Origin of the sequence: Acetobacter fallax, assembly GCF_011516735.1 — a bacterium.
In the GTDB taxonomy this organism is placed as follows: domain Bacteria; phylum Pseudomonadota; class Alphaproteobacteria; order Acetobacterales; family Acetobacteraceae; genus Acetobacter; species Acetobacter fallax.
The window spans coordinates 57,672-115,342 of sequence record NZ_WOSX01000002.1; the positions used below are offsets into that span (position 1 = coordinate 57,672).

Consider the following 57,671-nt stretch of genomic DNA (forward strand, 5'->3'; position numbering starts at 1 on the left):
AGAGAATAGCGGAAAAAACGGATATGTCAGGCATGTGGGTGATTCATCCATTTCCATGCGCTGAGACCACCCGCGACAAACCCCGCAAGAAGCAGCGCAGCGGAAAAAGTCACGCCCGATCCGGCGCGATGATCAAGCCAGCGACCCGTAATGAGACCGGCAAGCGGCGGGCTCACGATCGTCCAGCCAAGAACGCCGATACGGGCAAGATGCTGAGTGACACCGACATCGGTGTCAGTCCGGGCGAGCCGCTGACGTGCAACCTGCGCACGGATCGCGGCATCCATCTCATCGCCAGGAGACGGGGAGCGTGTCACTGAACCATCCCATGCCCATCCGGCCGCAGACGACCGGCGATCAGCCGGATCGCGGCAAGCTGAAGACCGACGGATGCCACATTGGCGTTTTTGCCGAGATCTTCCTTTTCGCGGAAATGCTCCTGAACAAGCGTGCCGAGCGTCGCGAGATCAGCGCCCGGAACAGCCTCGCGGGTGGCAATGTCCACCTTGTCACCCCGGTTGCTCACCGTCAGCTCACCATGACGCACGGCGCAGTAATGCTGCGTGCCGTCCTGCCGCTTCCAGGAAACAACGGTGGGAACAAGGCTGGTCAGCAGATCGGCCGCCCCCTGGAGAATGCCAAACCCGCCGCTCTCATCTTCCGCCCGCACAGACACGATTCCGACTTCCTCAACCGGGACGCTGAGAGGGGTAATAATCCGTAACTTCATGACGTCCCCTTCCCTTTTTCCGACGCACTCCTGTGAGAGGCACCCGCCTGACGGGCGGTCTGCTCTTTCTGACGGGCATCTTCCAGGTTGCCGACCATGTAAAGTGAACTTTCCGCCCAGTCATCGGTTTCGCCCGCGAGAATCGCACGACACCCGGCAAGAGTATCGGCGCGGCTCACGCTGCGCCCCGGCTGCCCGGTGAATTTCTGCGTCACGGAGAAAGGCTGACTGAGAAAGCGCTGGAGACGACGGGCACGGATGACAATCCGGCGATCCTCGGTTCCAAGCTCCTCCACGCCCAGCAGAGCGATAACATCCTGAAGCGATTTCAGCCGGGCGAGCGCCTCACGCACCTGTCCGGCGATGTCGCAATGTTCCTCGCCAACAACCAGCGGATCAAGCAGCACGGAAGACGAGGCCAGCGGGTCAATGGCGGGATAGAATCCCTGAGCGGCAAGCTGGCGGGAGAGCACGATCTGGCTGTCCATATGAGTGGCAATGGTGGTGACAGCCGGGTCCGTGAAATCATCGGCAGGAACATAAACTGTCTGGATCGCCGTGACAGCGGTCCCCGCGACGGAGGCAATGCGCTCCTCCACTTCTCCCACTTCAGTGGCCAGGGTCGGCTGGTATCCCACACGGGAAGGGAGACGCCCCAGCAGACTGGAAAGTTCGCTGCCCGCCTGCACAAAACGGTAAATGTTATCCATCAGCAGCAGAACATTACGATGCTGTGTGTCGCGGAAATATTCAGCCATGGTCAGAGCGGTCATCGGCACACGCCAGCGCGCGCCGGGCGGCTCATTCATCTGCCCGTAGACAAGAACAGTGTGATCGATCACGCCCGAACCGCGCATGTCGGTCAGCATTTCATGCCCCTCGCGGGTGCGTTCGCCGACCCCGGCGAAGATGGACAGACCATGATATTTCGCCGCCATCGCATGGATGAGTTCCATGATCAGCACGGTTTTCCCCACACCCGCGCCACCGAACATGGCGGCCTTACCGCCATGAGACATCGGCGTCAGCAGATCAAGCACCTTGACGCCCGTTTCAAAGAGAGCCGTGCTTCCCGTCTCCACACTCATCGCCGGCGGAGGATGATGAATGTCCCGGCGCGGGGTCTCAGGCGGCAGAGCCGGGCCGTTGTCGCGGGGAATACCGGTCACGTCGAGAAGACGACCCACGACAGCGTCTCCCACGGGAACACAGACCGACGCGCCGGTAGCACGAACGGACGTGTGCCGGGCAAGACCGGATGTCGAGGACAGCGCAACGGTGCGAACAGTCCGCGGATCGGGATGGCTATGGACCTCAAGAATGAGGGGCTCGGCGTTATCCCGCCCCACAATCAGCGCTGAGCTGATCTCCGGGAGGCGCCCGGCAGGGAAACGGACATCAACGACAGCCTCCCGCACGGCGATAATTTCGCCGTCGGGCACGGGGACTGCCTGCGTACCAGCTATAACGCCTGCGGCGACCATGTTGCCTCCCTCCGGCCTGCGAAATGCATGCCATGCTGATGGCAACTTTCAGACGGATGAGTAAGTGATCCAGATCACAATGCTGCGGTTTTCACAAAAAAACATGATGCCCGGCCCACTCCCGACATCTTCATTCCTGCGTGGTATTCAGCCCGGACATTGGCTTTTGCACCGCAGTTGCGTCATGGTGCGGCGCATTCCCGCCGTCACAGGAGACCGAACCCATGAAGAAGCACGAAAAAATTGCCCTGGACAGCCTTCTTTCCCGTTCCTCCACAGACGATCTGACCAGTCCTGCCCCGAAAGGCGATGAGCTGGAGACCATCCTCTCCGCCGTCATGCGCGCGCCCGACCACGGCAAGCTGCGCCCCTGGCGGCTGGTGCTGGTCCACGGCGAAGCCCGCGTGACACTGGCCGAACGTGTCGTCGCCAGCATGAAACGGATCGATCCGGACGTCCCGGAAAAGAAGATCGAGAAACGCTATAACCGCTTCTCGACCATGCCACTGATCATCGTGCTCGGCATGCATCTGAAGCCCGAAGACAAAATTCCGCTGATCGAACAGGAACTCGCCGTCGGCGCCGCGGGGATGAACCTGCTCAATGCGCTGCATGCGGCAGGCTACGGCGCCGTCTGGGTATCCGGCGAGATCACCTATGACCCGGTGTTCGCGGCCGAACTGGGCTTCCCCGCCCCGCACGGTCTGGCCGGATTTTTCTTCGTCGGCACACCGAAAGATGAGGATCATCACTCGAAGCGGCGCCCGGTCGCGCCCTATGTGACAGAGTGGACAGGCGAACCGGTGTCATTCGGCGCAGATAAGGACTAACCTCACTGCCATGAATACGGTGTCCGACTACGACGTTGCGATTATCGGCGGAGGCCCGGTCGGCCTCGCCGCCGCCCTCTGCCTGGATGAGGCAGGCCTGTCGGTCGCCGTCGTCGAACGGGCCGATGAAACCCGCTGGTCCCAGGCCGCCTTCGACGGACGGGAAATTGCCCTGACCTGGCACGCCCGGGCGCTGCTGGAACGGCTCGGCGTCTGGTCACATATCCCCGAAAGCATCATTTGCCCGCTGCGCGAAGCCCGCGTCGAAACCGGCCGCGCAAACCATCCGCTGGTTTTTGACGCCGATCAGCCTCACGGCTCACCGACCGGGCCACTGGGATGGCTCGTCTCCAACAACATGATCCGCAGAGCGCTTTACGCAGAAGCCGCGACCCGCCCCGGAATCACACTGCTGCCAGACGTCACTGTGGAAACACTGCGCCAGGATGGTGACGCCGCCGTCATCCGCCATGCCGGCGGCCGGCTGCGCTCCCGGCTCGCCATCGGCGCCGACGGACGATTTTCCCCGACACGCCGCCGGGCCGGAATCGGCGCGGTGATTCACGACTTCCGGCGGGTCATCATGGTCTGCCGCATGGCGCATGACGCCCCCCATCACAATGTCGCTCTGCAATGGTTCGATGAAGGCCAGACCGTGGCATTGCTGCCCGTCAACGGAGGCGCCTCCTCACTGGTTCTGACCCTTCCCGCCGATGAGATCGACCGGCTGATGCATGCCGGTCAGGACGCCTTCAATGCCGAAATCGTCGAGCGTGTCGGTGGCCGGCTGGGAGCCATGCGGCTGGTCAGCACACGACACGCCTACCCGCTGAAAGCCGCTTACGCGCATCGCTTCACAGCACCCCGACTGGCCCTGATCGGCGACGCCGCCGTCGGCATGCACCCGATCACCGCACACGGATTCAATCTGGGACTGCGTGGCGCGGAAACACTGACAAAAGAAGTCAGTTCCGCATTATCGCAAGGCGAGGATTTTGGCGGTTCCGCAGTGCTGCGTCGTTTCGAACGGCACCATCGGGCCGCAACCGCCCCCATGTTTGCGGCAACAAACGGAATCGCAACCCTCTACACGCATGACGCAGCCCCGTTCCGCGCCCTGCGCTCACTGGGATTACGCGTAGCGGACGCCCTCCCGCCGTTCAAATCAGCCGTGACAGCAATGCTCATGGACCGGGGACCGAAACAGGCACAGGGATAAGACAAATCCCGTCGGAGTGATTCAGGGCTCTGCCCGAACCCGGCAGGGACCGTCACGCAAAGGCGTGCTGCGCACGACGGCCCCTGCACCCCGATTGATTCATAACAAAATGGTTTCCAAAGGTCTGTGACCTTTGGTGGGTTCCAGGGCAAAGCCCCGCGAAGAAGCCAGCACTGAATGACAACAGAGTCTTTGCAAACCGTTTTATAAAACATACCGGGATGAAGGGGTCCACGACCCCTTCCAGGTCCGGGCAAAGCCCGGCCTCGCGACAAAACCATCAGATTTTGACGATAATCCGTCGTTTCCAGAGCACATAACTCGGAATAAAACAGATCCCGACATAAGCAATCGCAAACAGAAGCGACGTCAACGGCGTTGACCCCCCGCGTGCGAACAAAGTCTCATAAATCCAGCCACCCGTGGTAATCCCGTCCGCAGGGTGCAGCACCCATAAAAGAATAGAGCCAAGCTCGGAAAGCATGAACGCCACAATCGGATTCGATCCGAAAATAACGCCAAACTTCACAATACCACGCGCCCAGGACGACCGCTCCTGAACACGCCTGACATCAACAAGGCGATACAGAACAAACAACGCCACTGTATCAATGCCAGCGCACAGCAACACAAAGCTGCTCGTCCACATGTTCTTGTTCAGCGGAAAAAACATCACCGCGATCAATGCACAGCCAAGCAGAACCGGCCCGGAAAAGGCCCACCGCGTAATCGCCTCATCAGAACCGCGAGCCCGCGCCTCGCGAAAAGCCAGACCCGCAATAATACCGGCGATCACCGTCGAAAAAGCCGGCAGCGTGCTCAGCAGCCCCTCCGGATCACGATCATGCTCATAGAGACGACCGATCCCTAACCAGCTTTGTGTCCAGTCCGTAATAGCCCTGTCACACCACGCGACGATATTGCTGTGCGGGTCCATAAACGGAACATCGCGTCCCGGCATACCGATTCCGGGAATCGGAACCCAGGCGACAAGAACCCAGTAGGCAGCGAGAAAACCTGAAAAAACCAGCCAGAGCGACGAAACATTCCTGACGTAAAGAAAAAGCGTGCCACAGACCAGATAACACGCGGCAAAACGCTCAAGAACACCAAAAAACCGCAGATGATGAATATGAAAATGCGGAAACAGCGCCAGACTGATACCAAGCGCGAACAGGATCACACTGCGCCGGAGAATATCGAGAAACAGAGCGCTCCGTTTTTCCCCGCGCGCCATCCGGCCACCGAGAGAAAACGGAACGGCGCACCCCATGATAAACAGGAAACTGGGGAAAACGAGATCGGTGGGCGTGAAGCCGTTCCATTTCGCATGCAGAAGCGGTGGAAAGACCTGCCCCCAGTCCCCCGGGTCGTTCACGAGAATCATGAACGCCACAGTCAGCCCGCGCATCACGTCCAGTGACTCAACACGCGAGCGCCTGATTTCGATTGGCGTATCCTGCGTCATTTCCACTCCGGTCACCGACACCGCTCTCAAAATCCGCTCGACAGAGAAACATAAGCGCCAAACGGTGCCCCGATCGAGTAAATCGGTGAAGACCCGGCAACAACAGCACCGCTGCGGCTGAGGGTATCATAGGCATTGGCCGTCGTGCTGGCCGCCATCGCCAGATAATGGCTGTCACCGATATTGGTCAGGTTCAGCTGGATCTGAGGATGCTGAGCCGGCCCGATCGACTTCATGCGATAACCCAGCGTCAGGTCGGACGTCATGTAGGACGGAATACTCTCGTCATTCATGAACGTCGAATACTGTGAATCCGTATACCGGAAATTGAAGTTTCCAAAGAACCGGCCATCATCATACTGCAACCCGATCGCCCCGGTAAATTTCGGGCTGCTGACAGCAATCCTGCCCTTCGTCGGCAGAACTTCGCCACCCACCGTAAAATCGTTGTCCATGGTGGAATGGAGATACTGCCCGGACAGATACGGACTGATGTGATGCCATGGCGCAAGACCGAATTCCGCCTGGAAACCACGCGATGTCTGACCACCCGCGTTGATCGGCAGCGCCACCACCAGCGTGCTCCCCGGAATGTAGCCGGAAGAGGAAATATTATGGTTGGTCATGTTAAGATTGAAGGCTGATACGGACAGATTCCAGAATCCCGTATGGCGGAAACCAATTTCCTCACCGATCGTATATTCCGGCTTCAGATTTCCGACAGCCGAGATCTGCCCGGCATTCGGGTCATAATCCGGCACATAAGCCTCGGTCGAAACCGGAGCACGGAACGCCGTCGTGCCATTGATATAAACCTGGTTATGCGGATCGATATGATACGTCGCATAAAACTGCGGCAACGGCTCGAAATAATTCCCCGTGGTCTTCCACGGGTCAGCACCAGGCACTAGGTTTGTCCCCTGACGGGACACCATCGCCGCTTTGAACCCCGCACTGAGTTCCAGTTTATCGTGCAGCAGCTTCAATGTATCGGCAATATACAGGGCATTCTGCTGCTGCCAGAAATTCAGATTGTCTCCGCTGAGAATCTGCCCGTTCGCAAACCGGATCGGGGACGTCCCGTATCCGTTCACAACCTTGCCCTGATAGTTCAGCAGACTGAACTGATAGCGTTCAGTATGAGCCGCATAGGAATACCACCAGCCAAAGGTCAGGGTGTTGTGCCCATGCGTCCACTTCATCGAAGCATTGACGGAACCGATTTTCTGATTCCACGGATCACTCAGCAAAGTCGAAAGATTCCCGTTCGTCTGATATGGGAGATTCAAAGAACCATACTGAGATGACCCATTTCCATAGGCAACGTTCCCAAAATATCCGCCCGAAACCGGAATATTTTCTCCACCCATGGACGGCCCGAACTGCTGGATAAAATACGGCGTCGCATTCAGTTCGAGTTCGCGTGACAACCGGAAGTGCATCGGCACAATTACGTTGACCATATTATTGTTCTGCTGCGAAAGCTTATAATATGTCGTATCACCCGGCGTGTAGGACCCCGCCAGATTATAGCTGTAACCATACTGCTTCCACTGAGCCAGCGTCGGTGAAAGCATCCCGATATTGAACTGTCTCGTCCAGGCAAAAATAGCCTTGACCGAGCTGTCCTCACCCCACTCTTTCACCCATTTTGAATCGACGTGATAACGATACTGATTACCCGGCCCGCGCCAGTTATTACTGGACGTATACGAAAACGATGCAAATCCGCGAATGCCGGTATTCCCGATATCACCCGTATTAAACCGGATGAATTCCTTGTTGGCGCTGTGCGTTCCTCCCATGACATCAACATATCCGCCCATCCTGTGTGACGGATTGATCTCAAAGGCCGCGATCTGCCCGCCTGCGGCGTTGATGAGCGGCGCGTCAATATCCGGTGACCCCTGAGAGACCGTCAGCGACCCGAGATTCTCACTGTCCACAAGCGTCGATGTCGAAACTCCGTAGTTGATCGGATCAGCTTCCGGCGCCCCTTCAAACAGAAAACCAATCTGCGACTGCGTCATACCACGCATGGTCATCATGTCGCCTGGCGTCATCCCAAGCGGATCAACTTTGGCGGACACAACACCCGGCAGACTGTTCATCAGATTGACGATCGACGTCGTTGGCGTCTGCTTGGCGATGTAGTCGCGGGTCACACCACTCTGGGAACGAGGTGCCGTTTCACGAGGCATGAGACCACCACCCGGCGTGGTGTTCGTAACGCCATTGGACGTCGACATGCCGCCATGTACGGAAATCACTTCAGGAAGCGCAGACATATTCGTCACGCCCGCGCTGTTCACGCGCCTGACCGGTGCGTCCGCGCTCCGGGCCACCGGAGGTTTTGAATTCTTCCGGACGGCCTCTTTTTCAGAGGCCGCCCCCGTTTGCGCCAGAGCTGCTGTCGTGCAGAGAATCGTGGAGAAAAACAGTGATATTGTTGTGGACAGACGGAAATATGGCTGACGGGCCACCGCGCTTCTCCTTAACGCAAAATCAGGAAAGCAGCCGCTCCGGTGAACCGATCTCATATCGACACGGCGCGGTTGTTTCGTTTCTGAACCGAGCGTATGAGCGCCGACTTTGTTTCACAATTAAAATAAGTAGGGGGTACAAAAAAAATTATTTAACGATAATTATACCTCAACCGCAGACCCGGAAGACCAGCCGGTTCTTCCGCAACCGACGCCCGGTAATACCAGCGGAGCCTTTGCAAACTCCCCGCCGCTCCCTATCCATCCCCGGAGACCAACCCGCCCGAAAAGGGATCCCAATGCCCGCCGACACCCCCCGTAACCCCGGTGGCCTCATCCCCTGCGCCGCCATGAACACCGCGCTCGCAGAAGCCCGACACGCCGCCCGTAACGGCGAAGTCCCCGTCGGCGCCATCATCCTCGACGCCAGCGGCACCCTCATCGCCCGGGCATCAAACCGGGTCGAAACCGATCACGACGCCTCCGCCCACGCCGAACTCCTCGCCCTCCGCGCCGCCGCACGCGCCCGTGGCACAACACGCCTCGACGACTGCACCCTCGTCGTCACCCTCGAACCCTGCCCCATGTGCGCCGCCGCCGCCGTCCATTTTCGCGTCCGCCGCATCATCTTCGGCGCATACGATCCCAAAGGCGGTGGCGTCGATCACGGTCCCCGCATCTTCAGCCAGCCCGCCTGCCTGCATCGCCCCGAACTCATCGGCGGTGTCCGTGAACAGGAAAACGCCCGGCTCCTTAAAGATTTTTTCCGCTCACTCCGAAAAAGCCAGCCAAAACCCGGAAATGCCCCCCTCTTAACCGGCAACAGGCAGATAACCACGCCCCGCAACACCGCACACGCCCGTAAACCACCACCACAGGTCACCGGAACAGCACCGCGCGGCATCCATGCAATACAAGAAGAATAGAATTTGATCTCTCACCCTTTATAAAGACCGCGAATAAACCGCAAAGGCCTCTTCAATGATCAGACACACAAGAATAACCGCCACCCTGTGTCTGTTCATCGCAAACCTGCTTCCTCTCCCCGCCGCCGCAACGCCAGCGCCAATCTATGACGTGGCCGTCCAGGCCACCTTCCCCCACGACCCCCACGCTTTTACCGAAGGCCTCTTTTTTCTCGATGGTGATCTGTATGAAAGCACCGGAATGGCCGGCCATTCCTGGATCCGCAAAGAACAGCTCAGCACAGCAAAACCCCTCCAGGAAACCCGCCTCGACACACCTTATTTCGGCGAAGGCATCATCACCTGGAAAGACCGCCTCTATCAGCTCACCTGGCGCGACCAGATCGGCTTCATCTACGACCGCAAAACCCTGAAACCCGAAGGACAGTTCACCTATCCCGGCGAAGGCTGGAGCTTCACCAGCAACGACCAGTGGCTGATCATGAGCGACGGAAGCTCAAAACTCCGCTTCCTCGATCCGAAAACCCTGCGTCAGACCTCAACCCTCTCCGTCACCGCCGATGGCTGTCCCGTCCCGCGCCTCAACGAACTCGAATGGGTGAATGGCCAGATCTACGCCAATATCTGGCTGACAAACCTCATCGCCCGCATCGACCCGAAAACCGGCGTCGTCACCAGCTTCCTCGACCTCAGCCACATCGGACCGCCCCGCGCGCCGGACAGCAACAACGTCCTCAACGGCATCGCCTGGGACCCGCAGGGAAAACGCCTGTTCGTCACGGGAAAACTCTGGCCAGCCCTCTACCAGATCGCCATCACCGGCAAAACAGGCGCCAATATCAGCTGCAATGGCAGCCAGAACACCGGCACCCCGGACGAAAACGACAACACCCGACACGCACTCCGCTGAACGCAGACCCTACCCGTTCACCGGAATGGTCACGATGGCTCCCGGATTTTTGCTGGTCTTCGACAACTCCAGCAGAATCTGCAGCATCGTAAAAGCAAGTTTGCTGTCGTAATCGTTGTCGGAAATCCAGTAATATTTCCTGTTATACGTCGTCCACGAAAACACGTTCTCAGGGCGCTCTTTGCCCACGTGAATCACGATAACAGGCCTCGTTTCCCGCCCGATCAGCGAAACCCGTGGCAGCGTCCGGCCCGACGTAATATCTTCATCCGGAACCGAGATCTGATACGCAATCTGGCCCATCACACCCAGGACCGTACGCGTCAGAAGCCTGATCTGCCCCCGTGGCGGCTGCCCGCCGCCATACACAACCTCCACACGCTCATCATTTTTCGACATGTTGAACAGGTGGCGCGTCTCATAGACGGTTTCCGACAACACCGGATCATGCGTGTTCTCGATCGTCAGAAAAACACGGTCCAGCGGCGGTGTTTTCCCCGAAACCTCAGGACTGTGCTCAAGCTGAATACCCAGAAGACCCGCAACCTGAAGCAGGCGGAGATCATGAATCAGTTCAAAAAATTCCGGCGATCCCTTCCCGACATCCCCGCCAATCGCACCCGCATTGCTGATCAGATTGATCGACTGAACGGAAAGCCGGAACAGCACATCAATCGGCAACCCGCCCATCGCCAGCGGAAGCAGACTGCCCGGCGGTAACGGACGCAGAAAACTCTGCGCATACGCATCCCCCGTCACCGGCTGGAACGTAAAGGTCGGGCTCTCCTGAAACTGAACCGCCGCACCACCTATCGGCCTCACAGGCGAGTCCGCGCCCACGCCAACAGACAGATTGCGCTGAAGCTGATAGCCCGAAATCAGCTGCGTGGTGTCCAGAAAACCCGGCGTGTCCGCATACCGCAGACGCACAACATTCAGCAGCGTCTGCTGCTTGGCCGAACTGATCAGCGCGCGGGAATAATCACTTTCATCCTGATCCAGGCGCCGGGGCCCGACCTGATAACAGCCGCTCAGTACACACAGAGACAAAAGCAAAATTTTCTTTGAAAATCTATTCACACAAACCCGTTCCGGCCGCCCCCGAAAAAAAGGTCTGTCAGCACTCTCGCAGGAACAGACCATTTCCCGGACGCAGAGTCATTCCTCAACGCACCCACAGAAAACGCCCGACCGGCGGTCGGGCGCATAAGGGCGTAGCCGATATCAGCATATCGTCCCGAACGGCAACCGGAATGACGGTGGAACCACCATCGGCAACGCCCGCTGCCCCGCCACGCCCCTGGTCAGAACAGACTCACCACCCGGTCGGCCCCATCCCCGGATCCCAGTTCCCCCATGCCGGATTCCATCCACCATAAGCGCCGCCGGGAAGACCACCCCAGCCCCAGGGACCACCACCCCATGGCCCCCAGGCGCCCCAGTTCCACGACGCATCCTGATAATCCATCGCCGTCATCTGCTGTTCATCCGCAAGAGCCTGTGCCTGCCGATACTGCTGATACTTCGAATACGCAGCCTCATCGCCAACATAGAGGCAGTCACACACCGTCGGATCGGCATAAACATAGAACGCCTGATCCCCCTTCACCCGACGCACGAAATGATGCGGCGGCAACCTGCTCAGCATCGCCTGCCGCTCCCGCGTGTTCGCCGGTTTAAACGCAAACCCCGCCGCCGCGAGATGATCCTCCTTCTGCGCCACTCTCTCGCTTGTGCTCTCGCAGGAGGGCAGCACACCCAGCAGCCCAAGCAGCCCTGCCGTAAAAAATCCCGTTCGATAACCCGCCATTACGGTCCGCCCCCTCAACAACCGGCAATGTTTTGTCATATTGACCACCAGTCACAGAGATCATGCAATGGTCAGACCGGACAAAGTTCCGTGCCCCTCCGACCGGAGACCAGAAATCCCACGCAATCACAGCGCCATCCCGAAACACGAAAAAAAGGCCGTCTAACGCATGTTTCATCACCACGTATAAAACCTGTTCGGAAAGACAGCGTATGCCATACACTGTCAGGCGCTCGTGGATTGCCCTCAAAAGCACCATCGCCCATCATGACACCGTGCACGGGCCGCGCCGGAGCGGCCCGGTCTTTTGGGATTTATCGGAAGAGATATGCCAGTACAGAATTCGCCGACCCGCACCACCCGGACATCCCGCGCTCTGCTTTGCGCCGCCGTCGCGGGTCTCGGTGGCCTCGCCTTCGCTTCGCCACTGACCAGCACCCTGGCTCCCTGGGCCACCCTCGCGCCAGCGGCACACGCTGACACAACCGGCCCGATCCAGCCCGTCGCACCAGCAAAGACGATCCCGGACTTCATCAGCCTCGTCAAACAGGTCAAGCCCGCCGTCGTCTCCATCACGGCAAAAATCCGCGCCGACTCAGTCGATCCCGGTGAAGGACAGGGACAGGGTCAGGGACAGCAGATGCCATTCGGCTTCCCGTTCCCCTTCCAGATGATGCCGCAGCAGCGCCAGACCATCGAAGCCCGCGGCTCAGGCTTCATCATCTCCGCCGACGGATACGTGGTCACCAATAACCACGTCGTCAAAGGCGCCACCAAAGTCACCGCCACACTGGATGACGGCACAACCCTCTCCGCACGCATCGTCGGCCGCGACCCCAAAACCGATATCGCCCTCCTGAAACTCACCCCGACCGGCAAACTGCCTTTCATCCAGCTCGGTGAGTCCGACGACGTCCAGCCCGGTGAATGGGTCATCGCCGTCGGCAACCCCTACGGCCTCGGCGGCACCGTCACAGCAGGCATTGTCTCCGCCCTCGGCCGCGATATCGGCGACGGCCCCTATGACAATTTCTTCCAGGTCGACGCGCCCATCAACCGCGGCAACTCCGGTGGCCCGCTGATCACCCAGGACGGCAAGGTCGTCGGTGTCAACACCGCCATCTTCTCGCCCTCCGGCGGCTCCATCGGCATCGGCTTCGCCATCCCGTCCGACATCGTCCAGACCGTCGTCACGCAGCTCCGGACAACCGGACATGTGACGCGCGGCTATCTCGGCGTCCAGGCGCAGATGATCTCGCCCTCCATGGCCAGCGCCCTCGGCCTGAAACCACCCACAGCGGGCGCCCCGCCCGCCGGCGCCCTGGTCGCCAGCGTCTCCTCCGACAGCCCGGCCGAAAAAGCCGGCATCAAGGCTGGCGACGTCATCACGAAACTGAACGGCAAACCCATCGACACGCCGCACCACCTCGCGGTCAAAGTCGCCTCGCTGATTCCCGGAGCAGACGCCACCTTCACCGTCCTGCGCGGCAGCGCCTCACGTGACATCACAGTGAAAATCGCCAACCAGTCCGGTGCCGGCGGCGCCCCGGGAACACCCGCCAGCCTCGGCAGCAACGGACAGAAACTCGGCGTCTCCCTCGCACCGCTCAGCGGCGATGTCCGTCAGCAACTCGGACTCGACCAGTCGGTCAAAGGCGTCGTTATCAGTGACGTCAAACCGGGCTCCCCTGCCGACCAGGCCGGCATCCGCCCCGGCGACATCATCCAGGCCGTCGGCGACCAGCAGGTCGACAACCCCAAAGCCACCGTCACCGCCGTCGCCTCCGCCCTGAAAGCCCGGCAGGCCGTGCTGCTCCGCGTCCTGCGTGACGGCCAGTCCCTGTTTGTCGCCGTCTCCCTCAGCGGCGATAACAGCGACAACGACGCCTATCCCGACAACGGCGATGACGACGATAACAACTAAGCCCTGCCTCCCCGCTTAAGCAGGCCACTCCAGAACGCCCCTGCCCGGAAAACCTCCGGCAGGGGCGTTTCTTTTTTCATAAACCTCTCCGTCTGCCCGCACGGCGCGCATCCGCCCCCGCCCTTACCGGCAGCACGATGACAGCCCGGTCACAACAGGAACCGTCGCTCCCGCCACCCCCTGCACCGACAGAAAGCGACCGCATCACTTCGTTACCTCAGTAAACGCGCGGGACAGCCACCCTGGGGCACCGCATCCGGCTGGCGCCATACGCCCCCCGCCTCCGGAAACGGCACCCATCCATCCGGAAAAAGACAGACCTGCCCCGCCCGCAGGCCCGTCACCAAGCGTTTTACAGGAGAGCATGATGCTTATCGGCGTTAACCTCAGCGGCCTTGAAGATGGAAGCACATTTTCCACCAGGGCTTATTTTGACTACAATGTTCCGACCACCTCCCTCGCGGAAAGCTGGATTTCCCTGGGATGCCTGGCAGCGCGGATCCCTCATAATCTCTATCGCATGCAGCCCGGCGGCCAGGGCACCGCACTCGACACAACCTATCTCGGTTATTCCACGACCCTCGCACAGCCCTGTCTGACCGCAGGCGGCTTCGTCATTTTCGATCCTCACGGATTTGGCAGCATCCAGACAAGCGGAACAACCGTCGATATCACCACCACAACCGGCCAGACACAGTATATAGATTACATGACCCGCCTCGCCGCCGGCATCAAAGACTGGATGGGCGATGCCGATCCCTCACGCGTCGCCATCGGCCTGATGAACGAACCACACCAGCAGACCAACGCCACCTACCAGCCCCTGTGGAACACCGTCATCGCCGCCATGCGCACAGCGGGCTACACAGGCGTCATCACCGTGCCGTGGACAGACTGGCAGGGAGCACAGCAATTCAGCGCCAGCAATCCGGTCCCCGCCGTAACCGACCCTGCCGGTCGCTGCGTTGTCGAAGTTCATTGCTACCTCGATCCGGATGATTCGGGAGCCGGCGACGCCTCAACCAGCACGACAATCGGCGTGGAACGGGTCTCCGGCCTGCTCGCCTCGACCCTGCCCGACTGCTACTCCGGTATCGTGATGGGAGAAATCGGCTGCCCCGCCGACGCCGTGTCAGCAGCAGCCCTCAAGAACACGCTGACTCTGCTAAACGCCGATTCCCGTGTGCTGGCAACCACAGTCTGGACCACCGACAAATGGCTGATCAATAACGGAAATTACATCACGACAGATCAGACAGACCCGCGCGTCGAGGCCATGCTGTCCTGTCTCTCCACCTGATATCCGCATCACCGGTTCTGGCCTGAACACCTGATTGTTCAGGCCAGAACCGGTAACACGAAGAGCATTAAAAGCCTCTGTCTGTTTCCAGCAGAGCGGGCGCTGCCCGAACCCGGAAGGGGTCACAGACCCCTTCACCCCGATCTGTTAATCAACAAGCCGGTTTCCAGAGGTACGTGACCTCTGGCGGGTTCCAGGGCCTCAAAGACTGCACCCGCCCCATCCCGTCAGTTCACCGGCCGGACAGTCCTTACAGTCCGACGCTGACCGACATAATGGCCGCGAACCCCGGATCAATATAGTAGGTCGGCGAACTGCCATTGACCGTCCCGCCAAAAACACCCTGCGTCGTACGGGCATTATCGGAATACCCATACACTCCGATACGCTGGGTCGAACCGCTGATGTTGTTCAGCGCAACCTGAATTTTCGGCGCTTTCATAAAGCCAATATCTTTAGAACGATAACCAAGCGTCAGAGAGTCCGTGACATAACCAGGCATTTTTTCGTCATCCATCAGCGTCGAATACTGCGAACTGATATATTTGACGTTGAGATTCCCAAAGAAATGCCCGTCATCATAGGTCAGCCCCAAAGCCGCCTGATAATGCGGACTCATCACCTGCGTCTTACCCGCCGTCCGCAGATAATCAACCGTCCCGTCAGCAGCCGTCGTCGCCGTGTTGTTGTCCTGTCGCGCGGCAAGGTAAGCAAACGTCACATAGGGCGTAAACCGGCCCCAGATCGGCGCTGTCGCAAACTGCATATCCACACCGCGGCTTGTCTGACCGCCTGCATTTTCCGTACGACTGACCTGAACACCGTTCTGATACGTATTGAGGGTCAGAAGGCGATTGACGATGTTCATGTTGTAGAACACCACCGAAGCAATAAATTTCGTGCCATTATAGCGATAACCAAACTCTTCCTTGATCGCGTATTCCGATTTCGGCATGGACGAACCGTTGACAAGCTGCCCGGTGCCGATCCCGTAGGCATCCAGATTGCTGCCCATATAAGGCTGGCGATAATCGCCCTCACCCAGAATAAAAATCTGATTGCTCTGATCAAAGCTGTACCGTGCGCTCAGTGTCGGCAGCGGCACGTTTTCACTGATTCCCTGATGACCCGTCGCTCCCGGAAGATAGTTATCGGCCGTGCGCGTGATCATCACATCCTTAAACCCGGCATTGATGTTCAGCTTGTCATGAAAAAGCTTCAGACTGTCGCCGACATACAAAGCGTTCAGCTGATACTGCAGAAAATAATTGGCCGAATAGTATTTCTGCCCATTCGACAATGTGTACTGATTGGCACGCTGCGTAATATCATAAGGTGACCCCGTCGCCTGATTGACAATTCCGACCGGATCTTTCTCCGACAGATTGTAATTTTCATACCAGTAGCCAACGTAAAGATCGTTATGGCGTGTGTGCCAGTTGAGCTTCAGATTATTGCCACCAATATAGGTCAGACCGTAACTCGCATTATCGACCAGAACGCCGGTACCGTTCGCAACACTGCCGGCCCCGGTGCCCTGCGCCAGGTTAACGTCCGCATTCTGGTTGCCAAGATAAGTACTGCCCTGCTGAACAGTATTACCCCCCATCGACCAGCCATAACCGTACCAGAAATAAGGCGTATCCGTCAGCGTCAGACTGTCACTCAGCACGAATTTCATCGGCATCAGAACCGTACCGCTATAAAACGGCGCCGCATTATTGAGTTTGTAATAGCTGGAGTCATTGACCCCGCTATACGTCGCATCCGGGCTGATCCACCGCGTCTGCCGCCACTGCTGCGCGGTCGGATAATAATAATAACCTGAGTCGGAAAGATTGAAGTCCTGCTCGAATGCAATCGAACTCCCGTTAGAAAACTCCTTGAGAATCTTGGCATCCGAGTGAATCTTCTTCTGAATACCCGGCCCATACCAGTTCTGCTCGGTGGCACTGGAAACAGAAGCAAACGCACGAACGCCGGAATGACCGATCTCACCCGTATCGCCACGAAAAAAACCGCGGAACGTATTGAACGAGCCATAACTGAAATCGACCTGCGCCCCTGCCTTCGCCGCAGGGTCGCGCATCTTCATGTAAATCGTACCCGCCAGAGAACTCGTCACCGGATCATCGGTGCTGCTGGATCCCGGAGCAATCGCCAGCTGTTCCATATTCTCGGTATCCAGCACCTCGGCCTGATAATTGCCGGCACCAGGAGACAGAACCGGCGCACCGTCCATCAGCCAGCCCATATCGTTCGAAGTCAGACCACGAACCTGCAAACCGGAGCTGTTGATTCCCGCAGCATCGGTCGGCATCGCATTCACGCTCGGCATCATCGTCAGAAGATTGACGACGTTCTGCGTCGGAGCCTGCTTCGCAATGTAATCCTGCCCGACATACTGGATGTTCCGGGCCTCATCGACCCGGCGCATCAGCCCGCCTCCCACAGTCACATGCAGACGACCGGTGCTGACAGATACCTCGTCAGCACGACCACGCGCTTCAATTCCCCTGACAGGAGAAGGAGATTTCGCACCATCAGCCTTTCCGGCCGAAGCCGCCTGATGCGCACGGGAATGAGCGTGAGAACGATGCACCACCGGCGTCGCGGCATGAGCAACTCCGGAAAGAGCGGTGCTCAGCAAAACAGCCCGACCAGCGATCGACCCCAACAGACGCGACATTTTTAGTATCCCCGTGTTCCGCCGTCTCTGCACACGGCCAGCAACCAAACGTAATATTTTTCATTTGGAATTTGCAACGATATGAAACACCTGATGCCGATAAAATTCGTCTGAATGGTCAACTTTTCTGAGATTGTGTTGATTCAGCAACAGTTCGACAGATGCGACTCTGCAATGACCAGATGACAGCCAGCACCCCCGGACGCCAGACAAGGCCCGACTCTGTCATGACAAAAGAAACGCCAGCCCCGCAGAACTGCGTCACCACCCGTCAGTCCCGAACGAACCGCCGTTTCAACATGCCATCTGTCATGAGAAAATCCTGCCGTGATAAAACAGGCTGCCGGCGGGTCCCGAAGCAGAACCCACAAGCTCAGTTAAATGTTTTAACGTGGAACACCAGCGGGGCACTGCCCCAAACCCCGCCCCAAACCCCGGCAAAGGCTCGCCACATCGGGGTGAAGGGGTCCGCGACCCCTTCCGGGCGCGGGCAGAGCCCTCTTCATCATTCAGCGCCTCCGGAGCAGCACCCTGCACCTCACATTCTGACGCCGCCCTACCACACAAATGTCGGCACAGTCGCAACCGGCGCCAGTCCGGCCCCGTCAGCCTCTTCCTGCGCCAGCACCGGATCATTCCCCAGCTTCTCCTGATGAATGCCCCCAAGCACCCACAACCCGGCAATCCCCGCCGCATCCGCCCCGCGAATATCCGTCGCCAGCGCATCGCCCACACCAATGACACGCTCCGAAGGCACACCCAGCATCTCCAGAACCGGCTGATAAACCGCCGGATACGGTTTGCCGATCCAGTGCACTACCCCGTCCTTTTGCTCATAAACCTTCCCAAGCAGACCAGCACAGATCAGACGCACCCCGCCGCGAATCACCTCCAGATCCGGGTTCGCGCACACCATCGGCAGATCACGCACCACACACGCCGCCAGCGGCTCAAGATACGGCTCCAGGTCCGTCTTCCCCCGCCGCTCGTCCGGCCCCGTGTTCAGCACAAAATCCGCATCCCCCGGATGATCGACAAGCGTCAGACCAAGCCCCTCAAACAACGCCAGATCATGCTCGCCGCCAATATGCAGCACCCGCTTGCCAAGCCCCTCCAGCCACGGCCAGTCTTTGTAAACCGCCTTATTGTCCCGTGATGATAACAAACGCCATGTCAACTCGCCCGACGTCATCAGCCCATCATAAAGCGTGCCATCAACCCCCATCCCGGCAAGCTGCGCCTGAACCACCTTCGCAGGACGCGGCGCATTGGACAGCAGAACAACCCGCTTCCCCGCCGCCCGCAGCGCCTTCAGACAGTCCACCGCCCCCGGATACGGCGCCACACCGTCATGCACCGTTCCCCAGAGATCGACGACATACCCGTCATACCGGTCAGCCAGCGCCGAAACGCCCGACAGAACCTCCATCCGCCGCCCGCTCATGAGCGAACACCCTGGCCAGCACTTTTCAGATCAGCACCTTTGAGATCACCAAGCGTCTCAACCCCCTGCTCCCGCAGGATCGCCAGCACCTCGCGCTTCAGCCTCCCGGGCAACGCCGGCCCGTCATACGCAAACGCCGTATAAACCTGCACCAGATCAGCCCCGGCCCGTACCCGTGCGACAATATCCGCCCCCGTCTCAATGCCACCGCAGCCCACCAGCGCCAGCCGCCCGTCCGCCAGCCGCGCCACTTCGCGCAACACCTCCAGCGCCTTCTCCTTCAGAGGCCGCCCGGATAACCCGCCAGCCTCACCGGCATACGGACTCCGCAACCCCGCCGGACGCGCCAGCGTCGTGTTGCTGACAATCAGCCCCTGCGCCCCACCGGCAACAGCAGCCTCCACAATCGGCCCCAGTTCTTCAGACGACAGATCCGGCGCCAGCTTGATCAGCAAAGGCGGCCGCTCCGCATGCTGCGCCGCAATCGCCGCCAGCAGTCCCGCCAGCCGCTCCGAACTCTGCAACGCCCGCAGCCCGGGCGTGTTCGGAGACGAGAGATTCAGAACAATATAATCCACATAAGGCTTCACACGCCCGATCAGCGCCGGATAATCCCGCTCCGGGTCCGCCCCGTCCTTGTTGATCCCGATATTCGCGCCCACCGGCACCATCGGATGCCGCGCCTTCCCGCGAAACAGCCGCGCCAGACGCACCGCAAACCGGTCGATCCCCTGATTATTAAATCCCATCCGGTTGATAATCGCCCGGTCTTCCGTCAGCCGGAACAGGCGCGGCTTCGGGTTACCCGCCTGCGGCAGCGGCGTCACCGTCCCCGCTTCAACAAACCCGAACCCCAGCCGCGCCAGCGGACGCAGCACCCGCGCATCCTTGTCAAACCCGGCCGCAATCCCGATCGGATTGGGAAACCGCATCCCCAGCACCCGGGTCGCCAGCGCCGGATCATCCTTCACAGGAACAGGCGGAACCCCCACCCCAAGCATCAGCGCATCAATCGCCAGCCGGTGCGCCCGCTCCGCATCCAGCGTGCGAACCAGAGGAAGCAGGGGAGAAATCAGTTTTTCAGACATATCACTCATGCCCCAATGGTGCCCGAAGCGCAGCCCCCTGAAAAGGCACCGGTGGACAGTTCCGCCCTCCCCCACCGGCATCAGCGGAACAACCGACGGATCGCCACCCCGAACCCTTCAGCGAAACGCCAGCCAGTTCCGCCGCGACAGCGTGAACTCATACTCATCACTGCTCTCGCCCCTGAAAAAATCCGCCCCTTCAATCACCCGCAAACACCGGAAATCCAGCCGCTCCATCAACGCCACGGAAGCAGCATTCCGCGTATCCGCAAACGCCCTGACAGCCTTCACGGCACCCACAGCAAACACCGCGTCCAGCGTCAGCCCGACCGCCGCAGTCGCAACACCCCGCCGCCAGAAGGCCGGAAACACATGATACCCGATCACCGCGTCATCGCCTGAAAACGTCGCCTGCGTGTACCCCATCAGACCCGCGCCATCGCCGCCCGCAATCAGCCAGTTTCGCCACACTTCGCCACTTCCGGCCGGCGCCCCGGCTGACTGCCTGACATATTTCTCCCGAAGATCCTCCACCGACCCCGGCGGATCATCCGGAAGAAAACGATACCCCCGCGCATCGGACAGCCCGGAAAACATGGCCTCCGCATGTTCCGGTCGCAGAGGCACAAGCCTCACATCGCCCCGAACCCCGACTTTCACACTCACCACCAGCCTGCCCTCACCGCTTCAGAATCAACCCCAGCGACGTCGCCGGCGGCGCAGGCGAAGAGAAATCCAGATTGTTCTCAATCTCCAGCAAATGACGCGACATCAGCCGTCCCGCCTCCGCCCAGGCCTGATCGCTCACTGCCCCCAGCAGCAGATCATGATCCGCCTTCAGACAACACGTCGCGTTCTGCCGCTCATAAATCGCAATGATCAGAGACGTCCGCAGACTCAGCTCCGAGACAATGTCGGCAATCACCGCATTGCCAAGCCCCAGCGCCAGCTCAAGATGAAACCGCCCGGACCAGCGGATCATCGCCACCGCATCATGCGCCGCATGCGCCCGGCGCTCCTCCTCAATCACCATGCGCAACGCCCCGATCGCCTCATCGGTCAGCGGCTGACAGGGCCGCTCCATCACCCCCACCTCAATCGTGCGCCGCGCCGCAAGAACCGCCCGTGACTCAGCCGCATCGGGCGAAGCCACAAACGCCCCGCGTGAGGGCTGGATGACAACAATGTGTTCCCGCGCCAGCGCCAGCAAAACACGCCTGATCCTGCCACGCGAGGACGCGAAAATCTCCGCAAGCTGCTCCTCCGGCAGACGACTCCCCGGCCCGAGCCTGCGCTCAAGAATTGCATCGCGCAGCGCCTGAGCCACCGCGCTCTCCTCCTGAACCAGACCGTCGTCCCGCAGCGCCCCCGCCGTCAGCACAACATCCATACCATCCCCCACCAGCCCGCTCACACCGCGATCATCCCACAAAAGGATCAGTTTGCGTTGTAAACGAATATTGTTAACAATGCAGCCATCCTCTGGCATACATCCCGTACGTGGCAACACGCTCCGGAGCAGCGAAAACCGTGATCACGAGAGCAGAAAACGGATCCTATGCGGCACCTTCTTATTCTCAACCCGAACACCGATCCAACCCTCACGCAAACACTCCTCACCCGAGCCCGCGCCCTTCTGCCGGCAAACATCGTCGTAAGCGGCACAACAGCACCGTTCGGCGCCCGGTATATCGCCTGCCGCGCCTCCCTGACGATCGCTGCGCATGCCTCACTCGATGCCTTCGCCCAGGCCCGAAACCTCATCGCTCCTGACACAACCGTCCTGATCGCCTGCTTCGGAGATCCGGGCCTCGCCGCCCTGCAGGAGATCGCAGACTGCCCCGTCACCGGCATGGCACGCGCCTCCCTCGAAGCCTGCCGCGCAAAAGGCGGACGCACCGGCATCCTCACCGGCGGCGACGCCTGGAAGCCCATGATCGAAGAACTCGTCGTCACCGAAGGCTTCTCCGCCTCGGTCGCCGGAGTCAGCACCATTCCCGTCAGCGGCGAACACGCGGGACAACAACGTGCCGCAACTCTTCAGGCTCTCACCCACGCCGCCCGCCACCTCATCGAACACACGCACGCCGACCGCATCCTGATCGCCGGCGCAGGACTCGCCGGACTCAGCAGCGAACTCGCCCGACACCTCCCCGTCCCGGTCCACTGCTCCCTCGAAGAAAGCCTGCTCCACATCGCCCGAATCCCGCTTCAGACAACAAAAACATCAGAACAGCCCCTGATCACCACCGGCCTTTCAGCCGCCCTGGCCAACCTGCTTCGCCACCCAACATAAATCCCGCGTAAGATTGTTAACATTTTTCGTTGACACAATACGCCCATCGGTTTCATTCTTGTTTCGTAATATACGGACGTCGCAACAAAACCCGACGTCCCGTCCGCCCCACCCGCGCCACCCACCAGCGCCTTGAGGAACACCCGGATGCGTCGTCTCAGAACCCGAAACAGGACACTCCGCGCGACACTCCTGACCAGCGTCATGCTCACAGGCGCCGCAGAACACCTCCTCCTGCACACGGCTCCGGCCAGTGCCGCCACAGCCCGCACCGGCCACGCCGTCCGCCATCCCGGCACGGCAACAGCAGCAGCACCTGGCCGCACCACCCCCGCGCACACGGCAAAACCCCGCCGCGCCGTCAGCGCAACCCCGGAAGTCATCGAAGTCCGCGCGGAAACAACACCGGATGGCGTCACACGCCACGCCGCCGGCGGCGGCCTGATCCACCTCCAGGACGCCCCGAAAGCCCGAAGCACCGTCTCGCAGGATTACATCGCCAAACAGGCCCCGGCCCAGAACGCCTATAACTTCGCGAAAATGATGCCCGGCGTCGTCGTCGCCAACACCGATCCGGCAGGCCACGAAAAATCCGCCCTCTCCATGCGCGGCCTCACCCAGGACGAAATCGCCAATACCTACAACGCCATGCCGCTCTCCAGCGTCGGCGGTTACAACCTCGATCTCGCCTGGATCGTAGACAGCGAAAACATCGGCACCGTCTCCGCCCAGCCCGGCTCATCAAACCTGGATACAGCAGCCATCAACGGATCAGGCGGCAGCTTCACCCTCACCACACGGGATCCGTCAAAGAAGTTCGGAGGACTTGTCGATTTCGGCGCCGGCTCGCGTGACTACACCCGCCAGTTCGTTCGCATCGACACCGGAGAATGGGGACATTCGGGAATCCGCTCCTTCATCTCCGCCTCCAACCAGCATGATTCCTTCTATCGCGGCCCCGGCGAGGAAAGTTTCCAGCATCTCGACTTTCACGTTCTGAAAGAGTGGGACCCCGACAATCGCATCTCGCTCATCGGTGGCTTCATGCGCGGCCTCGCCGGCAACGAGCCCTACTGGAGCACAACCATGGCCAACTGGCACAAGCTGGGATGGTCCAATCAGCTCGCCCGTTATTACGACCCCAAAACACAAAACACTGATTACTGGAAACAGAACTGGCTCCACTCGCGCACCTATAACCTCCTCGCCCCGTCGAAATTCAGATTCGGAAAAGTCCGTCTCGAAATAACGCCTTACACTGCTTACAACAATAAAGTGTACGGAGCCGGAACCGACCTTGGGAATACCGTTTATTACGGAAACCAGCAGATCACCGCCATGGTCATTCCCGGCCAGCTTCCAGGGACCAGTTCCGGAAACGCGGAATCCTATTCCAGCCTCAACGAAATGCGCGGCGGCGTCGTCACCAAAGCCACCATCGATCTCGGCGCCAATCACCCCTATCTCGGCTACTGGTTCGATTACGACAATTCAACCGACCTCACCGGCTATACCGGCGTCAACAGCGACGGCTCCCCCACAACACCCTGGGGCTCGTCAGACAAAAGCCTGAAAATGCCCAACGGCCAGAACTACTACAGCGCCAATTACAGCGACATCACCACAACACACGCCCTGTTCGCCGGCGATACCCTCAAACTGTTCCACGACAAACTCGTGATCGATGGCGGCATGCGCGTCACCATGATCAACAGGAACGCCACCCAGCGCCTCCCCGGCCTGCCCTACAAAATCGGCCTCAACGAACTGCAACTTCTGCCCCAGCTCGGCGGCCACTACCAGATCAACAAAAACTGGCAGGTCTTCGCCGGTGTCGCCACCGGCGCCAAAGCCCCGCCCGACAGCTACCTGCTGACCACCCTCAACCCGAACACCGGCGCCTACGCTTCAAAAGGCAGCAATTCGGTCAAGGAAGAATACTCAATCTCCGAAGAAGCCGGCGTCCGCTACAACGACGACATCTTCGTCGGCTCCCTCACCTATTTCCACTACAACTTCACAAATCGCCAGATCTCCACATACGGTTATCTCGGCAACCAGCAGATCGCGGAAAACATCAACGGTGGCGGCCAGACCAGCAATGGCTTCGACGTTGAACTCGGCACCCGCCCCTTCTATCACTTCCGCCCTTACGTTTCGGCGCAGTATCTGCATTCCGTCATCGACAACAACATCCGTGTCGGCGACGATTACCTGCCGACCAAAGGCAAAATCTCGACCAACGCACCGAAATGGACAACCGCCCTCGGCATCGACTGGGATAACGGAACGTTCTTCTGGAATTTCGACATGACGTATTTCTCACGTCAGTATTCAACCTTCATGAACGATGAATCCCTGCCAAAACTCGTCACCGAAAACCTCACCATCGGCGCCCGTCTCAACCGCAACACCTGGCTCGGACGTCAGCTCTCCTTTATGAAATCCCCGGAAATCATGCTCTGGATCAACAACCTCGCCAACACCAAAGCCTATTCCGCCATCAACAGCGTAAAACTCAACGCCCACACCACAAAAGGCATCTACGGCACTGAAATTGCCGGCACGTCGCCCACCTACAACACACTGAGCGATTTCTACGCTATCGTAACATTCCGCACCGGATTCTGAGAACACATCACCACTTCCGACTCCTCCATGCCGGAGACCACACTCCCCGGCCAGAAGATCGCCCGACCAGACAGCGCCTGATCAGACAGTGCCCGATCAGCAAGGAACCCGTCCATGCCAGATGCCATTCCCGTCATCGATATCGGGCAATACGGCACCGACAGCGCCCGCTCCGCCGCCATCGCCACGGAGACAGACCGCGCCTGCCGCGAAACCGGCTTCTTCCTGATCACAGGCCACGATGTTCCCAAATCCGACACCGCCACACTCTTCAGCGAAGCGCGACAGTTCTTTCGCCTTCCCACCGAACAGAAACTGAAAAGCCGCGGCCCGGGCGGCCACATCGCGCGTGGCTACACGCCTTTCCGTGGTGAAACCCTCGCCGCAGGCACCAGCCCCGACACCACCCACACACCCGATCTCAAAGAGATGCTGGATTTCGGTCCCGAACCCGCCGACGGCATCACCCCCGATAACGGCTTCTTCGCCCCCGACATCTGGCCCGAACAGCCCGCCGGCCTGAAACCCGCCATCCAGGCTTATACGCGTCACATGAGCACCCTCGCCACCACCCTGCTCCGCATCTTCGCCGAGACCCTGAACGTCCCCGAACACATCTTCCTGAACGCCCACCGCCGCAACATCAGCGCCCTCCGCCTGATCTGCTACCCCGAAAGCGACAGTCCCTCCCCCGCACCGACACGCGGCGGCGCCCACACCGATTACGGCTCCCTCACCATTCTCACCGCCGATAACGCCACCGGCGGCCTCCAGGCAAAACTCCGTTCCGGCAACTGGGTCGATGTCATCCCGCAACCCGGTCAGTTCGCCATCAATATCGGTGACATCATGCCCGTCTGGACCAATGATCGCTGGGTCTCCACCCCCCATCGTGTCATCGCCGCGCCCGCCTCAGACCGCGCCCGCTCACGCCGCCACAGCATCGTGTTCTTCCACCAGCCCGACCCGGACGCCATCATCGCCCCCGGTGACACCCCCCATTATCCGCCCACCACCTACGGCGATCACTGGCGCCGGAAATGGCTCGCCACCAGACAACAGAGCGCTGCCCCATGAACCCGGATCCCGGCATCATTCCCGTCCTCGACGTCACCCGTGCGCTGGCCGGAGACCCGGCCGCAGCCGAAGATACCGCCAGCCTCCTTCGCGCAGCCTCCGAAGAGACCGGCTTCGTCTTCATCCGTGGCCATGGCATCCCGGCATCAAAAATCGCCGCAGGGTTCGCCGCCGCCGAAGCCTTCCACAGCCTCCCCGCCGCCATTAAAAACCACTGGCCGATCAACGATGCCATGGAAGGCTACCTCGCACAGGGCGGCGCCACCTTTACAACGTCCCCGGATCTCTCAGCAGAAAACCGTTCCGACCGAAACGCCGCCTTCTTCATCGGCGATATTCGCCCCGACGGCACCATCCCCTGTCCGGATATCGCCGAACTTCCCGATTTCCGCCCCGCCATATCCGCCCTTTATCAGGCATTCCTCACCCTCTCCCACGCCCTGCTCCCGCTCTATGCGCGCGCTCTCAGGCTCCCGTCCGATACATTCGAACCCGCGTTCAGACACCCCATGACCACCCTGCGCCTCACCCATTATCCGCCAGCACAGTACCAGCCCGACGAATACGGAATCGCGCCGCACGTGGATTCCAGCTTCATCACCCTGCTCGCGCAAAACCCCGTCCCCGGCCTGCAACTCCGGCTCCGCGACGGACGCTGGACCGATGCCCCCTCCCTCCCGGACACCCTGCTCATCAACACCGGCGACATGCTCCGCCGATGGAGCAATGACCGCTTCATCGCCACACCCCACCGCGCCAGCAATGCCAGCGAAAAAGACCGTCACGCCATCCCGTTTTTTTTCCACCCCGACAAAGAATATCGCATGACCTGCCTTCCGGGATGCGAAACACCGGAACGCCCCGAAGGCTATCCGCCCCTCACGGCCGCCGAATACATGACCTGGTTCAACCGCAACAATTACCGCCACATGGCAGGAAAGTCCGCGTGATGCCCGACGCCATCCCGTTCACCGAAGCCGATCCGCGCCTCGCCAACAGCGCCCTGCTGCCCACGCAGGATCGTAACTGGACGTGGTACGATTATCTCTCGTTCTGGATGTCAGACGTCCACAGCGTCGGAACCTACGTCACACTGGGCAACCTCTTCGCCGGCGATCTGCCCGGCATGGCCGTCGTCCTCGGCCTCTTCCTTGGCATCTTCCTTGTGCAGACACTCTGCAACCTCGTCGCCATCCCCAGCCAGCAAACCGGAACCCCGTTTCCCGTCGTCTGCCGCGCCTCCTTCGGCGTCAAAGGCGCCCTCATCCCCGCCTTCGTCAGAGGCGTCATCGCCATTGCGTGGTACGGCATCCAGACCTGGCTCGCCTCAAACGCCCTCGTCGTGCTCATCATCAAAACCACACCTGGCCTCGCACCATGGGCCGACGTCACGCAGCACGGCCTCGCCAGCCTCTCCACGCTCGGCTGGGGTGCCTTTCTCGCCCTCTGGCTCGTGCAGGCCGCCGTGTTCTGGCGCGGCATAGACGCCATCAAACATTTTACCGAATGGGCCGGCCCGGTCATCTACGTGGTCATGCTCGCTCTTGATCTCTATCTTCTCCAGCGCGTCGGCTTTCAGACCGGCCTTCATGCCATCACCAGCAGCATGATCTTCACCAGCACCACCCCCTCATCGCACGGCACCTTCACCGCCATCATCATGACCCTGATGCTGACCGTCTCCTATTTCTCCGCTCCCATGCTCAATTTCGGCGATTTCGCCCGCTACGCCAAAAGCACAAAAGCCATCAGACGGGGCAATCTCTGGGGCCTGCCCGTCAACTTTCTCGCCTTCACCGCTCTCACTTTCTCCACAATCGCACTGACCGTTCCCGCCTTCGGCATCCGCATCTCAGACCCCGTCGAGACAGCAGCCCGGACCGACAACACAACCGTCATCGTCATCGCCATCCTCGCCTTCATGATCGCCACGGCCGGCATCAACGTCGTCGTAAACTTCGTCTCCGCCTCTTTCGATTTCTCCAATCTGGCCCCTGAGAAAATCGGCTGGCGCACCGCCGGCATGGCCGCGGCAGTCCTCTCGGTCTTCATGACCCCATGGAACCTCTACAACAGTCCCGCCGCCATGCACCTCACACTGGACTTCCTCGCCAGCCTCATCGGCCCGTTCTACGGAATCATCATCGCCGATTATTTCCTCATCAGCGGCAAAGCCATTTCCGTACCAGACCTCTACACCCTCTCTCCCAAAGGCCGCTACTGGTACAAAAACGGCATTAACCGAGCCGCCGTCCTCACCCTTTTCCTCTCCACACTCTTCGCCAATATCGCGATCTTCCTGCCGGGACTCTCAGATTTGCCCGGCCTCTCCTGGTTCTTCGGCAGCCTCTGCGCCGCTCTCCTCTACCCACTCCTGAACCAGAAACGACCGTCTGCCACATCCACGAAATCCAGCCTCACAACGATGCACGGATAAGACCAGTCCACACAGAAACTGACACCATGACAAAAGCTTGGGCGGTGCCCGCACCCGAAAGGGAGCGCGGCTTCCCACATCCGGAGTTGCAGACTGACAAACCAGCTTTCAAAGGCTCTGTCAGCGTTACGTGCCAGCATCTTCTCAGGGCTTTGCCCTGAAACCCGCCAAACGTCGCAGACCTTTGGAAACCATTTTATTAACAGATCGGGGTGAAGGGGGCCGCGCTCCCTTCCGGGTCCGGGCAGAACCCGGACTTCCGCCTGCTCTTAAAAAACAAAAGATCAACACGTAACGCTCACAGAGTCATTTCAAAGGCCTGTGACCTTTTGGCAGGACACGGGGCAGAACCCCGGAACTCCGCCATGTGTGCCAGCATCAACGCAGGCTAGTCATTAAAGCAGGTTATACCAGAGGTTGTGAAGACTGACCTGTCTATGAGAGTATCCGGGCTCTGCCCGGACCCGGCAGGGACCGCAGGCCCCTGCACCCCGATTTGCTGATCATAAATGGTTTCAAAAGATCTGCGATCTTTGGCGGGTTCCAGCGTCAAAGGCCAGACCCTCTGGTATTAATATACCGCAGGCAGAAACGCAGGTACCCACAGTGCATTATACAGATTTATCTATTTCTTATCTGCATTTTATACCAGAGACTATGACAATGACCTGCCGATGAAAGTATTCGGACCAGTCTGCATCACAGCCCCCCGTACCCCGGTCTGTTTATAATAAGGCTATCCGTGACCTTTGATGGTCATCACGGAAAAAAACAGCACACCACCAGCAGACTTCCCTGCACCACAACAAAATTACAGGACTGGCAACACCGAAAGAGGAACAGCCTGCGCAGAAGGAGGAACAGGAAGCACCGCAGCATGCCGGGGAACACGACCGAAAACCGGGATGCCTTTTTCGAGCGGAACAAGGCGCAGATCATCACTCCCGAGCAGAAGCAATCCTTCAGCCTTTTTTCCGGATCGCGTCAGCTTCAGAACCGCAGCGGCATGGATCAACGTCCGAAAACGATGAAAAGACTGATGCCGCGCCACTGAACCCGAAAGCGCGCCAAGTCCGGCCGCTGCCTCCAGAGCTTCATTCGAAACCCCGCAACTGACGCGACGCGTACCAACGAGAATTTCAAACGGAATATACCCGGTATCAGACTGACCCGACATCAACATCCCTGATTTCATATATGAAAATCCTTATCAGGCAGAAGCCCTGTGCACAGAAAACCACCCCAGTCCTGACGCCGCATCACAATCAGCGAGTCAGGATATCGCCGCAACGATCCAGGTGATTACGATAAAAGCCGCAGACCGATGAAAACAGACTAGCTAAAGCAGCCTTATTTTCGAACAGCTTTCGGTTGCGATGCTTTCCCCTGCAATTGCAACAGAGCATTCTGTGCCTCAATGCCAGGCTTTTTTGCCGCTTTAGGTTTCTTGATTTCGCGATTTCCGCGTTTTTGACCTTTAGGCATATTGAACTCCCCTCCGCGCCAGGGCGCAGTATAATACAGAGACTCATGGCTAAAACCAGGATGTCCGGAGTCATAAAGCAGAAACAAATATTTTTATAAAAACTCTGACATGTTGTCTGCCGAACCGGCTTATATCACCCGACGCACGCTACGTCTATTTTTATATCGTTGCAAAATATAATCTCTTAAAGCCTGCACTCCGACTTTACAGCACCATGATTCGCAGAAAAATAGTCCGGCCCGCTCCCAACCAGCACGACATAATAACGCCCGACAAAAGACATACCGCCTTTCCAGCGGCATCAGGCAGGCTTCTCATGACGTGACACACCCCCGGAACAGCCAGCCCTCGTACAAAAATCACCGCACCAGTCCTGTCAGAGGCTATTTCAAAAGCTCTCCTGCCGGCGATCCGCCGCGCGTTTTCTGCGCTCCGATGCTCATGGCGCACAAGGACGCTCCCGCTCAGCAGAGAAGCTTTTGAAACAGCCTCTTATAGAGCCGTCATCACTGAACTCTGCGCATGAAACGACCCATCCCACATTGACACAATGCTCCGCCTGCGCCCCCATACGTCAAAATCTCAGCCACTCCGGGCACTCATTCCCCCTCTCCCGGCACCCTGAAACCCTCCCCCGCAGGAGAACTCTATGTCCCTCGACTCCGTCACCGAATTCTTCAAAATTCACGCCCCCGACATCACTCCCGTCATCCGTGACGACAGCACCGCCACCGTCGCCGAGGCCGCACAGATCCTCGGCGTTACAGAAGGCCAGATCGCCAAAACTCTCGCCCTGAAAGTCGGTGAAGACCGCGTCCTCGTCGTCATGGCCGGCACCGCCCGCCTTGATAACCGCAAAACCAGAGACACCTTCGGCGCCCGACCCCGCATGCTGCCGCCCGAAGAAGTCCTCGAACTCACCAGCCACCCCGTCGGCGGCGTCTGTCCCTTCGGCCTGCCCGGTCCGATCCGCATCTGCTGCGACACCTCCCTGAAGGCTTACGACGAAGTCTATCCCGCCGCCGGCTCCGTCAACAGCGCCGTAAAACTCTCACCCGCCCGCCTCGCCGAACTCACCCGGGCCGAATGGATCGACATCGCCAGAACAGACACAGAATAAACCAGCCCCGGTCAGATCAGGCCGGAACACAACCCCATTTTTTTCATCCCCCACGAAACCCTCTTGCCTTTTCCGGCTTTTCATCAGCAGGAGACAGCCCGTCCCGCATCACACCCCAGCGCCGCTTCAAACCCGAAAGGCCCGGCAGGAAGATGACTTTCCCCTTCGAGAGCCTGAAAAACAGCCTGCCGGACCTGGAGGCCGAAGCCGCAGAAAACGACCGTGACAGCAGCTTCCCCACCGCCGGCCTCGCCTGCCTGCGCGATCTCGGCGCCCTCTGCGCCCCTCTCCCAAAAACCCTCGGCGGATGCGGCTTCGGCACCGATCCCGGCGGTGGCCCCGGTCTTCTCCACCTCCTGAGACTCACAGGCGAAGGCAATCTCTCACTCGGCCGGCTTCTCGAAGGCCACATCAACGCCGTTCGCCTCATCGCCCGTTACGGAACCTCCGCCCAGCTACAAAAAGCCTCCACAGACATCCTCGGCGGCGCCCTGTTCGGCATCTGGGTCACCGAAACCACAAACCCCGTCCACATCACGCCAGACGGAGCAACATTTCTGCTCCACGGCGAAAAAATGTTCGCCTCCGGTGCGCTACACGTCACCCGTGCCCTCATCACAGCCGAAACGCCAGACGGCGAAACCCGTATGCTCCTCGTCCCGCTCGACGCAAATCGCAAAGCCAGCCCTGCCGTCGGCGGTCTCTGCGGCATGCGCGGCGCCGGCACCGGAAGCTGCGATTTCACCGGCATCCGGGTGGCCTCCGATGCCCTGACCGGACATCCCGGCGACTATCTCCGCCAGCCGGAATTCTCTGCCGGCGCCTGGCGCGGCATGGCCGTGGCCCTCGGCGGCATCGACCGCCTCGTCACCCTGCTGCGTGACCAGCTCGTCAGCCGCGCCCGCGACGCAAATCCGTACCAGAGAACCCGCATCGGCGAAGCGCTGATCGCACAGGAAACCGCAGCACTCTGGACCCGAAAAGCCGCCCTCGTCGCCGACGACAAAACCCTGCCACCAGGCGACGTCGCCGCCACAATCAACCTCGCCCGCATTGCCGTCGAACGCGCCGGTCTGGATGTCATCGAACGCGTCCAGCGCAGCCTCGGCCTCTCCGCTTTCGTCAAAACCAATGTCGTGGAGCGGATCATGCGTGATCTCAGCACCTATCTTCGTCAACCCGCTCCGGACGAAACCCTTGCTGAAGCCGCAGGCTGGTTCACACAGCGCGACCTCCCCCAGCCAGATCTCCATGTGACCCCGAAACCATGAAAGCCGGCGATATCCAGGCCGCCTTCCGCACACTGCCCTTCGCCCCGCTCTCTGATCTCTCCCCCGGCGCCGCCCTGATCCTCGCCCCGCACGCCGACGACGAAAGCCTCGGCTGCGGCGGCCTCATCGCCGCAAGCTGCGCCGCCGGACAGCCCCCCGTAGTCGTGATCATGACTGACGGAACCGGCTCACATCCAAATTCGCAGAGCTACCCTCCCCATCGCCTGCGCATTCAGCGCGAACAGGAATCCCGCAACGCCACGGCCAGCCTCGGCCTCCCCGACGATCATCTCATCTTCCTCCGCCTCCCCGACACCACCGCCCCGCATGACGGACCGGATTTCGATCACGCCGTCCACCACCTCGCAAAACTCGCCCGTGCAACAAACTGCCGCACCCTCTTCGCCCCCTGGCGCCACGATCCGCATTGCGATCATGAAGCCACCTGGAAGATGGCGTCCTCAATCAGCAACAGGATGAACATCCCGCTCCTCGCCTACCCGGTCTGGGGCTGGCTCATCCCCCCTGACCAGGATCTCGGCTGCGATGCACCCGACGGCTTCCGTCTCGACATCACGCCCCGGCAGACAGCCAAAGCCAACGCCATCCGCCTGTATGAAAGCCAGTACGGAAACCTGATCACCGACGACCCGTCCGGGTTTCACCTCCCCGATACTCTCCTTTCGGTCTTCGATGCCCCCTTCGAAGTGTTTCTGCACCCATGACCGACGGCAGCTGGTCCCGCTCCGTCTTCGAGCAGCTTTACAAACAGAATCCCGATCCCTGGAGTTTTGAAACCAGCCCTTATGAAAACAGCAAATATATCGCTACCCTCGCCCATGCCGGCCCCGGCCCGTTCGATTTCGCCCTTGAACTCGGCTGCTCCATCGGCGTCCTGACAGCCTCCCTCGCCCCGCGCTGCCATCACCTGCTCGCCGTCGATATCGCCGAAACCGCCCTCGCAAATGCCCGACTTCGCTGCGCCTCCCTCCCAAACGTCATATTCCATCGTGGCCAGCTCCCCGAAGAATTTCCACTTCTCGCGGAAAACTCCTGTGATCTGATCCTGATTTCAGAACTACTTTATTTTCTTTCCCCCACCGACATCGCCCGCCTCGCGCGGCAATGCCTCGCCGTCAGAAGAACCGATGCCCCGCTCATCCTGGTCAACTGGACCGGCAAAACCGATACCCCCTGCACCGGAAACCAGGCAGCGGAGCTGTTCATCGAAACCTGCCTGAAAAACACTACGATTTCATATTTCACAGACCGGGCCGACAGCTACCGCATCGACCGTCTCACCTGACCGAAACATCGTCAGCCACACACAGCGTATCAACCGGCATCATATCCCGCCTGAGCAGGTCACGCACAATCAAATCGGCCGCCGCATGATGCCAGTCCAGATCACACCGCTTCACCGCTTCCCGCCGCAACGCAGGACTCGCTGCCTCCAGAACCTCCCAGGCCCGACCAGAATATTCCGCTTCCATCTGCGCTTTCACCATGGCGACCGGCAACTCCAGTAATGCTGCCAGCCCGCGCACATCGCCCACCTCCGGCGCCGGCATTCCCCAAAGCGACCTCAGCCAGGCCCGGCCCCTGGCGCGGCGCAGACACAGCATCGCCGGCTCCAGCGCCTCATCCAGCATCTCGTCCTGACGCAGCATCCGGCGCGCCATTGTGTCCGCCATGCCGCCCCGCGCCCTCCCCTCCGTACGCCCTGACACCGTCACAACCACACCCGGCGCATGACGCACCGCCACATCCACCCTCCGTAACGCCGCGATAAATCCACGATCCTCACCCAGCGGCACCCCCGGAATCCCCCCGGCCCGCGACCACGCCTCAACCGTCACGGCAATACTGGCCCCGGAATGTTCCGTATGCCTCGGCCAGGGATCGACCGGATCAGGATCAGCCAGATCATGAATCCGATCCAGAATCGTCCCGTAAGCAACCTCCGCAACATCATCCTCATGAAGACAGGCCGGTATCGCCAGCCCCTCAACCGGATCAATCACAGCCCGGCCACAAACAGCCTCAGCCCCGCCCGCAAACGCATCAAGCGTGCGCGCCAGCCAGTCCGGCGCCACCACACCATCCGCATCAGTCGTGAAAAGAACCCCGTCCGGCCCGACAATCTCCGCCGCAATCGCCATCGCCTCCCGACGCGCCGTCCCCGCATGCGCAAGCGCCGCCGGATACTCCCGCTCCACAATCGTCAGCCCGAACGGCAACCCCGATGCCAGCCCTGCAGCCCGCTCCCGCGTTCCATCCGTGCAGTTGTTCAGCAGCAGAACCACATGATCGAAACCCGGTCCCACCTGCCCCGCAAGCCCCTGCAAACAGAGACCAATCCGGTCTTCCTCATCACGAACAGGAATGGCAACAACACGTAACGGGCGATAAAACCGGCTGGACATGAAATGAAACACCCACGGCGAGGAATGTCTTCAACACGCCAGCCCTCCGCAAGTTGCGTAAGCCTTAACGCGCCTCCGCCAGCTTCGGTCAGACCCCGAACTTCCCGGCGACCACCCGCCACCCCGAACGTTTCCCACCACACCACGACTTCAGGATCAGCCCCCGATGCCCTCCTGGCAGAACATGATCCTCCTCACCTTTCTCTCCGCTCTCTGCACCGCAGTCGCCTTTCACCACATCTGGCTGCCCCCCGCTTACGATCCGACAGAACCCCTCGACCTGCGCGCACCGCCGAACATCATGCGCCCCCTCAAACTCCGTCTGCTCGCCTCATCGCCAGCCCTCTGCCGCGCCGCACTCGCAACCAGCCCGCTCCACATCCGGCAACACTCCGCGGCAGGAACGCCCGCCTGCCCGCTCCCCGACGCCGTCACCGTCAGCAGCGGCCCGGCCCCGGCCCTGCCGGACAGTTTCCTCGCCTCCTGCCGTCTGGCCGTCAGCTGGTCGCTCTTTGAAACCGACATCGCCGTCCCCGCCGCCCGCACCACATTCGGCACCGACCTTCGCCGTATCCGTCACGCCGGCAGCTTCGCCTGCCGGGACATCCGCGAACACCCCGGCGCGCAAAGCAGCCATGCCACCGCCGACGCCATCGACGTCTCCGGCTTCGTCCTTGCCGATGGCCGGGAAATCCCCGTCAGCGCCTGGCACGCCAGCGACCGGCGCGCCGCCTTCCTGCACAGCATCCGCGATCAGGCCTGCACCGTCTTCGGAATCGTTCTGTCCCCGGATTACAACAGCCTGCATGCCAGCCACCTGCACCTTCAGGCCACCGGCTTCGGTCTCTGCCGCTGACCGATCGCAGGCCTGCCTGTTGCAAGCCTCAGACCATCGGCTTACGACGCCGGACAGGAAAAGCTCTCCGCCCCCGAAACATCACGACACACCACACACACAGGCATCAGAGCGAACAGAACACCGCGCTATAAAATATTTTTTACAGACCTGTTTTCAGGGGAATCACCAATGCCCGCTGACACAATCCGACATCGGCTCAGAGCCGCCACACAGCCGCGCCACGCCATCCTCGATACACTGGTCGGCCCGCTGCAAAGCGCAAGCACATACCGAACATATCTGGCCGGCATCGCCGCCTTCCGCCTCTGCGCCGAACAGCATCTGAACACAGCAGCATGGCCGGATATCCTGGGCTCATGGCAACCGCGGCGCCTTTCCACGCTCCTGATGCAGGATCTCCACGATCTCTCCCTCACCCCGCCAGCCCCGGATATCGTCCTGACCCCCGATACCCCGGCCCGAACCATGGGACTGCTCTACGTGCTGGAAGGATCAGCGCTCGGAGCCCGCGTGCTGGTACGCCAGGCCGCCGCCCTGGGTTTTGACAACAGCTGCGGAGCACGCCATCTCACCACCCAGGCAGGTGCCGGTTACGAATGGCAATCGTTTCTTCATTGTCTCGAACAGATACCTGATGACACTGTCGTCATAACAGCCAATGCTGCAGCTCAGACCTTCGATGCCGCCATTCTCGCTATGAGGACAGCAATCGAACTTCGTTTATAAAGCGCCTTATGACCGACACAGACATCGAACAGGTTATTTTCGGACAGGCTGACCTGACGAGCTGCGATCGTGAGCCCATCCACATCCCGGCCAGCATCCAGCCCGCCGGATGCGTGATGGCCTTTTCAGACACCGACCACCGTCTCATAAGATTCTCGGACAACGCCCCGGCCTCCATGGACGTGCCATCGCTGCGTCTGGGAATGTCCATCGAAGACTGCGTCGGTCCGGCAGCAGCAGCCACGATTCTCGCCCTGGCCGCCAGCGAAACCTTCGGACCGCCCGCCATCAGTTTCGATGTCGAATTTCCCCTTAACCAGCATCGGGATATCGCGGTTCACCACCGGGCGTCGAACGTGGTCGTGGAATTCGAAGCCATCACCCCCGTCAGACTGCACGCCAGCCTGGCCGCGCAGCAACGCGCGGCCGTGGAGCGCCTGCGTAACCCGTCCGATACCACAACGCTGCTGCGGGATGCCGCCATAACCTTACGCCAGACCTTCGGTTACGACCGCGTCATGGTCTACCGGTTCGCCCCGGACTGGTCCGGCCAGGTCATCGTCGAAGACCGAAGAGACGGACTGGAAAGCTTCCTCGGACAGCACTTCCCCGGCAGCGACATTCCGGCCCAGGCCCGCGAGCTGTACAAACGCTCCCTGATCCGCGTCATCTGTGATGCGACTTACCAGCCCGTCGCCCTGACCGAAGAACCCGGCCTGCCCCCGCTGGACATGTCATTCATGCACCTGCGCGCCGTCTCCCCCATTCATTGCGAATACCTGACGAATATGGGCGTCCGCGCCTCCATGTCCGTCTCCCTGATCGTCGATGGCGAACTCTGGGGACTGATCGCCTGTCACCATTACAACCCCCGCCCCCTGTTCATGGCCGAACGCATCGCCGCCAAAATGATCGGGGAATTCATCTCCCTGCAGATCGTGGCGCTCAACCGGTCCCGCCGCCTCAGCCTGACACAGGCCGCACACCATTTTCTTTCCCGTCTCCTCCGTGACGCTACCGGCACAAACGGATTGGCGCACTACGCCCGGTCACACCTGCCAGACCTCCTGAAAATCGTGCCCTGCGACGGCGGAGGCATCTGGACAGACCAGAAATGGTCCGCAACAGGCCTCACTCTTCCGGAAACAGACATCAGGAAGCTACTGTCCCTGACCGGAACAGTCGCCAGAAACCAGATCTGGCACAGTGACTGCCTGACAAGAGACTGCCCCGATCTCGCGCTCTCTCTGCCCGACATTTCCGGAGCCATCATCATCCCCGTCTGGCCGGAACAGGATGACTGCCTCATCCTGTTCCGGCGGGAAATCATCCAGACCGTGGTATGGGGCGGCGACCCCGCCAAAACCTACAGCACCGGCCCCCACGGCGCCCGCCTGACCCCGCGACGCAGCTTCGAGATATGGACCGAAGAAGTCCGGCATCACTCAGCCCACTGGAGCGATGACGATCTCGAACTCGCAGCCCTGTTTCGTTCCGCGCTGATGGAAGTCGCCGCACGATCCAGCCAGCGGAAACTGCTGGAGCGCATCCAGGCGGAATCCACACAGCGCATGCTGAACGACGAACTGAATCATCGTGTCAAAAACCTTCTGGCCGTTGTGCAGTCGCTCGTCTCCCGGGTGCCCGCCGTGCAGGACAGCGCAACCGACTACCGGAACACGCTCCAGGGACGCATCCGCGCTCTCGCAAACGCCCATGACCTGGCCGTCGGCGCGGAAGCCGGAACATCCCTGCATGATCTCCTGACAACTGACCTCGCCCCGTACAACTCCAGCAAAGGCCAGATCACCCTGACAGGCCCCCACATCCGGCTGACAGAACGGGCGGTGACATTCCTCGCGCTCCTGTTCCATGAACTGACAACCAATGCCGTCAAATACGGCGCCCTGTCAGTCCCGTCAGGACAACTCGCCGTCACATGGGAGCACGCCGGCCTCGCCGGCACATGCACCATCCACTGGCAGGAACGTAACGGCCCCGTGGTCAGCCCCCCGGAACGATCCGGATTCGGAAGCCTGCTGATCGAACGCGCCATCCGCCACGATCTGAAAGGAACGGCAACCCGAAGCTTCAATCCGGACGGCGTGACAGTGGTTGTCTGCCTGCCGGCCTCCACCATTATCGATCAGCCCCCTGCCGGAGAGCACAAGCCCGAACAGAAAAAGGACAGGCTCCGGACAGGACAGATCCCGTTCAACGCCCTGAAAGGCCGAAATATTCTTGTTCTGGAAGATGAGTTCCTTGTCGCAATGGATCTGGAGGAAACACTTCAGTCCGAAAACGCGGCGACCGTCTGTGTCGCCCCCACCATCCAGGCCGCTCTCACTATCCTGAAAACCCACCCGATCGATCTCGCCATCCTCGACGTCAATGTCGATGGCGAAACCTCTCTGCCCGTCGCATATCTCCTGACAGAACGCGCCATTCCGTTCCTGTTCGCAACAGGCTATGGAAAAGGAACCTCCGTGACAGACGCATTTCCCGCTGCTCCCGTCATAGAAAAACCATACGCAACGACAGAAGCCGTCACAGCTCTCTCCCTGCTGGCAAACCAGGAACCCTGACACACGCCAGCCCGTCCGGAACCGTTCCACTGGCTCTGTGAACGTTATACCAGAGGGTCTGGGCTTTGACCTTTGTAAGACTGGCCGGTGCAGGACCGGGAGATGCAGGACGGGCAGGGCTCTGCCCCGGAACCCGGCAAAGGCCCGCCTTTGCAAACCGTTTTATGATCAGCAAACCAGGGTGCAGGGGCCTGCTGTCCCGGCCGGGTCCGGGCGACTTACACCGTCCACGAATTCTCCGGTGTAACCAGGAGCCTATCGCGGCACTGAAAACAGATTTTTCTTTATTCCAAAATATTCATGGAAAAATTTCTCATTTTCCTGATTAAAAGCCATGTAAAAACTCTTCTGCCGCGGATCTTTTATACGACCACCCAGCCGGAAAACCCTGAAATGAGAAACCACATAAACAGCCCGGTCTCTTATCCAGGAATAATTGCCCTTCCTGTCATAGCGCGGAAAAACTTTATTGATATTCCGGGCCAGAAACGCCTGAAAACGCGTCAGACTTTCGTTCTCATAAGTTCCCGAAAAATCAAGGAGATCCGACAGGTCCTCCAGTCCGCACACAGCCAGAAAATCTTTCCTGATATCTCCGTCCGGAAATAATTTCTTCCCGAATAACCTTGATTTTATAGACGATTTCCCAAAACATGCGGACCATTTATCCAGCATCTTCCGGTAATTATAATAATGAGAGCCGGTAATGTCTCCATTCTGGAAATCCTGAATTTTACATGTGTCGCCGCCCTTTACTCCTGTACTGTAAAGACTCTTCCTGACCTCGGACTGTTCCCTGAAATAACAGACAATCTCAATGGAAGAAAAATTCCTGACCAGAAAATCCCTCAGCTCCGCAAGACTCTGTTCGCTCGTCATCCTCCGATGGAAATGCTCGGATGTGATGATCATCGTGTCGTGTGACTGGCCGGCCCGACGGATCTCATCCTCAAAATCACTGCGAAACGACGCAAAATAAGCACTTTTTTCTTCTTCACTCCGAATACCTTTGTCCACAAGATATTCGTCCATTGCAGGCTGAAAACAGGCGCACAAAGCCCGGTTATTCCCCTGATCCAGAACGTCACTCAGCGCCACGCCATTGTCAGAAAGCATGGCCCTGTTCGCATACAGCCAGCTCTGAATGGATGTCGTCGCCGTCTTTTCCGTTCCTATATGAAGAACGCACCGCATGTTCCGTCGCCAGAATACTGTTACTGAATCGGAAACAATCATCCTTTCCAGCCACGCAGCGCACCAGCCGCAAACCAGTCTCAATACACGTCAATTCGTGCCAGTCAGTATCATCTGTAACAGAAATGAAATATTCCCGGGCCAGAACCGACACGAAATACCGTCTCCTAAACCTCCGGCCACCGCGCCTGAGCCGGCGCCACACTCGCCGCCGTCTGCCCGCTCGCAGCCAGCGCCGCCGCCACAAACCCGGACGCCTTCACCTCTTCAACAAATTCCTGAAGCCACGCCCGCGCCGCCTCGCGCCCCTTCGGAACGCCCACCGCCTGCTCAATCGCCGTAAACCGCCCGTCAATCACCCGAAATCCCGGATGCGACGCGGCATAAGCCAGCAGCGGCTGCCTCACCCCCGCCGCCGCCTCAAGCCCCTCATCAACAAACAGATCAATCGCCGCCGCGGACGTCGCCGCCCGTTCCAGCGCCGCATGTTTCAACGCCCGGCTGAGATACAGATCATAAGCAGCACCCTTCCCGACCGCGATCCGAACCCCTTCGCGATCAAACTCCATCACATCCCGCAACGGTGAGTCATCACAAACCAGATACGTTCCCTCAATCACCACATAAGGCGCCGTAAACAGAATCTCCTCCGCCCTCACCGGATCAATCGCCAGAAACATCAGATCCAGCGTCCCACGCGGCACAACCTCAAAAACCTTCCCGGCAGACTCGAACGCCTGAAACACCACCTCAACACCCAGCCTGCGCCCCACCTCCCGCGCCAGCGCCACGGACACCCCCTGAAGCGCGCCCGTAGCAGCGTCTTTCTGCGCCAGCACCGGATTACCCAGATTGATCGCCGTCCGGATTACCCCGGTCGGCGCAAGCTCGCTCAGAACATTTTCAGAAATACCGGTCATGCCGCCGCTCCTGCCAGCCTGCCGCAACACAAAGCCGCTCACAGCCGGAAATGAAGAGTGTTGTTCTTGCAGCCAGTTATCCAAACTCCCGTAACAATCACAAGAAAATTCGGAAATCCGTCACACGGCGCTTCACGCTGTTGTCCACCTGGCCGCATCCTTCCGGCCAAACCACACAGTCGCAGCCACGCAACATATTTCTGTGCCGGTGACACATTATTTCAAGCACTCTGCTATTGCGACCCATTCGCACTTCATGGCACGAAACCCTGCCAGGGGAGACACACGCGTGAAAGCCATGAATCACACTATCGCTCACGCCGGGTTCTTCCTGACCCCGGGACCCGTACAGTCAGGCATCAGGCTGATTAAAGAGATCACAAATCCGACCAGGCAAACAAACCAGCCCTCGGAACCCCGCCCCCCAGGAAGGACCAGACAACATATCCCTGCCTCAGAAAAACACATGATAAGACCTCACATACCTTTGCAAAGGCTCTGTTATCGTTGCGTATTGATCTGTGATTTTTCAACGGGTTGGCAGAATCCGGGCTCTGCCCGAACCCGGCAGGGACCGTCACGCGAAGGCGGGCTGCGCACGACGGCCCCTGCACCCCGATTGCTTAATAATAAAATGGTTTCCAAAGGTCTGCGACCTTTGGTGGGTTCCAGGGCAAAGCCCTGGAAAGGAGCCAACACTTAATGACAACAGAGCCTTTCCAAACCCACCTGTTTACTCAAACCACACGGGATGCGAGGACCTCCCCCATGGCCACCACCCGCACAGACCGCCTCGACATCGCCGCCCGCGCCCTCGCCGGCATCCCCGGCGGCTACACCCTCGCCGCCCTCCTCTCCGTTGCCGCCGCCCGCTGGCTGCCCCTCCCCCGTGCCGACGCCGTCGCCGCCGGCATGATGCTCGGCCTCGTCGCCTGGCCCCCCGTCATGATGACCGCCTTCGCCCTCCACAGCCTGCCCCGCCTCTGCGCCTGCCTCACCCTGACCACCGCAATCCTCGCCACCCTGGCTTACTGGCCAGCCTGAATCAGCGGCGATAAACCGGCAACCGCGACCCGGCGCGGCACACCAGACCTGCCCGCATGAGCCCGCCCGGATGTCACGAACAAAGATGCCACGAACAAAAATGATCAGACCTCAGATGACGCCGCCGGTATGAAACGCAATTTCCGCCCCGCCATGACCTGGCTGCACGACTGGTCCGGCATCATCACCGGCTGGCTCATCTTCGCCATCGCCCTCTCCGGTACACTCAGCGTCTTCAGGCCCGAAATCACCGTCTGGATGCACCCCGAACTCACCCGTGAAACCGCCGATCCCATCCCGGCCGCCGAAGCCGCCATCACCTGGCTGAGCACCCACGCGCCTCACTCGCCAGACTGGTATCTCGACGTCCCGACACCCCGCGCCCCGTTCACCCTCGCCCTCTGGTCCGACAAAAACGGCTACGTCTTCCGCCCCCTCGATCCCCTGACCGGCAGCCCCGACGCCCTGCGCGATACTCATGGCGGCGAGTTCTTCTACCGCTTCCACTTCGAACTCCAGCTCCCCTACCCCTGGGGGCGCCTCCTCGCCGCCATCGCCGCCATGGCCCTCGTCCTCACCCTCCTCACCGGCATCGTCGCCCACCGCCGCTTCTTCGCCGATTTCTTCACCTTCCGACCCGGCAAAGGGCAAAGAAGCTGGCTCGACGCCCACAACCTCCTGGGCGTCATCGCCCTCCCCTTCCATCTGATGATCGCCTTCACCGGCGCCGTCACCCTCAGCACCCTGCTCCTGCCATGGGGCGCCCAGACTCTTTACAAAAGCGACCTCACCACCGCTCAGCACGAACTGCATCCCGCCGCCATCGAGCGTCCCGTCACCGGCAAAGCCACACCCCTCGCCCCCATCGGCCCCATCCTCCGCACCGCCGAACAGCATTTCGGAAAAACCGGCATCCTCAGCTTTTACATCGAAAATCCCGGTGATCAGGCCGCAGTCATCACCGTCACCGCCGGCAACACGGACAGCATCGGCATCACCAGCCACGTCATCAGCTTCGACGGCACGACCGGCACCATCCTCGCCGAACATACCGAACACCGGCCGGTCATCACCACCTTCAACGTCCTCTACGGCCTGCACGTCGCCCGCTTCGCACCCGGCATCACCCGCTGGCTCTATTTCCTTTCCGGCCTGATGCTCACAGCCCTTACCGGAACCGGTCTCAGACTCTGGACCATCAGCCGCACCCGAAACACGCCCCGCCTCAGCACCACCCTCGTCGATCGCCTGAATGTCGGATTCATCGCCGGAACCCCCACCGCTTTCGCCAGCTACTTCCTCGCCAACCGCCTGCTGCCCGTAAGCCTCGCCGACCGCGCCACTCTCGAAATCCGCACCGTCTTCCTCACCTGGGCCGCCCTGCTCCTCTTCGCCGCCCTGCGCCCGGCCACAAAAACCTGGCCCGAACTCCTCTCTCTCGCCGCCATCACCTGCGCCGCCGTCGCCCTCATCAGCGCCCCCTGGCACCGCTCCGTCGACGCCACAACCGCCCTCACCGCCTTCATCTTCGCAGCAGCCTTCGCCGCGGCAGCCAGACGCGCCGCCCTGAAAAAGCGCCACCCCACGACATGATGATCCTCGCCCTCGCCGGCTTTCTCGCCGTCCTCCTCCTCGCCTCCGCCAGCGAACGCGAAAACGCCACCTTCCACTCCCCCCCGCTCCTCCCGCGCCAGCGCCACCGACGCCGCATACTCGCCCTCGCCGTCCTCGCCACCCACTGTGCGCTGACACTTCACGAAAGCCAGAACCCGGCTTTCGCTCTCATCACCTGGATCGGCCAGTTCTCCGTCAACGCCCTCCTCGTCGCCCTGCTCTGCACCGCAATACGGCAAAAACCCGCCAGGCTCAGATAATGACAGGCCGCCTGAAAGGTAAGCGTCCGAAAAAATACACTCTTGAAGGAGATTATTGTCTTCAGGTTACAAGTGTGAAATTTTTTATTAATTGATGAGGCAGTTTTATTTATAATGTTTTGAGTTAGCAGAAATGGAGGGTTCGAAAAACCCCTATCCAAGCTTTTGTGTAATGCGCAATATCAATGAGTTATGACTCTGCTGTGATCGAAAAAGGAGGGTTTTTAGAACCCTCCAAATTACAGTTTCCCACACCCTCATAGAGAAAATTATTTAATGAGGCGCCCGTGAACATATCATTTCCTCCTGATCCGTGAATGACAAGCTTCTGCAGAGCCGCTTGAGCATCGGTTGTTGGATCAACCTGCCTGAAGGCTGTATGGGAGAGATCCACTGTATCATCGGAACCACTGACACCCCCGCCGGCGTACATACTGATACTGTCATTTGCCCCCTTAAAAGCTATCTCCGCTGGAGCGCCTCCGCTTGTTGGTACACATTCAAAAATGCCAACATCTGTGTTCGATCTATTGACAGTTAACGTTGTTGGCCCACCAACAATACCATCATAGGTATATCATGGATTCGTAAAGTCTGACGTTTCCGTGTAAACACTTGATACGGAGATTATAAATCTCCTTATGTATTTTTAGTAAAAATAAAAATATACTCATAAATATTAACGCTTCTCACAATTAAGTAACGCACAAATCAATAATTACATATATATAAAAATAGACGATTTAATGTTTCATAAATGAATCCCAGGAATAATCTCAGAACGGATTTTCTGTGCGTGGCCAAATAACAGCATGTAGATAACAGGAGGAACAAATGTACATTGATATGTCGTCGGCTATCTTATCTGCTGAATTATCCATCCAAGATGGCTCACTGAAACCGGAAGTCACCGCTTCGAACACAGCGAACGCAAGAATCAGCTCTGCCGACAGTACAGGGGCGGCAACAATACTCGACCTGTCGTCCGAGTCCTCAACCGCCATTTATCAGAGTGATCCAGTTGTTTTTCTTCCTCAGGGAGATAAGTATATTCCGGTAAGTGCGGGAGTTCTCATCAATGGGGTGCCTGCGTCAGAGGTCAAAGGCGCCATTACCCTCAAGGATGGCTTTCAGTATAGTATGACGTCCTCATCGTCTTCCTTCTCACTCTATACCGGCACTGGCACTTCCGTCGGAAGCAGTCAAATATCGGCGTCGTTCTCTCCTGGCGCAGATTCAACAAACAGCGAAGAATCTCTCATCGCAAAGCTTTTTTCCAGTCCGGTGGATAATGAGAGCAAAACTCCATCACAACAGTTCTCCACCTGACAGATTCTATCCTTATCGGACAGGCAGGAGTTCTCGGAGACGGCTGCCCGGCATGCGCCGCACATACAGCGCAACTCCCGCGAGCAACGCAAAAAACAGAAAGGGCAGCCCAGGCGTCCAGTCATGGATATTAAAGCCTGAAGTAAGAGTCAGCGCCGCCCGGACTGCTCCAAAAAAGGCCAGGATAATTCCGCCACCGGAACCCATATTTTCTTTTCCTGAGTGCTGGCGGCAGTGCCTGTCTCCAGGCGCCCCGTTCAGTCGGTCAGAGTTTAAAGCAGGTCCCGAGCCTGAGCACGGCCCGTTGACAGAGCTGTGAAAAACCATGGGCGTCCGCTCTCCGGGACACGTCCGCCCCCCTGTGCTATCTCACCCGACAGGCCCGCACCACCCAGGGAAGCCCAATGTCCTCCACACCCGGCACCGCCACGGATTCCCGCGCTCTCATCCTCTCCTCAGGCCTGTTCGATCCCGACTGGTACCGCGCCCGCCTCCCGGAACACGAACGCAACACCCCCGATCCGCTCACGCATTTCCTGACCGAAGGCACAAAACGCTGCCTCGCCCCAGGCCCCCTCTTCGATACAAAACGCTATTTCGAGTGCTACTGGAATCTCGAACCCGGCACGCTCAACGCCCTCCTGCACTACCTCGAACACGGCCTCACCCAGGGCCAGCACATCGACGGCATCTGCGACACCAGCCTCCACGGCGGCACCGGCCCGGTCATCCCCACACAACTCCGCCCCCTGCCCGATAACGCCCCCAAAACCGCCATCACCATCCACGCCACACGCCTGAGCCCCCTCGATCCCATCCTCGACAGACTCACACATTTTCCCGATCGCTTTACCCTGCTCATCACCACGGACACCTCCGAAAAACGCCACCGGATCGAAGAGCGCCTCACTCGCGCAAACCTCAACGCCGCCCCCGTCCTCGTCCGGGTCGCAGAGCTGCGCGACGGCTCTTTCGGCCCGATCCTCACCACCTTCAGCACCGCCCTGCGCAGCCATGACCTGATCCTGCACCTGCACACAGACGCCACCCCCAAAGCCCTCGCCCGCCTCCTGCCCACCGCCCCCGGCGCACTCGCCGGACTTCTCACCCGCTTCACAGATGACCCGAAAACCGGCCTCATCCAGCCCGCACCGGATCCAAAAACTCCTTACTGGCACTACACCTGGCTCGCGAACCAGCACCTCGCTCACCCTTATCTCTCCCGCCTGAACCTTCCCGCCCCGGCCGGCTATTTCAGCCACCCGCCCGAGGGCCTGTTCTGGGCCACCACCCACGCCCTCGCCCCCCTGCTCGACATCCCCTGGACACCAGCGGATTTCCCGCCGGACGACGCGCCTCCTCCCACCCCGGAAAACGGAACATTCCCTGACGCCTTCATTAGAATCCTCAACCCCGTCATCCGCTCCCAGGGCTGCCATATCGATGAATATGACCCCGATGCCGGCCTGATCCGCGTCGGCTGGTCCTGCATGAATCTCGATCAGTACGAACGCCGCTCACAAAGAGATCTGCTCGCCGCCATTCGCGAAGCCCGCACCGTTTCATTCGACCTGTTCGACACCCTCCTCACCCGCATCGCACTCACCCCCGACACCATCCATTATGACGTCGCCAGCCGGCTCGCTCACCGCTTCCCAACCCTCACGCCTTCTCCGCGAGCGTTCTTCACCCTTCGCAAACAGGCCGAACAGAACGCCAGAGAAACCCGCGCCTGGACCGATGATGTCGGACTCGACGACATCTACGCCGCCCTCCGCACCCTCACCGGCTGGCCAGCGGAAGCCCTCGCCACAGCCCGAACGCTCGAAGTCGAAATCGACCGGAACGTCCTCCGCCCCCGCCCCGAAATCATCACCGCCCTGCGCTACGCCCGCGAACGGGGTTGCCGCACCCTGCTCATCAGCGACACCTGTCTCAGCCGCGACGACATCGCCCCCGTCCTCGACCGCACCGGCATCACTCCCCTGCTCGACGAAATCTACCTCTCCTCCGAACGCCTCGCCCGCAAGGATCGCGGCGATATGTGGGATCTCATCCGCGCCGCCGAAGATACTGCCACCCTCCTGCATGTCGGCGATAACGAACACGCCGACATCCAGCGCACCACCGACCTCGGAATCAGAAATTTCCACGTCCTGTCCGGCCTCAACATGCTCCGCCTCAACCCCGTCGGCCCCGCTGTCGCCACCGTCGTCACACCCGCCGCGATCCCCCCGGGCCAGAGCGCCGAAAAACGCCGCCTCTCCGGCGACATTCTGCTCGGCCCGCTCGTCAGCAACCTCTTCACCTCGCCCTTCGCCAGCACCCCGAACCAGCGCCTGACCACCGCCCGCACGCTCACAACGCCGGAACAGGCCGGCCACATCCTCTTCGGCCCTCTCCTCCTCGCCTTCATGGCACAGCTCATCACCCACCCCGCCACACAGCGGATCGAAAAATTCCTTTTCGTGTCAAGGGAAGGTTATTTTCTCTCGCGCCTCTACAAAGACCTCCGCGAAACATACGACCTGCCGATCCCCGACGCCCTGCACTTCCACTGCTCGCGCCGCGTCGCCATCAGCGCCGCTCAGGTCACCCATTTTGATCCGGATATTCTCGCCATCAGCGGCGATGGCTTTCGCGGCTCCATGGCCCGCCTCCTCACCGCCCGCCTGGGCGTTGAAATCGCAGCACACAGCCCGCTTCACGATATCGACGTCGCCCTTCCGGAAGATCGCGATACCGTCCGCAACCTCACCATTCTCCTGAAAGACGACATCCTCGCCCAGGCCCGCATATCGCGCGAAGCCCTCATCGCCTATGCCCGCGCCTGCGGCCTCACGCCCGGCACAGACACAAAAACCCGTCACGGTATCGTCGATGTCGGTTACGGCGCCACCATCCAGCGCCACATGCAAACCACGTTAAACCTGCCCCTCACCGGCTTCTACATGGCTGCCGAAACACAGTGCGCCGCCGCCGAACACTCCGGCGGCACCGCCTTCGGCCTCCTCGCATCCGGCCCAGACGCCGAAACCTTCCGACGCCAGCACGGCCTTTTCGTCGAAGCCGTCCTCACGGCTCCTCACGGACAGACTATCGGCTACGACACCGGCGTCACCCCGCCCCGCCCCGTCTTCGCCAGGGACAGTCGTACAACACAGGATTTCACCACACTCGAAACCCTCTTCAGCGGCATCAGCAGCTATTGCCACGACATCATCCGCTCGTATGGCCCGGAAGTCCTGCACAGTCTCCAGGCCGTCACCCCCGCCAGCACAGCCCTGCTCACCGCGCTGTCCGAAAACCGCCTCACCCTCGCCCCGGAAATCATGAAAGCCCTCAGCGTCGAAGACGAATTCTGCGGCCGGGGCCAGATCCGTTTCGCCTGATCTTCAAAGGCCGCCCCCGGCAGAACTTACCAGGGCTGATGATCATCACACAGGCCGGTCCGTCACTCCCCCTCCGTGCGCGGCGCCCGCAACTCCACAACAAAGTCATAGAGATCTGCCCGCCACGACGAAAACGTCACCTCAAGCGCCCGTCCGTCAGCCAGAAAAGAGCGCCGCTCAATCTGCAGAATTGCCGCCGGCCGCGTCAGTCCAAGCAACGGCGCATCCTGCACACTGACAAGACCAGCCCGAATGCGCTGTAAAGCCCGCACCGGCAACAAATCGCGATCCTTCAGCGCCGCATAAAGCGACTCCCCCACCAGGTCCGGTGACGGAAGATCATGACGGGACACCACGGCCGTCTCGATCGCAATCGGCTCACCATCCGCGGTCCGGATGCGTCTGAGCCGAACCACCGGCGCCGACGGCGCGATGCCAAGCGCCATCGCCTCATCCGGCGTCGCGCTGCCCGTGCCCTTATCCAGCCAGATCGAGCCCGGCTCATACCCCCTGGCCCGCATATCTTCAGAAAAACCAAGCAGAAGAGACAAAGGCTGCTCAATCCGCCCGGCCACAAAAGTCCCCGCCCCCACCCGCTGCGTGAGCGCACCGGTCGCGACAAGAGACGCCAGAGCCTTGCGCACCGTCACGCGGGAGACACCCGTCAGCGTCGCCAGATCACGCTCAGCCGGAATCGGATCGCCCCGCCTCAGCGTGCCACCCTCAATCAGAAAGCGCAGGCTTTCTTCCATTTGCAGATAAAGAGGTTTGCGATTCGCCGGATCCGGCGCCAGCGCCGCGAACAGACCATCAGAAATGCGGGAAGACATCGCCTCTCAGCCAGCCCCGCCAGAAGCGGTAAAGACGGCACGAAGATCCCCGCCATGCACCTCAAGCAGCCTGTCCGCTTCGTCCACCGTCAGCCCCTCCCGAACGAGAACCGCCCGCTTCACATTCCCCTTCGTCGCTGCCAGCGCCTCACGCGCCTCATCAGCCGAACACCCCGTCAGAGTCCGCACCATCCGTTCCGCGCGATGCTCCAGCTTGGCGTTCACAACGCGCATATCGACCATCTGACCACGCCACACATGCCCGAGCCGGATCATCAGTGTCGTCGACAGCAGATTCAGCGCAGCCTTCTGCGCCGTGCCCGCCTTCAGCCGCGTCGACCCGGAAATGACTTCCGGCCCCGTCACAATCCGCACAGCCAGTTCCGCCTCACGCAACAGACGCCCCTCGCTGTTGCAGCTGACACCGATCGTCAGCGCCCCGCTGGCCCGCACGGCGGCAACAGCAGCGCAGGTATAAGGCGTCGCCCCGCTGGCGGCGATTCCAATCACCACATCCTCCGGCCCCGGATTATGCGCCAGAATATCCTCCCGCGCCGTATCCTCGCGATCCTCGGCCCCTTCCGCCGCCTGAAAAATAGCCGCCGGACCACCGGCAAGCAGCAGAACAAGCCGCTCGGGCGGCCAGCCAAAAGTCGGCGTCAGTTCAACACCATCCTGCAACCCGATCCGCCCGGACGTCCCGGCCCCCACATAAAACAGCCGCCCCCCCGCCAGCAGCCGCGGACGCGCGGCGGTCACAACCCGGTCAAGCTGAGGCACCGCCGCCCGCACAATCGCCGTGGCGCTCATCTGCGATTCCGCAAGCGCATCCAGGATCGAGTCCGTCGGCCAGAGATCAATATCGGCGTAACGCGGATCCTGAAATTCTGTGCCCGTCATAAGGGGCTGAGAGATGTCGGTCATAGAATCACGTGTCATTTCCATGAAAAGAAGTAAATCAGAGAACGGTGCCCGCACGAGCGCGCGCTTTCCGTTGAAAACCGCGGACGCGCATGGATACCCGGGCCGGCAACAGCATCATGACGACCCCCAGAGGAACAAGCCACGGAAAGGCGATGTGCCACCCGAAGACCTGAAGCGCAATCATGAACACCCCCATGCCCGCAAGAGAGATAACAAACCCGGTCAGCGCATCCCTGCTATCCGCCTCCGGCCAGATCATGCCCGCCAGAAATGTGCCCAGCACCGGCCCCCATGACCACCCGGTGATCGTCAGCCCGAGAATGATCGCCGCCTGCGCCCCCGCGCCCGACACCATCGCCGTGCCAACAAGCGCCAGCGCCCAGAACAACGTGACAAGACGCGGAACCAGCAGCGGACCCGGCCGAAGCCCGATCCGCCTGAGACCCGCACTCAGCATCGCCGCCGGACCAGACCCGAAATCCGTAAGCGTCGCCCCGGCCATCGCACTGAGCGTGGACGACAGAGATCCCATCGTCGCACTCAGCACCCCCGCGACAAGCAACCCGCTCAGCCCCTCAGGCAACCCGGAAACAATAAAGCGCGGAAAAATCTCATCAGACGAGCGCACCCCCGCCGCCGCCAGCGACGCATTCCCCGACAGCGCCCGCAGCTCGACACCCGTCAGCGAAAGCAGCGTAAAAAGCAGCCCGACCAGAAAAGCGCTGCCAATCAGCGCAAGACGCGCATCACGCAGAGTGCGGGCGGCAAGAAGCCGCTGAACCATAAGCTGATCAGTCCCATGTGACGCCACCGCCATAATACCACCCCCCAGCAGAGCAGCCAGCGGCGTAAACGGATCAGACAGCGCATTCGCCAGCGTCAGCGTGTGAAAAGGCCTCAGCCACCCCTCATCCATGACATCGTGCCAGTTCGCCCCGGTCATCTGAGTGGCCAGAAGCACCGCACAGACCGCCGCACCGGACAGATAAATGACAAACTGGATCGTGTCCGACCACACCACCGCGCGCAGCCCCCCCAGAAGCGTATAAAGGAGCGTAAACGCCATGATGATGACGAGAACGGGAAACCGCCCGACAGGCAGACCGGTCTGCCCAAGCAGCCACATCACAGGCAGAAGCCCCGCCAGCAGACGGACCCCCTCCGCCATAAGCCGGGTCAGAAGAAAAGAAAACGACGCAGCCCGCTGCAAACGCTTCCCAAACCGTTGCCCCAGATACTGATAAGCACTCGTCATGGCGCCACTGGCGTAAAGCGGCAAAAACCACACAGCGACAATGATCCGCCCGATGAGATACCCGCCCGCGAGCCCGGTAAAAACCATACCCCCGGTATAGCCGACCCCCGGCACACTGATAAAAGTGAGCGTGGACGTCTCAGTCGCGACAAGAGACAGACAGATCGCCCACCACGGAAGATCATGATGCGCCGAAAGAAAACCACCCGCCGACTGACCTTTTCCGGAAAGTCGCAGAACAGCCCACGGAATGACCGCAAAATAAATCAGAATCACCAGAAGGTCAGCAACGCGCATCGGCTTTCTCTCCTTCCGACCAATCCTGGCACTTAGATAATACCGAAACAATACCTTACCGCATATTTATCAGACTCACACCCCGAAACAGGCGACAGCATTACCTGCTCTCCACGAACACCCCACTCCGCCTGTCAACAACACCTTCCACCGATAACCCGCCTGACAAACCTCAGCTCATTCTTCCAGCATCCCGACATATTTCAAAACCCGCACGACACGCATTCATTCCCAGGGATTCCGAAAAGACCACCACCGCAATCACCACGACCTCGATTCGATACCGAATCGAGAACCACACGACCACCACCCTGAAACAACACTGACCCGGCATGAATTAAAACATCCACAACAATACCAATCACCGCCGAAATTGCCCGGGACATAGCAGCAGCAGCCTCATTCTCCAGTCACAGCAGAGATTTATCCGCCTCCTCCCTAAACAATATTTTTCTCTTATTTCCAGACCATCTCATCTCTGACTGCTGTTCTCTTCGAAACAACACTCTTATTTTCCCGCCCCGATATAAATTCGATATCGAAATATCTTGCAGAATGGATTTACTATGGATTTAATAAGGTATTCCCAAACATGTGACAGAGGAGCCTGGATGTGCGACTAAAAGAAATTCTGTTGTGCACAGCTTGCGCAACAATCGGCACAGCAGCACTCGGTGCCAGCCCTCCCCGTCCCGCGCCCGTCACCACAGCAGCCTCCACGCCGGAGGTCCACGCCGGAAAGACAGCGCAGAAAACTCAGGCCATACAGACATCAGCCACACACCAGTCGGCGCCGCAGACCACGAGCGCGCAGGGAACACCGGAATCCATCGTCATCAGCGCCCGAAAAGCATCCCCGGATGGCGCGATGGGCCATTCAACCGGCGCCGGAATGATGCCGGCACAAACGATCGCCAAAGCACGATCCGCCTTCACCCGTGACTTCATCGCGCGGCAGTCCCCGACAACAAACACAGCCTCCATGATCTCAAGCATGCCCGGCGTGGCCGTTGGCAAAAATGATCCGCTGGGACTTGATGATCAGCGCATCAATCTGACAGTCCGCGGACTGGGTCAAACCGAGATCGGCTATGTCATGGACGGAATTCCGGCCGCCGATCCGTCCAATTACAAACTCTACACCACCCAGAATGTCGACAATGAAAATCTGGAACGTGTTGACCTCACCCAGGGATCTGCCAGCCCGACATCGCCGCTTTATAACGCGGTTGGCGGTGAACTCAGTCAGACACTGCGCAACCCGCTTGATCATGCTGCGGGAATGCTGAATCTGAGCGGCGGCTCATATAGTCTGGATCGCGAGTTCGCCCGCTTCGACACCGGAGAACTCGGACATAGCGGCATTCGCTCCTATGCGTCCTTTTCGCATACCCATGCCAATGACTGGCGCGGCCCGACCTACACCACCCGTTACCACATGGACAATAAAACCCTGAAAGAATGGGGCAACAACAGCGTGGAACTTCTGGTGTCATACAACAGTATGACCAGTTTCTATCCACGATTCCCCACCTTATCTCAGTGGGATCAGTACGGAACAAAATTCAACTGGGACAAACATTATACCCCGGGAAGCGCGAACTATTACAAGTTCCAGCAGAACGTCCGCAATGCCATTACCATCGGCGCACCGATGCATTTCGACCTCTCACACGGCCTGACATTTCACGTCACGCCTTACTATATGCGTTCAACCGGCTATGGCGATGTCGGATCCTCACTCAGCAATACCGGCAGTTATCTCGGCAACATTCCCGCCGGAAATCTCAATGTCTCCCCCTCCTATAACGGCACATTCCCGGTCTCGATCGATGATGTGTTCAAGGAAAATAACGCAGGCATCAATGCCTACATGACATGGAAGTCAGGCCATAACACCCTGTCCTTCGGCTACTGGTATGCTTATTACGCCCAGCCGGAAGAAACATCCTATGCCGCGGCAGATGCGAACGGGAACATTGCCTCCATGTCCGGCGCATACCCCGTCAAAACAACCGCCGGCAATATTCTGCGCAGCTACAATATCAATTTCATGCAGCAAACCAATTCAGCGTTTATCACCGATGAATACAAAGCCCTGAACGATCGGCTGGTGCTGACCGCCGCCTTCCGCGAAGTGATGGTGTCAAGAAAGCTGACCCAGCTGATGCCAGGCCTGCAAAATTATATCAACGGCAACAGTGATGCCGTGCCATTGCCGCAGGTAACGGCCAGCTATCGCATCACACCGGACGATCAGATCTTCATCAACGGAACTACCGGCTTCGCAGAACCGGCCGGCTGGCCGACCTATGCTGATTTCATCAGTGTCGCCACAGGAAAGCAGAGCCGGGGCCATGCCTCAAACCTGCGTCCGGAATATTCAATCTCCGAAGAAATCGGCTACCGGCACACCGGCCTTGCAAACGTGAATATTTCCCTTTTCAACTACAATTTTACAAACAGGCAGGTCTCCACAACAGCAGTCGTGGGCGGCGCCATGGTCAGTTCTTCCATCAACGGCGGCGGCCAGACATCCCGCGGCGCGACAATCGAAGTCGGCCTGCGCCCCTGGCACCATTTCAGCCCCTATGTATCAGGACAGTATCTCCACGCAACCATCGACAACAATCTCCGCGCCTCCAACGGAGACTATCTGCCAACTGCCGGAAAAATGGCAGTGAACACACCTGAATTCACGGCATCCGTCGGACTTTTATACGATAACGGAACGATCTTCGGAAACCTTCTCTTCAATTATGTCAGCAGCCAGTATTCAACCTTCATGAACGATCAGAAATATCCGGCCTACCAGACACTCAATATCGGGCTGGGATACCGTTTCCATTCCTGGTCATATTTTCAACATCCGCAAATCCAGCTGAACCTGGTCAACCTGGGCCTGGGAAACTCAGGCTATCTGTCGTCAACATACTCCGTTTCGACAAATGCGAAGGCTGTCCGTGGCATTTATGGAACAGAGGTTGCCGGCACAGCACCAACCTACAACGTGGGCGGCGGCTTTGCCGGCGTCGTGTCCGTCTCAACCGGCTTCTGAACGCCAGAGGATCCGGCCTTTGACCTGTGTGAGACCGGCCGGTGCAGGACTGGCAGGGCTTTGCCCTGGAACCCACCAAAGGTCACAGACCTCTGGAAACCATTTTATGATTAATCAATCGGGGTGCAGGGGCCTGCGGTCCCTGCCGAGTCAAAACTAAGCCCGGAGACTCTCATATCTACAGGTCAGTCTTCACAACCTCTGGTATAATCTCTCTGCCAGGTTCCGGAGCAGAATACCCCACCCCGACAACCCCGCCCTCAATCAGATCCGCACTCCCCGCCATGCGATCCAGCAACTCCACCTCATCGCGCACCACACCCAGCGCCCCCTCAATCCCCGCCACCAGCCGCGCCGCCACGGCCCGCCACTCGTCACTCCCCCGCCCATCAGGCACCACCAATTGCAAAGGCTGGGCCGCAATCAGCCGCTCCAGCACTGCCGAAAACGCCCGCGCCGTCGGATCACACAGATAACTCTGCGGCGCATCCCGAAACTGCTCGGCCAGTCCACCAACATTCGTCGACAAAACCCACCGTCCGGCCGCCAGCGCCGTCGCCCCCACCCCACTCTGACTCGCCTCCCGATACGGCAGCAACATCACATCCGCCCACCCGATCAGCGCCCCAACCTCTTTCTCCGGTACCCAGCGGTTCTCCACCCGCACATGCGGCAGCGTCGCCAGAGACCGCAACGTCGCGGACTCAGGCCCACGTCCGACAATACGGCACTCAAACTCCAGCCCCGGAGGCAGCAGCACCAGTGCCTCAAGCAGCAGATCAAGCCCCTTGTAAGCAAGCAACCGGCCAAACATCAGCAACCGGACCGGACCGGGCCGCCGCCGCCCACCCCAGGGGAAAATCCCGTCACTCCCGGAAGAATAATCAAACGGCGGATGAGACGACATCAGAACATCCCGCCCGCGCAACGCCACCTGCCGCCGCAACTGACCGGCCACATGCGCGCTCAGCGCCACCAGCACATCCGCACGACGCAATAAAAGCCGCTGCAACATCAGCTGAAACGGAAAGCCGTCCCCCGGATGCGCCACCGCGTCATGCACCACCACGACATACGGTACACCCGCCCGCCGTAAGGCAATCTGCATCAGAAAATCCAGCGGACCTGTCATCGCACAGATCGCAAAATCAGGCTTCCATACAGACAACTTCCGAACCAGCATCCTTACCAGACCCGGCCCGCACAGCACCCGCCACAGCAGTCCCGCAAAACTGCCATATGTCTCCACGAGACTTAGCGAAACCGGCGAAGCTGCCTCGCTCTTCAGAATCTCCGCCCGCCCGGACAAAGACAGCACAACGCTCTGCCCCGGCACCGATCCGATCGCCTCGGCCAGATTCAGCGCAAAACGCGGCCCGGCCCCGTACCGTCCCCACTGCCAGACCAGAATCCGGCTCATCCGGCCAGACCCGACATCCCGACATGCCCCGGCAACACCGACAAAGCCCGCGTCGCCGCCATCAGCTCCGTCCCCGAAAACCGCTCCCGCGCCACTTCAGCCGCCCGCGCCCCAAGCCGCTGCCGCAACGCCACATCCTCCGCCGCCCGATGCAACGCACTCACCGCCGCATGCAGATCCGCATCCGCCCAGACTGCCCCCTCCGCCTCAAATACCCCACGCGGATCGCGCGCCGGAATAAGACGATACGGAACCGGAATCCCGCAGTCAGGAGACAGAAACTCCGCCGTCGCAGACCAGTCCGTCGCAATCACCGTCCGCCCCAGCAGCATCGCCTCCGCCGGCACCAGTCCAAAACCCTCACTGCGATGCAGAGACAGAACAATATCCGCACACCGGATCAGCGCATAAGACTCCTCCACCGGAAAAAGCCTCTCCTCGACACGAATATTCGCAGCACCGCCAGTCGCCGCCCGCAGCCGCGCCATATCCCCGGGATACTGCCCGCCATGCGCCACCTTCAGCAGCAGCACACGATCCGGCCGATCCCCGAACGCCGCGCGAAACGCCCGAATGGCCGCCAGCGGATTCTTCCGCTCAAAACTCGATGCAAGACTGAACGACACCAGAACCACAACCGCCCCGTCCGGCAGCCCGAACGCCGACCTGTCCATCACCGCCGGCCGCACAGGGTTCGCCGCCAGCGCATGCGGCACAACCCGCACCCGTCCAGGCGCCAGCCCCTCAAGCGCCGAAGCGCTGAACCGGGACGACGTCCACACCTCATGCACACAACCCGCACCAGGCCGCCATAACGGCGGCAAGGTCGGCAACTCCCAGTGCCAGTACCCGATAATCCGCCGGTTACGAAGAAACCGCCGCCCCAGCCGAAGCAGAACCGCCGGCAAAAACGGA

Annotated in this window: 45 protein-coding genes and 1 pseudogene (2 of these 46 cut by a window edge); 24 read left to right on the forward strand and 22 right to left on the reverse strand. The window is 59.8% G+C overall.

The window, feature by feature from the left end:
- The 4 genes in view from GOB85_RS02320 to atpD are tightly spaced (each overlapping or abutting the next) and all read right to left on the reverse strand, a layout consistent with a single transcriptional unit that may run on beyond the window.
- A protein-coding gene (locus tag GOB85_RS02320) for an ATP synthase subunit I (protein ID WP_173576051.1) crosses the window boundary here: on the reverse strand, positions 1-34 show its start. 287 nt of this gene lie to the left of the window's left edge; the window shows 34 of its 321 coding nt (coding positions 1-34); the start codon lies at positions 32-34; its stop codon lies beyond the left edge, outside the window.
- Positions 27-317 carry an AtpZ/AtpI family protein gene (locus GOB85_RS02325; protein ID WP_338421625.1) on the reverse strand — a complete coding sequence of 97 codons (291 nt, stop codon included), beginning with the start codon at positions 315-317 and terminating at the stop codon, positions 27-29. Before GOB85_RS02325 ends, GOB85_RS02320 begins: the two co-directional genes overlap by 8 nt.
- Positions 314-730 (reverse strand): F0F1 ATP synthase subunit epsilon, encoded by a 417-nt coding sequence (locus GOB85_RS02330; RefSeq protein ID WP_173576050.1) that lies wholly within the window; start codon positions 728-730, stop codon positions 314-316. The genes GOB85_RS02325 and GOB85_RS02330 overlap by 4 nt, the downstream gene beginning before the upstream one ends.
- Positions 727-2,214 (reverse strand): F0F1 ATP synthase subunit beta, encoded by a 1,488-nt coding sequence (gene atpD / locus GOB85_RS02335; protein WP_173576049.1) that lies wholly within the window; start codon positions 2,212-2,214, stop codon positions 727-729. The genes GOB85_RS02330 and atpD overlap by 4 nt, the downstream gene beginning before the upstream one ends.
- Before the next feature lie 224 nt (positions 2,215-2,438).
- Here atpD and GOB85_RS02340 point away from each other — a divergent pair, with 224 nt between their 5' ends.
- Together GOB85_RS02340 and ubiM are read left to right on the forward strand one after the other, a co-directional pair.
- On the forward strand, positions 2,439-3,044 hold the full coding sequence (locus tag GOB85_RS02340; protein WP_173576048.1) for a nitroreductase family protein: 606 nt from the start codon (positions 2,439-2,441) through the stop codon (positions 3,042-3,044).
- A gap of 10 nt (positions 3,045-3,054) precedes the next feature.
- Positions 3,055-4,263 carry a 5-demethoxyubiquinol-8 5-hydroxylase UbiM gene (gene ubiM / locus GOB85_RS02345; protein ID WP_173576047.1) on the forward strand — a complete coding sequence of 403 codons (1,209 nt, stop codon included), beginning with the start codon at positions 3,055-3,057 and terminating at the stop codon, positions 4,261-4,263.
- A 280-nt stretch (positions 4,264-4,543) separates the two neighbouring features.
- Here the strand turns inward: ubiM and GOB85_RS02350 are convergent, their stop codons facing one another.
- Together GOB85_RS02350 and GOB85_RS02355 are read right to left on the reverse strand one after the other, a co-directional pair.
- Positions 4,544-5,731, reverse strand: coding sequence for an acyltransferase family protein (locus GOB85_RS02350; protein WP_173576046.1), 1,188 nt, complete (start codon positions 5,729-5,731; stop codon positions 4,544-4,546).
- A 26-nt stretch (positions 5,732-5,757) separates the two neighbouring features.
- Positions 5,758-8,214: a TonB-dependent receptor gene (locus GOB85_RS02355; RefSeq protein ID WP_338421624.1), complete on the reverse strand. Its 2,457-nt coding sequence runs from the start codon at positions 8,212-8,214 to the stop codon at positions 5,758-5,760.
- Between the two features lie 299 nt (positions 8,215-8,513).
- On the opposite strand from GOB85_RS02355, the pseudogene GOB85_RS02360 reads away from it, so the two are divergent.
- Together GOB85_RS02360 and GOB85_RS02365 are read left to right on the forward strand one after the other, a co-directional pair.
- Positions 8,514-8,993, forward strand: a pseudogene (locus tag GOB85_RS02360) (nucleoside deaminase); the annotation flags it as partial.
- 202 nt (positions 8,994-9,195) lie between these two features.
- The gene (locus GOB85_RS02365) at positions 9,196-10,050 is read left to right on the forward strand and encodes a glutaminyl-peptide cyclotransferase (protein WP_173576045.1); all 855 of its coding nucleotides are present in this window, start codon (positions 9,196-9,198) and stop codon (positions 10,048-10,050) included.
- A gap of 9 nt (positions 10,051-10,059) precedes the next feature.
- On the opposite strand, the gene GOB85_RS02370 is transcribed toward GOB85_RS02365, so the two are convergent.
- Complete coding sequence (locus GOB85_RS02370; protein ID WP_173576044.1) at positions 10,060-11,130, reverse strand: hypothetical protein; 1,071 nt, start codon at positions 11,128-11,130, stop codon at positions 10,060-10,062.
- A gap of 235 nt (positions 11,131-11,365) precedes the next feature.
- Positions 11,366-11,860 carry a hypothetical protein gene (locus GOB85_RS02375; protein ID WP_173576043.1) on the reverse strand — a complete coding sequence of 165 codons (495 nt, stop codon included), beginning with the start codon at positions 11,858-11,860 and terminating at the stop codon, positions 11,366-11,368.
- Positions 11,861-12,188: 328 nt separating this feature from the next.
- Between GOB85_RS02375 and GOB85_RS02380 the strand changes: the two genes are divergently transcribed.
- Complete coding sequence (locus GOB85_RS02380) at positions 12,189-13,784, forward strand: DegQ family serine endoprotease (RefSeq protein ID WP_173576042.1); 1,596 nt, start codon at positions 12,189-12,191, stop codon at positions 13,782-13,784.
- 364 nt (positions 13,785-14,148) lie between these two features.
- Positions 14,149-15,084, forward strand: a complete 936-nt coding sequence (locus GOB85_RS02385) for a cellulase family glycosylhydrolase (protein ID WP_173576041.1) — start codon at positions 14,149-14,151, stop codon at positions 15,082-15,084.
- A gap of 250 nt (positions 15,085-15,334) precedes the next feature.
- Here GOB85_RS02385 and GOB85_RS02390 read toward each other — a convergent pair whose 3' ends face one another.
- The 5 genes from GOB85_RS02390 to GOB85_RS02410 form a co-directional block, all read right to left on the reverse strand.
- Entirely contained in the window at positions 15,335-17,773 is a 2,439-nt protein-coding gene (locus GOB85_RS02390; protein ID WP_173576040.1) for a TonB-dependent receptor, read from the reverse strand.
- Positions 17,774-18,329: 556 nt separating this feature from the next.
- Positions 18,330-19,217 carry a TIGR01459 family HAD-type hydrolase gene (locus GOB85_RS02395; protein WP_173576039.1) on the reverse strand — a complete coding sequence of 296 codons (888 nt, stop codon included), beginning with the start codon at positions 19,215-19,217 and terminating at the stop codon, positions 18,330-18,332.
- Complete coding sequence (locus GOB85_RS02400; RefSeq protein ID WP_173576038.1) at positions 19,214-20,314, reverse strand: quinone-dependent dihydroorotate dehydrogenase; 1,101 nt, start codon at positions 20,312-20,314, stop codon at positions 19,214-19,216. Before GOB85_RS02400 ends, GOB85_RS02395 begins: the two co-directional genes overlap by 4 nt.
- Positions 20,315-20,422: 108 nt before the next feature.
- On the reverse strand, positions 20,423-20,965 hold the full coding sequence (locus tag GOB85_RS02405) for a GNAT family N-acetyltransferase (protein WP_173576037.1): 543 nt from the start codon (positions 20,963-20,965) through the stop codon (positions 20,423-20,425).
- Between the two features lie 19 nt (positions 20,966-20,984).
- A complete protein-coding gene (locus GOB85_RS02410; RefSeq protein ID WP_242011234.1) occupies positions 20,985-21,812 on the reverse strand; it encodes a GntR family transcriptional regulator in 828 nt (275 codons plus the stop codon).
- A gap of 51 nt (positions 21,813-21,863) precedes the next feature.
- Here GOB85_RS02410 and GOB85_RS02415 point away from each other — a divergent pair, with 51 nt between their 5' ends.
- The 5 genes from GOB85_RS02415 (at position 21,864) to GOB85_RS02435 (ending at position 28,746) form a co-directional block, all read left to right on the forward strand.
- Positions 21,864-22,601 (forward strand): aspartate/glutamate racemase family protein, encoded by a 738-nt coding sequence (locus GOB85_RS02415; protein ID WP_173576036.1) that lies wholly within the window; start codon positions 21,864-21,866, stop codon positions 22,599-22,601.
- Positions 22,602-22,748: 147 nt separating this feature from the next.
- Positions 22,749-25,232 (forward strand): TonB-dependent receptor, encoded by a 2,484-nt coding sequence (locus GOB85_RS02420; RefSeq protein ID WP_173576035.1) that lies wholly within the window; start codon positions 22,749-22,751, stop codon positions 25,230-25,232.
- 114 nt (positions 25,233-25,346) lie between these two features.
- Positions 25,347-26,309, forward strand: coding sequence for an isopenicillin N synthase family dioxygenase (locus tag GOB85_RS02425; RefSeq protein ID WP_173576034.1), 963 nt, complete (start codon positions 25,347-25,349; stop codon positions 26,307-26,309).
- Entirely contained in the window at positions 26,306-27,259 is a 954-nt protein-coding gene (locus tag GOB85_RS02430; protein ID WP_173576033.1) for an isopenicillin N synthase family dioxygenase, read from the forward strand. Before GOB85_RS02425 ends, GOB85_RS02430 begins: the two co-directional genes overlap by 4 nt.
- Entirely contained in the window at positions 27,259-28,746 is a 1,488-nt protein-coding gene (locus GOB85_RS02435) for an NCS1 family nucleobase:cation symporter-1 (RefSeq protein WP_173576032.1), read from the forward strand. Before GOB85_RS02430 ends, GOB85_RS02435 begins: the two co-directional genes overlap by 1 nt.
- An 811-nt stretch (positions 28,747-29,557) precedes the next feature.
- Here the strand turns inward: GOB85_RS02435 and GOB85_RS02440 are convergent.
- Positions 29,558-29,941, reverse strand: a complete 384-nt coding sequence (locus GOB85_RS02440) for a DUF1488 family protein (protein WP_173578983.1) — start codon at positions 29,939-29,941, stop codon at positions 29,558-29,560.
- A 940-nt stretch (positions 29,942-30,881) separates the two neighbouring features.
- Between GOB85_RS02440 and GOB85_RS02445 the strand changes: the two genes are divergently transcribed.
- From GOB85_RS02445 to GOB85_RS02460, 4 genes are all read left to right on the forward strand, one after another.
- A complete protein-coding gene (locus tag GOB85_RS02445) occupies positions 30,882-31,352 on the forward strand; it encodes a YbaK/EbsC family protein (protein WP_173576030.1) in 471 nt (156 codons plus the stop codon).
- Positions 31,353-31,504: 152 nt separating this feature from the next.
- The gene (locus GOB85_RS02450) at positions 31,505-32,623 is read left to right on the forward strand and encodes an acyl-CoA dehydrogenase family protein (RefSeq protein WP_173576029.1); all 1,119 of its coding nucleotides are present in this window, start codon (positions 31,505-31,507) and stop codon (positions 32,621-32,623) included.
- On the forward strand, positions 32,620-33,348 hold the full coding sequence (locus GOB85_RS02455) for a PIG-L deacetylase family protein (RefSeq protein WP_173576028.1): 729 nt from the start codon (positions 32,620-32,622) through the stop codon (positions 33,346-33,348). Before GOB85_RS02450 ends, GOB85_RS02455 begins: the two co-directional genes overlap by 4 nt.
- Complete coding sequence (locus GOB85_RS02460; protein ID WP_173576027.1) at positions 33,345-33,929, forward strand: class I SAM-dependent methyltransferase; 585 nt, start codon at positions 33,345-33,347, stop codon at positions 33,927-33,929. Before GOB85_RS02455 ends, GOB85_RS02460 begins: the two co-directional genes overlap by 4 nt.
- On the opposite strand, the gene GOB85_RS02465 is transcribed toward GOB85_RS02460, so the two are convergent.
- Positions 33,922-35,049: a glycosyltransferase gene (locus tag GOB85_RS02465; RefSeq protein ID WP_173576026.1), complete on the reverse strand. Its 1,128-nt coding sequence runs from the start codon at positions 35,047-35,049 to the stop codon at positions 33,922-33,924. The two genes, GOB85_RS02460 and GOB85_RS02465, sit on opposite strands and share 8 nt — an antisense overlap.
- A 166-nt stretch (positions 35,050-35,215) precedes the next feature.
- Here GOB85_RS02465 and GOB85_RS02470 point away from each other — a divergent pair, with 166 nt between their 5' ends.
- The 3 genes from GOB85_RS02470 to GOB85_RS02480 all read left to right on the forward strand — a co-directional run bounded on the left by GOB85_RS02470 (position 35,216) and on the right by GOB85_RS02480 (position 39,219).
- Positions 35,216-35,905, forward strand: a complete 690-nt coding sequence (locus tag GOB85_RS02470) for an extensin-like domain-containing protein (RefSeq protein WP_173576025.1) — start codon at positions 35,216-35,218, stop codon at positions 35,903-35,905.
- 171 nt (positions 35,906-36,076) lie between these two features.
- Complete coding sequence (locus GOB85_RS02475) at positions 36,077-36,634, forward strand: biliverdin-producing heme oxygenase (RefSeq protein WP_173576024.1); 558 nt, start codon at positions 36,077-36,079, stop codon at positions 36,632-36,634.
- An 8-nt stretch (positions 36,635-36,642) separates the two neighbouring features.
- Entirely contained in the window at positions 36,643-39,219 is a 2,577-nt protein-coding gene (locus GOB85_RS02480) for an HWE histidine kinase domain-containing protein (RefSeq protein WP_173576023.1), read from the forward strand.
- A 255-nt stretch (positions 39,220-39,474) separates the two neighbouring features.
- On the opposite strand, the gene GOB85_RS02485 is transcribed toward GOB85_RS02480, so the two are convergent.
- Together GOB85_RS02485 and GOB85_RS02490 are read right to left on the reverse strand one after the other, a co-directional pair.
- Entirely contained in the window at positions 39,475-40,413 is a 939-nt protein-coding gene (locus GOB85_RS02485) for a hypothetical protein (protein ID WP_173578984.1), read from the reverse strand.
- Positions 40,414-40,580: 167 nt separating this feature from the next.
- Entirely contained in the window at positions 40,581-41,333 is a 753-nt protein-coding gene (locus GOB85_RS02490; RefSeq protein WP_173576020.1) for a transporter substrate-binding domain-containing protein, read from the reverse strand.
- Between the two features lie 702 nt (positions 41,334-42,035).
- Here GOB85_RS02490 and GOB85_RS02495 point away from each other — a divergent pair.
- The 5 genes from GOB85_RS02495 (at position 42,036) to GOB85_RS02515 (ending at position 48,972) form a co-directional block, all read left to right on the forward strand.
- Positions 42,036-42,377 (forward strand): DUF3649 domain-containing protein, encoded by a 342-nt coding sequence (locus GOB85_RS02495; RefSeq protein WP_173576019.1) that lies wholly within the window; start codon positions 42,036-42,038, stop codon positions 42,375-42,377.
- 129 nt (positions 42,378-42,506) lie between these two features.
- Positions 42,507-43,970, forward strand: a complete 1,464-nt coding sequence (locus GOB85_RS02500) for a PepSY-associated TM helix domain-containing protein (protein WP_173576018.1) — start codon at positions 42,507-42,509, stop codon at positions 43,968-43,970.
- Positions 43,967-44,251 (forward strand): DUF3325 family protein, encoded by a 285-nt coding sequence (locus GOB85_RS02505; RefSeq protein WP_173576017.1) that lies wholly within the window; start codon positions 43,967-43,969, stop codon positions 44,249-44,251. Before GOB85_RS02500 ends, GOB85_RS02505 begins: the two co-directional genes overlap by 4 nt.
- 834 nt (positions 44,252-45,085) lie before the next feature.
- Entirely contained in the window at positions 45,086-45,580 is a 495-nt protein-coding gene (locus GOB85_RS02510; protein WP_242011235.1) for a hypothetical protein, read from the forward strand.
- 404 nt (positions 45,581-45,984) lie between these two features.
- The gene (locus tag GOB85_RS02515; RefSeq protein WP_173576016.1) at positions 45,985-48,972 is read left to right on the forward strand and encodes a rhamnan synthesis F family protein; all 2,988 of its coding nucleotides are present in this window, start codon (positions 45,985-45,987) and stop codon (positions 48,970-48,972) included.
- A gap of 62 nt (positions 48,973-49,034) precedes the next feature.
- Here the strand turns inward: GOB85_RS02515 and GOB85_RS02520 are convergent, their stop codons facing one another.
- Genes GOB85_RS02520 through GOB85_RS02530 form a run of 3 tightly spaced genes read right to left on the reverse strand, consistent with a single transcriptional unit; the run spans position 49,035 to position 52,278 of the window.
- A complete protein-coding gene (locus GOB85_RS02520; protein ID WP_173576015.1) occupies positions 49,035-49,802 on the reverse strand; it encodes a GntR family transcriptional regulator in 768 nt (255 codons plus the stop codon).
- 6 nt (positions 49,803-49,808) lie between these two features.
- The gene (locus GOB85_RS02525; RefSeq protein WP_242011236.1) at positions 49,809-50,726 is read right to left on the reverse strand and encodes an N-acetylmuramic acid 6-phosphate etherase; all 918 of its coding nucleotides are present in this window, start codon (positions 50,724-50,726) and stop codon (positions 49,809-49,811) included.
- A gap of 34 nt (positions 50,727-50,760) precedes the next feature.
- The gene (locus GOB85_RS02530; protein WP_173576013.1) at positions 50,761-52,278 is read right to left on the reverse strand and encodes a sodium:solute symporter; all 1,518 of its coding nucleotides are present in this window, start codon (positions 52,276-52,278) and stop codon (positions 50,761-50,763) included.
- A 634-nt stretch (positions 52,279-52,912) separates the two neighbouring features.
- Between GOB85_RS02530 and GOB85_RS02535 the strand changes: the two genes are divergently transcribed.
- On the forward strand, positions 52,913-55,336 hold the full coding sequence (locus GOB85_RS02535; protein WP_173576012.1) for a TonB-dependent receptor: 2,424 nt from the start codon (positions 52,913-52,915) through the stop codon (positions 55,334-55,336).
- A gap of 178 nt (positions 55,337-55,514) precedes the next feature.
- Here GOB85_RS02535 and GOB85_RS02540 read toward each other — a convergent pair whose 3' ends face one another.
- Both GOB85_RS02540 and GOB85_RS02545 read right to left on the reverse strand, forming a co-directional pair.
- Positions 55,515-56,756: a glycosyltransferase gene (locus tag GOB85_RS02540; RefSeq protein ID WP_173576011.1), complete on the reverse strand. Its 1,242-nt coding sequence runs from the start codon at positions 56,754-56,756 to the stop codon at positions 55,515-55,517.
- Positions 56,753-57,671: the 3' portion of a glycosyltransferase gene (locus GOB85_RS02545; protein ID WP_338421620.1), read on the reverse strand. The gene runs 326 nt beyond the window's last position; the window shows 919 of its 1,245 coding nt (coding positions 327-1,245); the start codon falls outside the window, past its right edge — the gene reads right to left on this strand; its stop codon occupies positions 56,753-56,755. Before GOB85_RS02545 ends, GOB85_RS02540 begins: the two co-directional genes overlap by 4 nt.

Bases quoted from the DNA above. Each gene is read 5' to 3' on its own strand.
- GOB85_RS02330 (WP_173576050.1), bottom strand. From the start codon at position 730: ATGAAGTTACGGATTATTACCCCTCTCAGCGTCCCGGTTGAGGAAGTC.
- atpD (WP_173576049.1), bottom strand. From the start codon at position 2,214: ATGGTCGCCGCAGGCGTTATAGCTGGTACGCAGGCAGTCCCCGTGCCC.
- GOB85_RS02340 (WP_173576048.1), top strand. From the start codon at position 2,439: ATGAAGAAGCACGAAAAAATTGCCCTGGACAGCCTTCTTTCCCGTTCC.
- ubiM (WP_173576047.1), top strand. From the start codon at position 3,055: ATGAATACGGTGTCCGACTACGACGTTGCGATTATCGGCGGAGGCCCG.
- GOB85_RS02350 (WP_173576046.1), bottom strand. From the start codon at position 5,731: ATGACGCAGGATACGCCAATCGAAATCAGGCGCTCGCGTGTTGAGTCA.
- GOB85_RS02365 (WP_173576045.1), top strand. From the start codon at position 9,196: ATGATCAGACACACAAGAATAACCGCCACCCTGTGTCTGTTCATCGCA.
- GOB85_RS02375 (WP_173576043.1), bottom strand. From the start codon at position 11,860: ATGGCGGGTTATCGAACGGGATTTTTTACGGCAGGGCTGCTTGGGCTG.
- GOB85_RS02380 (WP_173576042.1), top strand. From the start codon at position 12,189: ATGCCAGTACAGAATTCGCCGACCCGCACCACCCGGACATCCCGCGCT.
- GOB85_RS02385 (WP_173576041.1), top strand. From the start codon at position 14,149: ATGATGCTTATCGGCGTTAACCTCAGCGGCCTTGAAGATGGAAGCACA.
- GOB85_RS02390 (WP_173576040.1), bottom strand. From the start codon at position 17,773: ATGTCGCGTCTGTTGGGGTCGATCGCTGGTCGGGCTGTTTTGCTGAGC.
- GOB85_RS02395 (WP_173576039.1), bottom strand. From the start codon at position 19,217: ATGAGCGGGCGGCGGATGGAGGTTCTGTCGGGCGTTTCGGCGCTGGCT.
- GOB85_RS02400 (WP_173576038.1), bottom strand. From the start codon at position 20,314: ATGAGTGATATGTCTGAAAAACTGATTTCTCCCCTGCTTCCTCTGGTT.
- GOB85_RS02415 (WP_173576036.1), top strand. From the start codon at position 21,864: ATGCGGCACCTTCTTATTCTCAACCCGAACACCGATCCAACCCTCACG.
- GOB85_RS02420 (WP_173576035.1), top strand. From the start codon at position 22,749: ATGCGTCGTCTCAGAACCCGAAACAGGACACTCCGCGCGACACTCCTG.
- GOB85_RS02425 (WP_173576034.1), top strand. From the start codon at position 25,347: ATGCCAGATGCCATTCCCGTCATCGATATCGGGCAATACGGCACCGAC.
- GOB85_RS02430 (WP_173576033.1), top strand. From the start codon at position 26,306: ATGAACCCGGATCCCGGCATCATTCCCGTCCTCGACGTCACCCGTGCG.
- GOB85_RS02435 (WP_173576032.1), top strand. From the start codon at position 27,259: ATGCCCGACGCCATCCCGTTCACCGAAGCCGATCCGCGCCTCGCCAAC.
- GOB85_RS02440 (WP_173578983.1), bottom strand. From the start codon at position 29,941: ATGAAATCAGGGATGTTGATGTCGGGTCAGTCTGATACCGGGTATATT.
- GOB85_RS02445 (WP_173576030.1), top strand. From the start codon at position 30,882: ATGTCCCTCGACTCCGTCACCGAATTCTTCAAAATTCACGCCCCCGAC.
- GOB85_RS02450 (WP_173576029.1), top strand. From the start codon at position 31,505: ATGACTTTCCCCTTCGAGAGCCTGAAAAACAGCCTGCCGGACCTGGAG.
- GOB85_RS02455 (WP_173576028.1), top strand. From the start codon at position 32,620: ATGAAAGCCGGCGATATCCAGGCCGCCTTCCGCACACTGCCCTTCGCC.
- GOB85_RS02460 (WP_173576027.1), top strand. From the start codon at position 33,345: ATGACCGACGGCAGCTGGTCCCGCTCCGTCTTCGAGCAGCTTTACAAA.
- GOB85_RS02465 (WP_173576026.1), bottom strand. From the start codon at position 35,049: ATGTCCAGCCGGTTTTATCGCCCGTTACGTGTTGTTGCCATTCCTGTT.
- GOB85_RS02470 (WP_173576025.1), top strand. From the start codon at position 35,216: ATGCCCTCCTGGCAGAACATGATCCTCCTCACCTTTCTCTCCGCTCTC.
- GOB85_RS02475 (WP_173576024.1), top strand. From the start codon at position 36,077: ATGCCCGCTGACACAATCCGACATCGGCTCAGAGCCGCCACACAGCCG.
- GOB85_RS02480 (WP_173576023.1), top strand. From the start codon at position 36,643: ATGACCGACACAGACATCGAACAGGTTATTTTCGGACAGGCTGACCTG.
- GOB85_RS02485 (WP_173578984.1), bottom strand. From the start codon at position 40,413: ATGCGGTGCGTTCTTCATATAGGAACGGAAAAGACGGCGACGACATCC.
- GOB85_RS02490 (WP_173576020.1), bottom strand. From the start codon at position 41,333: ATGACCGGTATTTCTGAAAATGTTCTGAGCGAGCTTGCGCCGACCGGG.
- GOB85_RS02495 (WP_173576019.1), top strand. From the start codon at position 42,036: ATGACAACAGAGCCTTTCCAAACCCACCTGTTTACTCAAACCACACGG.
- GOB85_RS02500 (WP_173576018.1), top strand. From the start codon at position 42,507: ATGAAACGCAATTTCCGCCCCGCCATGACCTGGCTGCACGACTGGTCC.
- GOB85_RS02505 (WP_173576017.1), top strand. From the start codon at position 43,967: ATGATGATCCTCGCCCTCGCCGGCTTTCTCGCCGTCCTCCTCCTCGCC.
- GOB85_RS02510 (WP_242011235.1), top strand. From the start codon at position 45,086: ATGTACATTGATATGTCGTCGGCTATCTTATCTGCTGAATTATCCATC.
- GOB85_RS02515 (WP_173576016.1), top strand. From the start codon at position 45,985: ATGTCCTCCACACCCGGCACCGCCACGGATTCCCGCGCTCTCATCCTC.
- GOB85_RS02520 (WP_173576015.1), bottom strand. From the start codon at position 49,802: ATGTCTTCCCGCATTTCTGATGGTCTGTTCGCGGCGCTGGCGCCGGAT.
- GOB85_RS02525 (WP_242011236.1), bottom strand. From the start codon at position 50,726: ATGACCGACATCTCTCAGCCCCTTATGACGGGCACAGAATTTCAGGAT.
- GOB85_RS02530 (WP_173576013.1), bottom strand. From the start codon at position 52,278: ATGCGCGTTGCTGACCTTCTGGTGATTCTGATTTATTTTGCGGTCATT.
- GOB85_RS02540 (WP_173576011.1), bottom strand. From the start codon at position 56,756: ATGAGCCGGATTCTGGTCTGGCAGTGGGGACGGTACGGGGCCGGGCCG.